Annotated in this window: 53 protein-coding genes and 2 pseudogenes (1 of these 55 running past the window's edge); 30 read left to right on the top strand and 25 right to left on the bottom strand. The window is 60.0% G+C overall.

What is annotated here, in order from left to right:
- Positions 1–1,629 carry the 3' portion of a DEAD/DEAH box helicase gene (locus tag V0R60_RS15325; RefSeq protein ID WP_330080404.1) on the top strand. It extends 249 nt beyond the left edge of the window, so 1,629 of the gene's 1,878 nt are visible here — the last part of the coding sequence; the start codon falls outside the window, past its left edge; the stop codon is at positions 1,627–1,629.
- A 64-nt stretch (positions 1,630–1,693) separates the two neighbouring features.
- Here V0R60_RS15325 and V0R60_RS15320 read toward each other — a convergent pair whose 3' ends face one another.
- The 3 genes from V0R60_RS15320 to V0R60_RS15310 all read right to left on the bottom strand — a co-directional run bounded on the left by V0R60_RS15320 (position 1,694) and on the right by V0R60_RS15310 (position 4,899).
- The gene (locus V0R60_RS15320; RefSeq protein WP_330080405.1) at positions 1,694–2,272 is read right to left on the bottom strand and encodes a YceI family protein; all 579 of its coding nucleotides are present in this window, start codon (positions 2,270–2,272) and stop codon (positions 1,694–1,696) included.
- Positions 2,273–2,305: 33 nt separating this feature from the next.
- Positions 2,306–2,857 carry a cytochrome b gene (locus V0R60_RS15315; RefSeq protein ID WP_330080406.1) on the bottom strand — a complete coding sequence of 184 codons (552 nt, stop codon included), beginning with the start codon at positions 2,855–2,857 and terminating at the stop codon, positions 2,306–2,308.
- A gap of 236 nt (positions 2,858–3,093) precedes the next feature.
- Complete coding sequence (locus V0R60_RS15310; protein WP_136478487.1) at positions 3,094–4,899, bottom strand: flavin monoamine oxidase family protein; 1,806 nt, start codon at positions 4,897–4,899, stop codon at positions 3,094–3,096.
- Positions 4,900–5,089: 190 nt separating this feature from the next.
- Here V0R60_RS15310 and V0R60_RS15305 point away from each other — a divergent pair, with 190 nt between their 5' ends.
- Together V0R60_RS15305 and V0R60_RS15300 are read left to right on the top strand one after the other, a co-directional pair.
- Positions 5,090–6,496 carry an adenosylmethionine--8-amino-7-oxononanoate transaminase gene (locus tag V0R60_RS15305; protein ID WP_136478488.1) on the top strand — a complete coding sequence of 469 codons (1,407 nt, stop codon included), beginning with the start codon at positions 5,090–5,092 and terminating at the stop codon, positions 6,494–6,496.
- 99 nt (positions 6,497–6,595) lie between these two features.
- Entirely contained in the window at positions 6,596–7,315 is a 720-nt protein-coding gene (locus tag V0R60_RS15300; protein ID WP_136478489.1) for a 16S rRNA (uracil(1498)-N(3))-methyltransferase, read from the top strand.
- Here V0R60_RS15300 and trhA read toward each other — a convergent pair.
- The 7 genes from trhA to pilG are packed head-to-tail and all read right to left on the bottom strand — an operon-like array spanning position 7,312 to position 17,228.
- Complete coding sequence (trhA, locus tag V0R60_RS15295) at positions 7,312–7,929, bottom strand: PAQR family membrane homeostasis protein TrhA (RefSeq protein ID WP_136478490.1); 618 nt, start codon at positions 7,927–7,929, stop codon at positions 7,312–7,314. The two genes, V0R60_RS15300 and trhA, sit on opposite strands and share 4 nt — an antisense overlap.
- 55 nt (positions 7,930–7,984) lie before the next feature.
- Positions 7,985–8,452 carry a chemotaxis protein CheW gene (locus V0R60_RS15290; RefSeq protein WP_136478491.1) on the bottom strand — a complete coding sequence of 156 codons (468 nt, stop codon included), beginning with the start codon at positions 8,450–8,452 and terminating at the stop codon, positions 7,985–7,987.
- Positions 8,445–13,760, bottom strand: coding sequence for an Hpt domain-containing protein (locus tag V0R60_RS15285; RefSeq protein ID WP_330080407.1), 5,316 nt, complete (start codon positions 13,758–13,760; stop codon positions 8,445–8,447). The genes V0R60_RS15290 and V0R60_RS15285 overlap by 8 nt, the downstream gene beginning before the upstream one ends.
- Before the next feature lie 34 nt (positions 13,761–13,794).
- A complete protein-coding gene (locus V0R60_RS15280; RefSeq protein WP_136478493.1) occupies positions 13,795–15,840 on the bottom strand; it encodes a methyl-accepting chemotaxis protein in 2,046 nt (681 codons plus the stop codon).
- 15 nt (positions 15,841–15,855) lie between these two features.
- The gene (locus tag V0R60_RS15275; protein ID WP_371922337.1) at positions 15,856–16,395 is read right to left on the bottom strand and encodes a chemotaxis protein CheW; all 540 of its coding nucleotides are present in this window, start codon (positions 16,393–16,395) and stop codon (positions 15,856–15,858) included.
- An 11-nt stretch (positions 16,396–16,406) separates the two neighbouring features.
- Positions 16,407–16,772, bottom strand: a complete 366-nt coding sequence (gene pilH / locus V0R60_RS15270; protein WP_136478495.1) for a twitching motility response regulator PilH — start codon at positions 16,770–16,772, stop codon at positions 16,407–16,409.
- 45 nt (positions 16,773–16,817) lie between these two features.
- Positions 16,818–17,228 (bottom strand): twitching motility response regulator PilG, encoded by a 411-nt coding sequence (gene pilG, locus V0R60_RS15265; protein ID WP_136478496.1) that lies wholly within the window; start codon positions 17,226–17,228, stop codon positions 16,818–16,820.
- 311 nt (positions 17,229–17,539) lie between these two features.
- On the opposite strand from pilG, the gene gshB reads away from it, so the two are divergent.
- From gshB to V0R60_RS15195, 14 genes are all read left to right on the top strand, one after another.
- Positions 17,540–18,493 (top strand): glutathione synthase, encoded by a 954-nt coding sequence (gene gshB, locus V0R60_RS15260; RefSeq protein WP_136478497.1) that lies wholly within the window; start codon positions 17,540–17,542, stop codon positions 18,491–18,493.
- A 109-nt stretch (positions 18,494–18,602) separates the two neighbouring features.
- The gene (locus V0R60_RS15255) at positions 18,603–19,508 is read left to right on the top strand and encodes an energy transducer TonB (protein WP_330080408.1); all 906 of its coding nucleotides are present in this window, start codon (positions 18,603–18,605) and stop codon (positions 19,506–19,508) included.
- A 62-nt stretch (positions 19,509–19,570) separates the two neighbouring features.
- Positions 19,571–20,140: a YqgE/AlgH family protein gene (locus tag V0R60_RS15250; RefSeq protein ID WP_136478499.1), complete on the top strand. Its 570-nt coding sequence runs from the start codon at positions 19,571–19,573 to the stop codon at positions 20,138–20,140.
- Entirely contained in the window at positions 20,140–20,574 is a 435-nt protein-coding gene (gene ruvX / locus V0R60_RS15245) for a Holliday junction resolvase RuvX (protein WP_330080409.1), read from the top strand. The genes V0R60_RS15250 and ruvX overlap by 1 nt, the downstream gene beginning before the upstream one ends.
- Positions 20,575–20,628: 54 nt before the next feature.
- Positions 20,629–21,147 (top strand): bifunctional pyr operon transcriptional regulator/uracil phosphoribosyltransferase PyrR, encoded by a 519-nt coding sequence (pyrR, locus tag V0R60_RS15240; RefSeq protein ID WP_136478501.1) that lies wholly within the window; start codon positions 20,629–20,631, stop codon positions 21,145–21,147.
- Positions 21,148–21,159: 12 nt separating this feature from the next.
- On the top strand, positions 21,160–22,164 hold the full coding sequence (locus V0R60_RS15235; protein WP_038997542.1) for an aspartate carbamoyltransferase catalytic subunit: 1,005 nt from the start codon (positions 21,160–21,162) through the stop codon (positions 22,162–22,164).
- Positions 22,161–23,432 carry a dihydroorotase gene (locus V0R60_RS15230; RefSeq protein ID WP_136478502.1) on the top strand — a complete coding sequence of 424 codons (1,272 nt, stop codon included), beginning with the start codon at positions 22,161–22,163 and terminating at the stop codon, positions 23,430–23,432. The genes V0R60_RS15235 and V0R60_RS15230 overlap by 4 nt, the downstream gene beginning before the upstream one ends.
- A gap of 164 nt (positions 23,433–23,596) precedes the next feature.
- The gene (gene hslV / locus V0R60_RS15225) at positions 23,597–24,127 is read left to right on the top strand and encodes an ATP-dependent protease subunit HslV (protein WP_136478503.1); all 531 of its coding nucleotides are present in this window, start codon (positions 23,597–23,599) and stop codon (positions 24,125–24,127) included.
- Positions 24,128–24,204: 77 nt separating this feature from the next.
- Positions 24,205–25,542 carry an ATP-dependent protease ATPase subunit HslU gene (hslU, locus tag V0R60_RS15220; protein ID WP_330080410.1) on the top strand — a complete coding sequence of 446 codons (1,338 nt, stop codon included), beginning with the start codon at positions 24,205–24,207 and terminating at the stop codon, positions 25,540–25,542.
- A 92-nt stretch (positions 25,543–25,634) separates the two neighbouring features.
- Positions 25,635–26,012 carry a gamma-butyrobetaine hydroxylase-like domain-containing protein gene (locus tag V0R60_RS15215; RefSeq protein ID WP_136478505.1) on the top strand — a complete coding sequence of 126 codons (378 nt, stop codon included), beginning with the start codon at positions 25,635–25,637 and terminating at the stop codon, positions 26,010–26,012.
- A 348-nt stretch (positions 26,013–26,360) separates the two neighbouring features.
- Positions 26,361–28,040 carry a class II poly(R)-hydroxyalkanoic acid synthase gene (gene phaC / locus V0R60_RS15210; protein ID WP_136478506.1) on the top strand — a complete coding sequence of 560 codons (1,680 nt, stop codon included), beginning with the start codon at positions 26,361–26,363 and terminating at the stop codon, positions 28,038–28,040.
- Between the two features lie 63 nt (positions 28,041–28,103).
- Positions 28,104–28,952 (top strand): poly(3-hydroxyalkanoate) depolymerase, encoded by an 849-nt coding sequence (gene phaZ / locus V0R60_RS15205; RefSeq protein WP_136478507.1) that lies wholly within the window; start codon positions 28,104–28,106, stop codon positions 28,950–28,952.
- A 104-nt stretch (positions 28,953–29,056) separates the two neighbouring features.
- Entirely contained in the window at positions 29,057–30,739 is a 1,683-nt protein-coding gene (phaC, locus tag V0R60_RS15200) for a class II poly(R)-hydroxyalkanoic acid synthase (protein ID WP_330080411.1), read from the top strand.
- Positions 30,740–30,752: 13 nt separating this feature from the next.
- A complete protein-coding gene (locus tag V0R60_RS15195) occupies positions 30,753–31,367 on the top strand; it encodes a TetR/AcrR family transcriptional regulator (RefSeq protein ID WP_330080412.1) in 615 nt (204 codons plus the stop codon).
- A gap of 71 nt (positions 31,368–31,438) precedes the next feature.
- On the opposite strand, the gene V0R60_RS15190 is transcribed toward V0R60_RS15195, so the two are convergent.
- From V0R60_RS15190 to V0R60_RS15180, 3 genes are all read right to left on the bottom strand, one after another.
- Positions 31,439–32,203: a phasin family protein gene (locus V0R60_RS15190; RefSeq protein ID WP_136478510.1), complete on the bottom strand. Its 765-nt coding sequence runs from the start codon at positions 32,201–32,203 to the stop codon at positions 31,439–31,441.
- Positions 32,204–32,213: 10 nt separating this feature from the next.
- Positions 32,214–32,633 carry a phasin family protein gene (locus V0R60_RS15185; protein WP_330080413.1) on the bottom strand — a complete coding sequence of 140 codons (420 nt, stop codon included), beginning with the start codon at positions 32,631–32,633 and terminating at the stop codon, positions 32,214–32,216.
- Between the two features lie 208 nt (positions 32,634–32,841).
- Positions 32,842–33,117, bottom strand: a complete 276-nt coding sequence (locus V0R60_RS15180) for a polyhydroxyalkanoic acid system family protein (RefSeq protein ID WP_136478512.1) — start codon at positions 33,115–33,117, stop codon at positions 32,842–32,844.
- Positions 33,118–33,250: 133 nt separating this feature from the next.
- On the opposite strand from V0R60_RS15180, the gene ubiE reads away from it, so the two are divergent.
- The 13 genes and pseudogenes from ubiE (at position 33,251) to V0R60_RS27015 (ending at position 43,412) form a co-directional block, all read left to right on the top strand.
- A complete protein-coding gene (gene ubiE / locus V0R60_RS15175; protein WP_330080414.1) occupies positions 33,251–34,021 on the top strand; it encodes a bifunctional demethylmenaquinone methyltransferase/2-methoxy-6-polyprenyl-1,4-benzoquinol methylase UbiE in 771 nt (256 codons plus the stop codon).
- Positions 34,021–34,644, top strand: a complete 624-nt coding sequence (locus tag V0R60_RS15170) for a ubiquinone biosynthesis accessory factor UbiJ (RefSeq protein WP_330080415.1) — start codon at positions 34,021–34,023, stop codon at positions 34,642–34,644. The genes ubiE and V0R60_RS15170 overlap by 1 nt, the downstream gene beginning before the upstream one ends.
- Complete coding sequence (ubiB, locus tag V0R60_RS15165; protein WP_136478515.1) at positions 34,641–36,248, top strand: ubiquinone biosynthesis regulatory protein kinase UbiB; 1,608 nt, start codon at positions 34,641–34,643, stop codon at positions 36,246–36,248. The genes V0R60_RS15170 and ubiB overlap by 4 nt, the downstream gene beginning before the upstream one ends.
- Positions 36,249–36,322: 74 nt before the next feature.
- Positions 36,323–36,715 carry a phosphoribosyl-AMP cyclohydrolase gene (hisI, locus tag V0R60_RS15160; RefSeq protein WP_136478516.1) on the top strand — a complete coding sequence of 131 codons (393 nt, stop codon included), beginning with the start codon at positions 36,323–36,325 and terminating at the stop codon, positions 36,713–36,715.
- A 1-nt stretch (position 36,716) separates the two neighbouring features.
- A complete protein-coding gene (locus V0R60_RS15155; protein WP_136478517.1) occupies positions 36,717–37,052 on the top strand; it encodes a phosphoribosyl-ATP diphosphatase in 336 nt (111 codons plus the stop codon).
- Positions 37,053–37,077: 25 nt separating this feature from the next.
- The gene (locus V0R60_RS15150) at positions 37,078–37,347 is read left to right on the top strand and encodes a twin-arginine translocase TatA/TatE family subunit (RefSeq protein WP_136478518.1); all 270 of its coding nucleotides are present in this window, start codon (positions 37,078–37,080) and stop codon (positions 37,345–37,347) included.
- 3 nt (positions 37,348–37,350) lie between these two features.
- Positions 37,351–37,731: a Sec-independent protein translocase protein TatB gene (gene tatB, locus V0R60_RS15145; RefSeq protein WP_136478519.1), complete on the top strand. Its 381-nt coding sequence runs from the start codon at positions 37,351–37,353 to the stop codon at positions 37,729–37,731.
- Entirely contained in the window at positions 37,728–38,519 is a 792-nt protein-coding gene (tatC, locus tag V0R60_RS15140; protein WP_136478520.1) for a twin-arginine translocase subunit TatC, read from the top strand. Before tatB ends, tatC begins: the two co-directional genes overlap by 4 nt.
- Positions 38,516–39,223 (top strand): 16S rRNA (uracil(1498)-N(3))-methyltransferase, encoded by a 708-nt coding sequence (locus V0R60_RS15135; RefSeq protein ID WP_330080416.1) that lies wholly within the window; start codon positions 38,516–38,518, stop codon positions 39,221–39,223. Before tatC ends, V0R60_RS15135 begins: the two co-directional genes overlap by 4 nt.
- A 79-nt stretch (positions 39,224–39,302) precedes the next feature.
- Positions 39,303–40,364 (top strand): annotated as a pseudogene (locus tag V0R60_RS27030) (methyl-accepting chemotaxis protein); the annotation flags it as partial.
- Positions 40,347–41,219 carry a methyl-accepting chemotaxis protein gene (locus tag V0R60_RS27025; protein ID WP_408005544.1) on the top strand — a complete coding sequence of 291 codons (873 nt, stop codon included), beginning with the start codon at positions 40,347–40,349 and terminating at the stop codon, positions 41,217–41,219. The pseudogene V0R60_RS27030 and the gene V0R60_RS27025, both read left to right, overlap by 18 nt.
- Positions 41,220–41,459: 240 nt before the next feature.
- Positions 41,460–42,557: pseudogene (locus tag V0R60_RS27020) on the top strand (methyl-accepting chemotaxis protein); the annotation flags it as partial.
- Complete coding sequence (locus V0R60_RS27015) at positions 42,540–43,412, top strand: methyl-accepting chemotaxis protein (RefSeq protein WP_408005543.1); 873 nt, start codon at positions 42,540–42,542, stop codon at positions 43,410–43,412. The pseudogene V0R60_RS27020 and the gene V0R60_RS27015, both read left to right, overlap by 18 nt.
- A 127-nt stretch (positions 43,413–43,539) precedes the next feature.
- Here the strand turns inward: V0R60_RS27015 and V0R60_RS15120 are convergent, their stop codons facing one another.
- The 12 genes from V0R60_RS15120 to V0R60_RS15065 form a co-directional block, all read right to left on the bottom strand.
- Complete coding sequence (locus V0R60_RS15120) at positions 43,540–44,274, bottom strand: amino acid ABC transporter ATP-binding protein (RefSeq protein ID WP_136478524.1); 735 nt, start codon at positions 44,272–44,274, stop codon at positions 43,540–43,542.
- Positions 44,267–45,229, bottom strand: a complete 963-nt coding sequence (locus tag V0R60_RS15115; RefSeq protein ID WP_203482116.1) for an amino acid ABC transporter permease — start codon at positions 45,227–45,229, stop codon at positions 44,267–44,269. Before V0R60_RS15115 ends, V0R60_RS15120 begins: the two co-directional genes overlap by 8 nt.
- A gap of 78 nt (positions 45,230–45,307) precedes the next feature.
- The gene (locus V0R60_RS15110) at positions 45,308–46,111 is read right to left on the bottom strand and encodes a transporter substrate-binding domain-containing protein (RefSeq protein WP_330080419.1); all 804 of its coding nucleotides are present in this window, start codon (positions 46,109–46,111) and stop codon (positions 45,308–45,310) included.
- A 170-nt stretch (positions 46,112–46,281) separates the two neighbouring features.
- The gene (mdoH, locus tag V0R60_RS15105) at positions 46,282–48,855 is read right to left on the bottom strand and encodes a glucans biosynthesis glucosyltransferase MdoH (RefSeq protein WP_330080420.1); all 2,574 of its coding nucleotides are present in this window, start codon (positions 48,853–48,855) and stop codon (positions 46,282–46,284) included.
- Positions 48,848–50,563, bottom strand: coding sequence for a glucan biosynthesis protein G (locus V0R60_RS15100; RefSeq protein WP_330080421.1), 1,716 nt, complete (start codon positions 50,561–50,563; stop codon positions 48,848–48,850). The genes mdoH and V0R60_RS15100 overlap by 8 nt, the downstream gene beginning before the upstream one ends.
- A 260-nt stretch (positions 50,564–50,823) precedes the next feature.
- Complete coding sequence (gene dtd, locus V0R60_RS15095; RefSeq protein WP_330080422.1) at positions 50,824–51,261, bottom strand: D-aminoacyl-tRNA deacylase; 438 nt, start codon at positions 51,259–51,261, stop codon at positions 50,824–50,826.
- Positions 51,258–52,229 (bottom strand): prolyl aminopeptidase, encoded by a 972-nt coding sequence (pip, locus tag V0R60_RS15090; RefSeq protein WP_136478529.1) that lies wholly within the window; start codon positions 52,227–52,229, stop codon positions 51,258–51,260. Before pip ends, dtd begins: the two co-directional genes overlap by 4 nt.
- Positions 52,230–52,388: 159 nt before the next feature.
- A complete protein-coding gene (gene hutG, locus V0R60_RS15085) occupies positions 52,389–53,192 on the bottom strand; it encodes an N-formylglutamate deformylase (RefSeq protein WP_330080423.1) in 804 nt (267 codons plus the stop codon).
- 10 nt (positions 53,193–53,202) lie between these two features.
- Positions 53,203–54,408: an imidazolonepropionase gene (gene hutI / locus V0R60_RS15080; protein WP_330080424.1), complete on the bottom strand. Its 1,206-nt coding sequence runs from the start codon at positions 54,406–54,408 to the stop codon at positions 53,203–53,205.
- Positions 54,409–54,423: 15 nt separating this feature from the next.
- Positions 54,424–55,833 carry an amino acid permease gene (locus V0R60_RS15075; protein ID WP_330080425.1) on the bottom strand — a complete coding sequence of 470 codons (1,410 nt, stop codon included), beginning with the start codon at positions 55,831–55,833 and terminating at the stop codon, positions 54,424–54,426.
- Positions 55,834–55,965: 132 nt separating this feature from the next.
- Positions 55,966–57,498 (bottom strand): histidine ammonia-lyase, encoded by a 1,533-nt coding sequence (gene hutH, locus V0R60_RS15070; protein ID WP_136478533.1) that lies wholly within the window; start codon positions 57,496–57,498, stop codon positions 55,966–55,968.
- Between the two features lie 67 nt (positions 57,499–57,565).
- A partial coding sequence (locus V0R60_RS15065; RefSeq protein ID WP_330143359.1) for a hypothetical protein occupies positions 57,566–57,671 on the bottom strand: 106 nt, incomplete at its 5' end.

Here is a 57,671-nt window from a genome sequence, read left to right as displayed (position 1 = left end):
GTGCTGACCCCTACCCGTGAACTCGCAGCCCAGGTGCATGACAGCTTCAAGGTTTATGCCCGCGATCTTAAATTCGTCAGTGCCTGCATCTTTGGTGGCGTTGGCATGAACCCGCAGGTTCAGGCCATGGCACGGGGCGTTGATGTACTGGTAGCTTGCCCGGGCCGACTGCTCGATCTGGCTGGCCAAGGCAGCGTTGACCTGTCTCACGTCGAGACACTGGTGCTGGACGAAGCCGACCGCATGCTCGACATGGGCTTCATCCACGATGTGAAGAAGGTTCTCGCCCGGCTGCCAGCCAAGCGCCAGAACCTGTTGTTCTCGGCAACCTTCTCCAAGGACATCACCGACCTCGCCGACAAATTGCTGCATAACCCCGAGCGCATCGAGGTTACGCCACCAAACACCACGGTCGAGCGTATCGAGCAGCGCGTCTATCGCCTGCCGGCCAGCCACAAGCGTGCCCTGCTGGCCCACTTGATCACCACCGGTGCGTGGGAACAGGTACTGGTCTTCACCCGCACCAAGCACGGCGCCAACCGTCTGGCCGAGTACCTGGAAAAGCACGGCCTGACCGCCGCCGCGATCCATGGCAATAAAAGCCAGAACGCGCGCACCAAAGCCTTGGCCGACTTCAAGGCCGGCACTGTGCGCATCATGGTTGCTACTGATATCGCCGCCCGCGGCCTGGATATCGACCAGTTGCCTCACGTGGTCAACTTCGAGCTGCCCAACGTCGAAGAAGACTACGTACACCGTATTGGCCGTACCGGTCGTGCTGGCCGTTCCGGTGAAGCCATTTCGCTTGTTGCCCCGGACGAAGAAAAACTGCTCAAAAGCATTGAGCGTGTTACCCGCCAGAAAATCCCGGATGGCGACCTGATGGGCTTCGATGTCTCCAAGGTAGAAGCCGAGAAACCTGAAACCCGCGAGCGCCCACAGAACAATCCACGCGGTGGCCGTGGTCAGCGTGCTGATGGCAGCAACGGCGGGCGCAAGGACAAAGGCAAAGATCAGGGCAAGGAAAAAGGTCGCGAGAAGGACAAGGAAAAAACCGCAGAGAAGTCTGCTGGTGGCCGCCAGGAACGTAAACCACGCGATAACAAGAAGCCACGCCAGCCACAGTCCACCCAACCAAGTGCAGTGCCGGCGTCAGGCAATCGTGATCCAGAAGAGTTCCTGGATGACGACATCGATAATTTTGGTAACCGCGCCGACTACGTCAGCCCTTATCAGAACAAAGGCAATCAAGGTCGTAACCGTCGCCCTGGCGCGCCCGCGCAAAACGGTGCCGGCGCAAACGGCCAGCAGCGTAGCGGTGGCGGCCAAGGCCGCAACAACGGCCCACGCAATAGCGCTGGTGGTGCAGCCAATGGCGAAAAACGCGGAGGTTCGCGCAATGGTGGCGGCGGTCAGCAACGCCGCGATGGCGGTGCCCGCAATCGCCGCTCGGACAGCGGCAACCAGTCGGGCGAGCCAGCCGTACGCAATCCACGTGAAGGCCAGCCACAACCGAAAATCATGCACAAAGAGTCGAAAATCGACCGTTTCCCGACGGCTGAACAGCTTGAGCAGTTGCCAAGCCGTCCGCGCGGCGAGAAGCCTGCACTGCTGACCCGCAATCGCTGATTCGGGAATTGCAGAAACAAAAACGCCGCCTCTGAGGGCGGCGTTTTTGTTGGTGCAGCAGAATTTACTTCTGCTTCACGCCTTCAACCGAGATGTCCAGGTCCAAGGTCTGGGAAGTAGCGCCCGGGCCTTTGATACCGAAGTCATTCAGGTTCAGGGTGGTGGTGGCATTGAAACCAGCACGCTCACCGCCCCATGGATCCTTGCCTTCGCCGTTGAAGGTCGCTTTGAAGGTTACCGGCTTGGTAACGCCGTGCATCGTCAGGTCGCCCGTTACGTCAGCCGTTTTCTCGCCGGTCGATTTGACGCTGGTGGAGACAAACTTGGCTTCTGGGTACTTCTTGACGTCGAGGAAGTCAGCGCTGGCGATGTGCTTGTCTCGCTCAGCGTGGTTGGACCACAGGCTGGCGGTTTTCAGATCGACAACGATTTTGCTCGCTTCAGGCTTTGCCGAGTCCCAGCTGAAAGTACCATCGAAGTCCTTGAAGGTACCGTGAATGAAGCTATAACCCAGGTGGCTGATTTTCCAATCAACGAAGGCGTGCTGGCCTTCCTTGTCGATCTTGTAGTCTGCAGCCATGGCTTGACCGGCCGAGAGCAGTGCAGTACCGAGCGCCAGAGCGGCAAAAGTCTTTTTCAACATGCTTCTATATCCCTTTGGAGTTGAGGTAGAACATCAAGCTTTGCGGCCCAGCATTCGCTTAAGGGTCGCGTCACGGTCGATAAAATGGTGCTTCAGGGCTGCCAGGCCATGCAGACCGGCAAAGATCACCAGGCCCCAGGCCAGGTAAAAATGGATTTCACCCGCGACATCCGCCTGATCAGGCAAGTTGCTGATCAGTGCAGGTACCTCGAAAAAGCCGAAGACCGGAATGCCAACGCCATCGGCGGTAGAAATTAGGTAGCCGGCCGTCATTACCGCGAACAGCCCGAAGTAAAGCAGGCTGTGCCCGGCTTTGGAGGCTGCACGCGTCAATTTGCCGTGGTTGGGGAGCGCTGGTGGTGGCGGGCTGATGAAGCGCCAGGCCACACGCCCCAGCATGACAGCCAGCAGCACCAGGCCAATACTTTTGTGCAGGTCTGGAGCCGACTTACGCCAAGGGCTGTAGTAGTCCAGGCCCATCATCCACAGGCCAAGCCCGAACAGTCCGAAAACGGCCAAAGCCACGCCCCAATGCGTGACGATGCTGACCAGACCATAACGAGAAGATGAATTGCGCAGTTGCATTGCCGTGTTTCCCTGTAAGAACTGTGCCTAAGACTAACGAGTTAAATATCGAATTAAAGCGGAAAATTTCGCTCTGAAATATCGAGAAAAACGATTGTTAGTGTGTAACAGCGTTATTAAGGAAACATTAACTAGGTGGGAAAGTGCAACTGCAGGAGCGGGCTTGACCGGCGATTGGCAGAGCCAGGCTCATCGCCGTGCAGGCCCGCTCCTGCAGTTTTTCAAGGCTTCAGGTGTCACTGCGCCTTGGCTTGAACGTTGGCTGCTGGTTTTTTAACCGCTGCAGCTTTTTTCGCCTGCTCGGACTTCGCCACCGGTTTTTTCGCCGGAGCATGCTTGACGGGTGCCTTGGCTGGGGCCGCCTTGACCGGTGCTGGCTTAGCCGGCTCTTCCTTGGCAACCGGTGCCACCACAGGTGCTGCTACCGGTGCTGGAGCAGCCGCCGCTTCAGCAGGCTTGAGCGCTGGTTTTTCGACCGGCTTTTCGTCACTGCCAAACATCCGCGAGAAGAAGCCAGGTTTGCTTTCTTCCTTTTTCACCGCCTCTGGCGCTTTGGCAGGCTTATCGGACGAGCCACCGAACAGGTTCGAGAAGAAGTTGCCCTTGCTTGCTGCCACTGCAGTGGCAGCGGCAGCTACTGGAGCGGCATTGACCGGATCGAACGACTTGCCCGCTGCCAGGTCCTGTACTTGGCTGGCGGCACGTTGACCGCTGCGCAGTGCGCCTTCCAGGGTGCCCGGATAAAGCGCATCGGTGTGTTCGCCCGCAAAGGCAACACGTTGCACCGGACGCTCCCACAGACGCCAGAACTTGCTGATCTGCCCTGGGCCATAGGCCAGGTAAGCGCCACCCATGTTGGCGTCGGTGCTGTAACGGCGTACTTCGTAGCCGGTAAAGGCACCACGAGCCTGTGGATAAAACGCATGCAGACGGATCAGCACTTGATCGACCATCTGCTTGTCGCCGAAGGCCTGCAACAGACGGGCGTTATCACCCGACAGGTTAATCACCACGTTAGCCCCACCCTTGAGTGCAGGCTCGATCCACAGCATGCCAAGGCCGGCGTTACTGAAGATTTCGCCAGACATCCGTGCGCGGCTCTCCCAGACCGGATTCTTGAACTTGAGCAGCAACTGGTCGCGCCAGCCATAGTTGGTGCCTTTGAGCGCCGCTACGTGCTTGTTGTCCAGGCCGGGAATCATCTGGATTTTTGCCAGGGCGCGCAGTGGAACGGCCAGCACGACATAATCGGCCTGGTAGCCAACGCTGCCGACCTTGACCGTGACACCGTTCTTGTCCTGGGTAATGGCGCTGACCGGCGAGCTGGTCTTGATGGTTTTCAGTTGTTTGACGAATGCCTGGGCCAACACCGGGCTGCCACCTGGCAAGCGTGCGGCTCGCAGGTCGCGGTCGCTGACACCGCGATAGACGCGGGTTTGCTGGGCAAAGTAAAGCAGCGACAGACGCGACGGCTCGTCATAACGGGTACGGATCTGCTGGTTGATCAGTTGGCGCGCGGTGGTTGGCAACTGCAGCTTGTCCAGCCAGGAGGACACGTTCAGCTGATCGAGGGCGAACAGGGTGCTGTTGGCTGCCGGGTTCTGCGGGTCGTCGATCGAACGCGCCAGATCGTCGAGGGTTTTCTCATAACGCTTGAGTGCCTCGGCAGTGACCGGCTGTTTGGTAGCCAGGTCGGTCGCGCTATAGTATTCACCATCGATCAGGTAGCCCGGGACGCGAACAAACTCCGGGGCCGGAAGGGTGTTGATCTTGAAGGTATCGAGGTACTGATTGAGGGTTGGTTGGGCCTTGCTGTTGCCAATCCACTCGCTGGTGGCCAGGCCCGAACGCCCACCCATGCCCGACTTGGCTTCAAGCAAGGTTACCTGCCAGCCTTTGGCCTGCAACTCGTAAGCCGCCGTAAGGCCTGCCAGACCACCGCCGACGACGATGGCTGTCGGGGTTTTGTCCTTGGCCAGCGCAGCGCCACTGAACAGTCCTATCATTACCAGCGCACAGGCGCGCAGCCAACCAGCAGACATTTTGGCGAACTCCGGATCGAAACAGATAATTGGGGGGATCCCCCAGGAAAGAGTAGTCGAAGGATACGCCACGCCAAGCGACCTCGCCAGCAACGCCCACATGCCGATTGCATGCCACGGGTTGTTCTCGGGCGGCGCATTGCATAGGCTTGCCGCGCATGTCCGCGCTGTCGTCGCCAGGAGAAATGAAATGGGCCTCAACCAACAGTGGATGCAACGTGACCTCAAGGTCCTTTGGCACCCCTGCACCCAGATGAAAGACCACGAGCAACTGCCCCTGATCCCGATCAAGCGCGGCGAAGGCGTATGGCTGGAAGACTTCGAAGGCAAACGCTATCTCGATGCGGTCAGCTCCTGGTGGGTCAACGTTTTCGGCCATGCCAACCCACGTATCAACCAGCGCATCAAGGATCAGGTCGATCAGCTTGAGCATGTGATTCTGGCAGGCTTCAGCCATCAACCGGTCATCGAACTTTCCGAGCGCCTGGTACAGATCACCCCGGAAGGCCTCACCCGGTGCTTTTACGCTGACAACGGTTCGTCGTGTATCGAAGTCGCGCTGAAAATGAGCTTTCACTACTGGCTCAACAAAGGCCAGCCCGCAAAAAAACGCTTCGTCACCTTGAGCAACAGCTACCACGGTGAAACCATTGCGGCGATGTCGGTCGGCGACGTGCCGCTGTTCACCGAGACCTACAAGGCCCTGCTGCTCGACACCATCAAAGTGCCAAGCCCCGACTGCTACCTGCGCCCTGAAGGCGTGAGCTGGGAAGAGCACTCGCGCACCCTGTTCCAGGTCATGGAGCAAACCCTTGCCGAACATCATGAGACGCTCGCCGCCGTAATCGTCGAGCCGCTGATTCAGGGTGCCGGTGGCATGCGCATGTACCATCCGGTTTACCTCAAGCTGCTGCGCGAAGCCTGTGACCGCTATGGCGTGCATCTGATCCACGACGAAATTGCCGTCGGCTTCGGCCGCACCGGAACGATGTTTGCTTGTGAGCAGGCCGGTATCCGTCCCGACTTCCTGTGTCTGTCCAAGGCGTTGACCGGCGGCTATCTGCCGCTGGCCGCGTGCATGACCACCGATGATGTCTACAACGCTTTCTACGACGACTACTCGACCTTGCGCGCCTTTCTCCACTCGCACAGCTATACCGGCAACCCGCTGGCCTGTGCAGCGGCGCTGGCGACCCTGGACATCTTCGAGCAAGACAACGTCATCGAGAACAACAAAGCACTGGCCCAACGCATGGCCAGTGCCACCGCACACCTGGTCGATCACCCGAATGTGGCGGAAGTGCGCCAGACTGGCATGGCCCTGGCGGTGGAAATGGTTCAGGACAAGGCCAGCAAGACGCCTTATCCGTGGCAGGAGCGTCGCGGCCTGAAAGTATTCGAGCACGCCCTGACCCGCGGCGCGCTGCTGCGTCCGCTGGGGAGCGTGGTGTACTTCCTGCCGCCTTACGTGATTACCCCGGAGCAAATCGACTTTCTGGCGCAAGTGGCCAGCGAAGGAATCGACATTGCCACGCGCGACAGCGTCAGCGTGGCAGTGCCGGGCAATTTCCACCCGGACTTCCGCGATCCGGGCTAGCAGCGACCCTCTGCAGGAGCGGGCTTGCCCGGTGATCAGGCGCTACCCACACTGCTGGGCAGCCCGCTCCCACAGCTAACATCTATCCAGAGTTTTCACATGAGACTGTCCCGCTTCTTCATTGATGCCCCCCTGAGCCTTGGCGAACACGACTTGCCCGAAGCCCAGGCCCACTACATCGGCCGGGTGCTGCGCATGGCCGCTGGCGACGCCGTGCAACTGTTCGACGGCAGCGGCCAGGAGTTCCTTGGCCAGTTGCTCGAAGTCGGCAAGAAAACCGTTCGGGTGCAGTTGAGCGAAGCCTTTGCCGGGCAAGCGGAATCAAGCCTCAAGGTCCATCTTGGTCAGGGCTTGTCCCGCGGCGAGCGGATGGACTGGGCGATCCAGAAAGCCACCGAACTGGGCGCCAATGTCATCACCCCGATTGTCAGTGAACGCTGCGAAGTTCGCCTCAAGGACGAGCGCGCCGACAAGCGCCTGGCCCATTGGCGCCAGGTAGCGATAAGCGCCTGCGAACAGTGCGGACGCTCCAGCGTGCCGCAGATCAATGCACCGGTGCTGTTGGCCGACTGGCTCAAGGCGTGTGATGAGCAGCTCAAGCTGGTTCTGCATCCGGTAGCCGAACCCATGCTCAGCCATCAGCCACCGCAAAGCCTGGCGTTTCTGATCGGCCCGGAAGGTGGTTTGAGCGATGCCGAAGTGGAGCAGGCCAAGGCCGCAGGCTTTCATGCCGCGCGCCTGGGACCACGGGTGCTGCGCACCGAAACTGCACCCGTGGTAGCGTTGGCCGTGGCTCAGCAGCTCTGGGGCGATTTCTAAAGGACGTAGAAAAACACGGCAATGAAGTGCAGCAGGCTGCCGGCGATGACGAACAGGTGCCAGATGCCATGCCAGTGGCGAAAGCGACTGTCATAGGCAAAGAAGATGATGCCGATGGTGTAGAACGCACCACCGGCAGCCAGCCAGGCAAATCCGGCAGCGCCCAGACTGGCCAGCAGCGGCTTGACTGCAACCAGTACGATCCAGCCCATCACCGCATAAATGATGATCGACAACACTCGCGCTTCGGAGCGCGGCTTGATCTCCTGCAACATCCCTATCACTGCCAACCCCCAGACCACACCGAACAAACTCCAACCCCACGGCCCGCGCAGGCTGACCAGGCAGAAAGGTGTGTAGCTACCGGCAATCAACAGATAGATCGACAGATGATCGAGCTTGCGCATCACCACTTTGGCCTTGCCGCGCACGCTGTGATAGAGCGTGGAGATGCTGTATAGCAACAACAGGGTAAAGCCGTAGATCGACAGGCTGACGATCTTCCACGGATCGCCCTGCAAACTGGCCACCACCAACAACCAGATTGCGCCGATACAGGCCAGTACTGCGCCGACTAGATGCGTCCAGGCATTGAAACGTTCACCGTGATACATGCGACTGGGTCCTCCAAGTAACGGACAGGCTTCCCATCCTACACAGGCAAATGTTTCAAACCAGCCCCGCGTCCTCCAGTAACTGCTCCAGTGCGGCAAGGTCAGGAACCTTGGCAATCTGCTCGCCCACCTGAACGGCTGCCAGCTCCAGTTCGGCCAGCGGCACATCGACATAATTGAGTTGGCTGTCGAGCTTGCACGAGCGCGGAATGCCCTGCACCAGCATGGCAATGAAGCGCAGTCGACTACCCCCCAACGCGTTGAGAACAACGATTCGCGCACGCTCGCCAATCCGCACCTGGCCACCACAAGCGGCCTCGAAGCTGAGCAACGGCAAACGCTGGTTGCGCCAATCGATCCAGCCAAGCATCCAGTTGGGCTGTTCGGTTGCCGGGGTGCCCTCCTGATAGCCGATCAGCTCGGCTACCGCAACGTTGGGCAGCACCAGGCAACGGTCATCCAGAGCAAGCAGCAGCCCAGTGAGGCTGCTGCGCCGACCATTGCGGACAGATTGTTCAAGCATGGCGGGTACTCCAAAACGCAATACTCTGCAGCAGTACCGACTCCTGGTAGGGTTTGCCCAGGTAATCGTTGACGCCGATGGACATGGCCCGGTCGCGGTGCTTTTGTCCGGTTCGCGAGGTGATCATGATGATCGGCAGGTCCTTGAGTTCCGGATCCTGGCGAATCTGCGTGGCGACTTCGAAACCATCCATGCGCGGCATCTCGATATCCAGCAACAGGACGTCCGGTCGATGCTCCTGCAACAGCGCCATTGCATCGACGCCATCCTTGGCGGTGAGTACGTTCATGCCATGGCGTTCGAGCAGTCGGCCAGTAACCTTGCGCACCGTCACAGAGTCATCGACGACCATCACCAGCAACGATCGCTTTGGCACCTGCCCGATCTGCGGCGCAAGGATGCGCGCAGCACTGCTTGCCTGCTGGGCATGGCGCAGTTGCAAACCGCGAAGTTGCCCGAGCAGATCCAGAATCAACACAACCCGGCCGTCGCCCAGCAAAGTCGCCCCGGATAATCCCTGGACGCTGGCAAACTGCGGCCCCAGGCTCTTGACTACAATCTCGCGACTGGCCGCCAGGCTGTCGACCTGGATCGCAAACTGCTGATCATGGGAGTGCACCAGCAACACGGGCAAGGGCAGGCTCTGCCCCAGCAGGCGTGGTTGCACAGCCCCTTGCAACAACTCTGCGAGGTAGCGCAGTTCGTATCGATGCCCGGCGTATTCATAACGCGGTGGATCAAGCTGGTAGCACGCTTCCAGCTCGGCAGGCGGCACGCGCACGATGCCCTCGATGGTATTGAGCGGCACTGCATACTGTTCCTCGCCGTAGTGCACCATCAAGGCCCGGTTCACCGATACGGTGAATGGCAGGCGAATCAGAAAGCGTGCCCCCTTGCCTGGATTGGATTCGATAACCATCGAACCACCCAACTGCTTGACCTCTTCATGGACCACGTCCATGCCCAGGCCGCGCCCGGAAATCTGGGTAATTTTCTCAGCCGTGGAGAATCCTGGCTGAAGGATGAACTGCATGATTTCATGATCGCTGAGTGCTGCCGCAGGATCGAGCAGGCCGCGTTTGATCGCCTTGCGCCGCACAGCGTCCAGCGAAACACCGGCACCGTCGTCGGTCATTTCGATGACGATGTCGGCACCCTCGTGCAACAAGCTCAGCGAGATCAGGCCTTGCTCCGGCTTGCCTGCAGCACGCCGTATTTCCCGAGACTCCAGGCCATGGTCGACGGCATTGCGCAGCATATGTTCGAGCGGTGCCACCATCCGTTCCAGCACGCTGCGGTCCATCTCGCCTTCGGCATTGCCGACCACCAACTCGACCTGTTTGTCCAACTCACTGGCGACCTGCCTCACTACGCGCTGCAATCGAGGCACCAGCCGCTCGAAAGGCACCATGCGCGTGCTCATCAAACCTTCTTGCAGCTCGCTGTTGACCCGCCCTTGCTGCTGCAACAGGCTCTGCGCATCCTGAGCGCGCACAGTCAGGGTTTCCTTGAGGTCGAGCAAGTCGGACGCCGATTCGAACAAGGCGCGTGACAGCTGCTGCAGCTGTGAATGACGATCCATTTCCAAGGGGTCGAAATCGTCGTAGACCTGACCATCGCCGTCACCGTGTTGACGGCTGAGAATTCGCCCCTGGGTTTCGATGTCCAGCCGGCGCAACTGGTCGCGCATGCGCTCCAGCGTGGTTTCCATCTCGTTCAATGCCACTTGCGCGTCATTGACCTGCTGCTCGATACGCCCGCGAATGATTGAATGCTCGCTGGCCAGGTTACCCAGGTCATCAAGCAGCTCGGAGGCCACTTTAACCATATCCGCCGGGCCGCGTTCGGGCATTGCCACGGGTGTTTCAACGGGAGCGACTTCAAGCTGCGCATGATGCGCAGCGGTGTCTGCCAGCGCTGCACTACTGAAGTTGCGGATGTAGTCGATCAGCGCTGTAGCGGCATGGAGTGGCTGTTGCAGGCGCACTGCATCAAGCATATGCGCAAGGCGGTCATGACAGTTCTGCAGCAGACTGAACAGCGCCGCACTGGGCTGCAGCTGGCCAGCCGCCAGCAATTCATAGAGAAACTCCAGTTCATGGGCCAGGTCACCAATAGGGGCGATTTCAACCATACGCGCACCACCCTTGAGGGTGTGCAAGTCGCGCAACAGGTTCTCCACCTCAACTCCATTGCGAGGCTCGGCTTGCCAGCGCAACAGTGCGGCACCAGAGCTTTCGACAATGTCAGAGCTTTCTTCCAGGAATATCTCCAGAAGCTCCTTGTCTCCTGCGTCCTGAACCGGGTCTGGCACTTTATCGACAGCGACCGCAGGTGGCGCACTGTGTCGATACTCGCGCAGCGCCGCCAGCAACTCGACGGTTGTCGAAGACGATTGACCAGCCTGCAGCTGCTCGAACATGCGGGCCAATTTGGCATGACTACGCTTGAGCAAGGCGAACAGCTCAGGGGACGAGGCAAAGCGTCGATCCACCAGGCCTTCGTACATCAGCTCAAGCTCTTGAGCGAGCACTTCGACCACGCCAATACCCGCCATCTGCGCCCCGCCCTTGAGGGTCTGCAGATCACGCTGCAAAGAAGAAAGCGCCGAAGCATTGTCGGCATCGGCAAACCAACGGTCGAGCGCCTGGTTGGCGCTTTGCAGCACATCGCTGGCCTCTTCGAGAAACAGCTCGACTACCGCCGGGTCCAGCGCCAGCGCTGCTGTAGCCGCACCGAGATCGGCAATCCGGGCCTGTCCATCTTGATGGCTGATCAAACCAGTAGCATCGGGTGCCAACGCTTCATCGAGAAGCTCACGCAACGCCTCAAGGCGCTCCGGACGCGGGGCCACCTCTTGGCCGGCTGCAAGCTGGTCGAGCATATCGATCAGCGCCTCGTGGGCATGCTGCGCCTCCTCGAAAAAGCGTGCACTGACCGCCAGGCTGCTTTCCTCTACTGCGCCATACAGGTCCAGTAACGCTTCGCAAAGCTCATCCACTTGCCAGAGATCAGCCAGGTGAGCGCTCTGCCCCAACGTGGTCAGCTCATCAAGTAGTGCACTCAATTCCTGGCGTTCACCGGGATGTTCCTGCCAGCGCAATAACAGCGATTCGGCATCGAGCAGAATATCCATGCCCTGAGCCAGGAAGCTGGCAATCAGTTGCGGATCGCGCTTGATCAGCCCACCGCTGTTGTGCGCCTGCTGCAAGGCCGACAACCGCGCCTCAACCACTTGATGGATTTCCTCGATCAGCGTCCAGGCGCCGCTAATCGGCGCCAAGGGCGCGCGAGACAACTGCTCAAGGCCGCGACGCAACAAGGGCTCGGCGCTTTCCAGCAGATAAATTTCTTCAAGGTCAAAGGCCAGTTGATGGGCCTTGAATTCGCGTGCGAGCAGGTCGAGCGCAGCGGCCAGTTCGGCGATTGCGGTGACTCCGGCCATGGCCGCGCTGCCCTTGAGGGTATGAAACGCGCGCTGCAGGCTGTCACTGACCGGCTGAGGCAAATGCTGGTCAGCAGCCTGCAAAAAACGCTCGAGGCTGGCCAAGTGGAGCAGTGCCTCAGCGCGGAAAATCTCCAGCAACTGCGGATCGATCGTATCGCGGGTCTCAGGCTCATGAGGCGCGTCGTTCATGGCCAGCGCGTGCAGACGCAATGCCAACTGCTCGACATCCTTAGGCGCCTGCACCTGCTCGTTGGCAAAGGCTGCGAGCAGCCCGGGAATCAAATCCAAGGCTTGCTGCAAACTGGCCAGCGGTGCAGCGCCGATTTCCACACGCCCTTCAAGCACCCGATTAAGAAAGTGCTCTGCCGCCCAGGCCAACTCTGCCAAGCCTTGGGCCGCAACCATACGTCCGCTACCCTTGAGCGTATGCAAGCCGCGGCGCAGTTCTACCAGGGCATCGCGGTCGGTCGTGTCTGCCTGCCAGCGCAGCCATTGTTCATTCAGCTGAGGCAACAGCTCATCAGCTTCTTCAAGGAATACTTCGCGTAACTCGTCATCCACAACTTGCGGCTCAGCAACCGCTGACTGGACCTGAACCTGTTCCGGCTCGGGGTCTGGCTCGGGGGCATAGCCCAGCGCCGCCAGGCTGGCCTGGGCGGCGTCGAGAAAGCGCCAGGGGTTGGCCTGCGGATCCGCAATCAACCATTGCAGATAGCACTCGCAGGCACTCAACGCATCCGCCAGGTGTGCCAGAGCCGCGGCATCAGGCGGCGTGGCACCGAGCATATGGGTGTGCATGTACTCGCCACAATGACCGAACAAAGTGGCAGGTCGCGGCAGCATGAGCATCGCCAGCGCCCCGCGGATCTGCTGCAGCAGCCCCGGTAGCACCAGCAGTCGCTGAGGCTGCCAGCCGGCATCGAGGCAATCGCCGATCTGATCCTTGACCTGCTGCAAGACCGAATACGCTTCTTCGAGGACCAATTGGCGGATTTCGGCCAGATCGGTGCCGGGCAACGGGCTCTGGCTAGCGTGCTGTTCCAGCGGGCCAACCATGCCCGCCAGGGTGGCCTCGACATACAGCAATGCCCCGGCGACATCCATTAACAGCGCATCGTCCGGTGCGCATTGGCCCTGGGCCAGGCTCTGCAGTACCAGCACCTGTTCGATGATGACTCGCCGGGGCTGGTTGAAATTGAGCACAGCCAGGGTATCGGCGATCTGGCGCAGCGGAGCAAGCAAAGGCTGCAGGTCGTCCAGGCGTCGACGATCGCCGCGCACAAACAGGTCGAGACGCTCCTTGGCCCGCATCAAGTCTTCGCACAGCGCTGCCACCACCGAGCGCAAGGCATCGCGGTCGGGCCCCGCTTGCAGACGCTCGCGCAAAGAGCCCAACGACAAGTCGAGATTGGCTAGTTCCTCGGCCGCTGCTGGTGCTGCGCCAAAAAGGCTGCCTTGGCCCAACGGTTCAACGCCGCGTTCGGCGCGCAGTTGATTCAGCACGGGCAACACTACCAACGGCAAGTCACGCCGGGCGCTGCGCAGCCGATCCAGATACAGCGGCAATTGCTCCAAGCCGCGAAACAAGGCGCCGAGGGCCTCTCCGCGCTGGGCGACGCGCTTTTCCCTCAGGGCCATACCCAACTGCTCCAGCTCTTCGGCGAGCAGTGCGGCACCACTGAGCTCCAGCATCACCAGACAGCCACGCACCTGATGCAGGTTGTCGATAAAACCGACCAGGTCCTCTTCATCGCCGGGCTCGGCGCAAAAATGCTCCAGCGCCAGGCGCGCCTGGGCCAGACAGTCAGCAATGGCGCCCTTGACCCAGGCCAGGGCCACCGTATCGTGCCGCTCAGCCATATCTTCTCCCGTTGCCATGGTCACGTGCGCACGCTCAAGTTGGCGGCGTCGGTGGCAAGGTGAAACCGGACACCGAGCGTCGCATTTCACTGGCCATGCGCGCCAAATCGCCGATGCTCTCGGCGGTTGCGTTCGAGCCTGCCGAAGTCTGCGAAGTGATCTGCTGGATCACTGCCATGGTATGTGAGATCTGCCCAGCCGATGAGGTCTGCAGTTGGGCGGCATCGGAGATACTGTGGATAAGTTCGGCGAGTGTTTGTGACACCCCTTCGATTTCCTCCAGGGCTACCCCGGCATCCTGCGCCAGGCGCGCGCCGCGCACCACCTCGGCAGTGGTCTGCTCCATGGAAATCACGGCCTCGTTGGTGTCGGTCTGGATCGTACGGACCAGCGCCTCGATTTGCCGGGTGGCGGAGGACGAGCGCTCAGCCAGGCGCTGGACTTCATCGGCGACCACCGCAAAACCACGCCCGGCCTCACCGGCCAGCGACGCCTGGATCGCCGCATTGAGGGCGAGGATGTTGGTCTGGTCGGCAATATCATCGATCAGACTGACGATGTCGCCGATTTCCTGCGAGGACTCGCCCAGACGCTTGATTCGCTTGGCGGTGTCCTGAATCTGCTCGCGAATGTTGTCCATGCCATGAATGGTGTTGTGCACCACCTCGTTGCCTTTGTTGGCAATGGCAACGGAACGCTCGGCAACCTTGGCCGATTCATAGGCATGGGTAGAAACCCGGTCGATGGATTCGGCCATGTCTCCGACCGCCACCGACGCTTCGCTGATCTGTTCGGCCTGATGTTCGGAAGCCTTGGCCAACTGATGGGCGGTATTTTGGGTTTCCTGCACGGCGCTGGCCACCTCCTCGGCACTGAGGTTGATGGTAGCGACCAGATCACGCAGTTGATCGATGGAGTAATTGATCGAGTCGGCAATGGCGCCGGTAAAATCCTCGGTGACCGACACCATCACGGTCAGGTCGCCATCAGCCAGATCCTCTATTTCGTCAAGCAAACGCATGATCGCTTGCTGGTTGCGCTCGTTCATCTGCGCGGTTTCACGCAATTGCCGATGAGTCTCTCGGACCATCACCAGGCCGATCAGGATGATCGAGGCCAGGGCCAGCAAGCCAAGCACGTAGCCACCGACAGTATCGAGGGTGCGTCCACTGGCGAGATTTTCCAAACCGTTGGTCAGGCGCGACGCTTCATCCAGCAAGGTTTGCGACTGGTTGAAAATATTGCCGGCGGCCTCACGCACCCGGAACAGCTCCGGCGAAGTTTCGAGGATCTCGTCCACGGAACCGGCGACGAACTGAAACAACTCGGCAATTTCCGCCAAACGGGCGCGAGCATCCGGGTCCTGCACGCGTGTGATCTGGATATCCGCATTGCCAGCGAGCATGCCATCGAGCACCTGGCCGAAACGGCTGGCATCACGACCGAAGGCATCGGCCGCCTGCACTGCATTCTCGTCACCGGCGAGAACCGTATTCACCGATCCGAGAATACGTTCGGCAAGCAACGATTGACGCTGCGCCACGGCCACCTGATTGGCCGGTGCGCCGCTGCGCAGCAGAATCTCGACAACTTTCTCGTACTCGACCTGAAGCTGCGGCACGGTCTCGGCCAGGGTGGCGGCGACCTGGTGCAACGACAGCACAGTTTGCTCGCTGGCCAAAATGGTGTCGGTATTTTTACGCAGGCCTTCCCAATCACGCAGCACCGAATCCATTTCATTGCGTACGGCGGGCGGCGCGGGAGGCAAGCCGGTGCTGGCATCACCTTTTTTCAGGTAGCCCCAGCGCTGGTCGAAGTCGTTACGTGCCTCGCTGAGCAGGCGGAACGCCCGTGCCTTGCCGGCCGCAGCCTCGGTAGCGTTCTTGGCGATACGCTGGGACAGTACCCGCAGCTCACCGGCATGACCGATGTACTGCTTGTCGTAATTGGCTTGGGTGTTGAGGTAGGCGAAGTTGGCGAACAGCAAGATGATCGACAGGATCAACACGACGAACAATGCCGCGATCCGGGCGCTGCTGCGCGAGCCTTGGGTTGAAGTAGCCGTAGTGGTCTTGGTCACGAATCTGGCAATCCTTTACAACGCCACGTCGAGAAAGCCCGGCGCCTGGGCCAGGGCCAGCGGGCTGAAAATGGCCCAGCAGCGTTGCCGCTGGAAATGACCCTGGACAAAAGGCGCCGCGCCGCTGAGCAAGGGTGTAGGAGGCGAAAGCTCCAGGCTGTGCAACGGAAAATGCTGCAAGCCAAGCACCTCATCGACCAGTAACCCGGCAAACAGCTCCTCCTGATCGAGCACCAGGACCCGGCGTTGTTTGCGTGGGGCCGACAAACCGAGGCCGAAAAAACCGCACAAGTCCATCACCGGCAGCAAGCGCCCGCGCAGGTTGGCAACTCCGCTGACCCATGGCTTGACTCCAGGAATTCGACTCAGGCGCGGCTCGTGCAAAACCTCGGCGACCTCGCCCATCGGCGCAACGAACCACTGCTCACCAATACGAAAACCGATACCGCTCCAGCTCTGCAAGTGGGTTTCCTGCAGGGGCAGGTCGGCCGCCAGCAGCCTGCAACGCCGGTCGATGTCCAGCAGCAGCTCGAAGGCTGTCAGCGATTCGCCCATCGCCTGGGTCATCAACCTTTGAGGACGCCGTTGAGCACCTTGATCAAGGTCTCTTCATCCACAGGCTTGGTCAGGTAGTCACTGGCGCCCTGGCGTTTACCCCAGACCTTGTCAGTTTCCTGATCCTTGGTGGTGACGATAATGACTGGAATATTAGCGGTCTCCGGGCTCTTGCTGAGCTGGCGAGTTGCCTGGAAGCCGTTCACGCCGGGCATGACGATGTCCATCAGCACTGCATCGGGCTTTTCCTGGGTGGCCAGGGCCACGCCATCGGCGCCGTTTTCAGCCTTGAGCACCTGATGCCCGTGTTTTTCGAGCATTTCAGTCAGTTTGTACATTTCGGTCGGCGAATCGTCGACGATCAGAACTCGAGCCATGCTGTTCCCCATCAAAGGAATGGACGCTGCTGCCGGGGCGCGGCGTCAGGGTGCGTGTTGTTCTTCTGCGGCGAACCCGGGCACATGGGCCCTGATTGCATCCAGCAGCTCTTCCTTGCTGAAAGGTTTGGTCAAAAATAGATCAGAGCCAACCACGCGACCCCTGGCCTTGTCGAACAAGCCGTCGCGTGAAGACAGGAGAATCACTGGCGTATCCTTGAAGGCGCTGTTGTGCTTGATCAAGGCGCAAGTCTGGTAACCATCGAGTCGCGGCATCAGTACATCGACGAAGATGATTTGTGGGTGCTGGTCGACAATTTTGGCCAGCGCGTCGAAGCCGTCGGTGGCCGTGATGACCTCGCACCCTACTTCACTGAGCAGCATCTGAGCGGTGCGGCGAATCGTCTTGGAGTCGTCGATCACCATCACTTTGAGTGCCGCGCGGGGCTGTTCCATAATTGCTCTACCATCGCTGCTCGCTATGAGCGGCAAGCTACAAGATTCAAGGGGTAAGAATAAGCAGGTTCACACGGCATGCTTTTCTTGCAGCTTGTGGCTTGTGACTTGCAGCTGGAGAGGCCCGTGCAGGCCACGTGCCAGGCCTTTTTAGCATACTCTGGGGGTGCATTCCATCGGCCTGCATCACCGCTGGCCGCAGTGCCGCCCAGGATGCGTTTTTCCCTTGACCGCCAGCGCCGCGGGCGCCACCCTGACGCCACTTTTCATTCGAGCCAACGCGGCCCAACGCCGCTGAGAGGATATAGCCCATGAGCGTTCGCCTCGGGATTGTCATGGACCCCATTGCGCGCATCTCCTATAAAAAGGACAGCTCGCTGGCCATGCTGCTCGCCGCCCAGGAGCGCGGCTGGTCGTTGTTCTATATGGAACAGCAGGACCTCTATCAAGGCCAGGGCCAGGCCCGCGCGCGGATGCGCGCGCTGAAGGTGTTCGCCGACCCGCAGCACTGGTTCGAGCTGGAAGACGAGCAAGACTGCGCCTTGAGCGATCTGGATGTAATCCTGATGCGCAAGGATCCGCCGTTCGACATGGAGTTCGTCTACAGCACCTACCTGCTGGAACAAGCCGAAGCCGCTGGGGTACTGGTGGTCAACCGCCCACAGAGCCTGCGCGACTGCAACGAAAAGCTGTTTGCCACGCTTTTCCCGCAGTGCACGCCACCTACCCTGGTCAGCCGTCGCCCGGACATCATCCGCGAGTTCGCCGCCGAACACGGAGATGTCATCCTCAAGCCACTGGACGGTATGGGCGGCACCTCGATCTTCCGCCATCGAGTGGGCGATCCGAATCTCTCGGTGATTCTTGAAACCCTGACAGCCCTTGGCGCCCAGCAGATCATGGCGCAGGCCTACCTGCCAGCGATCAAGGATGGCGACAAGCGCATCCTGATGATCGATGGCGAACCTGTGCCTTACTGCCTGGCGCGCATCCCGGCCAGCGGTGAAACCCGTGGCAACCTGGCCGCTGGCGGCCGTGGCGAAGCCCGGCCACTGACCGATCGCGATCGCTGGATTGCTGAACAGGTCGGCCCTACCCTGCGTGAAAAGGGCCTGCTGTTCGTTGGCCTAGACGTTATCGGTGAGCACCTGACCGAAATCAACGTCACCAGCCCGACCTGCATCCGTGAAATCGACAACGCTTTTGGCACGCGCATCGGCGTGCAGTTGATGGATGCCATTGATCGCAAGCTCAAGGCGCGCTGACAGCCGACGCAGAGCAACCGCGCAGAGTGGGTTATCATGCCGGTCGTTTTTTTGACCTGCGCACCCACCCTGCCGGTTTCGCCCCGGCCTAGTGGTTGCTGGATACCTGATGACGCTGCCTGCTGACATCCCTGCCGACTTCAATCCGCCCCGCATTCGTGCGGCGGATCGGCTCGGCTTTACCCTGTTTCTGGCCGCCCTGGTGCACCTGGCGCTGATTCTTGGCCTGGGCTTTTCCTTCGCCAAGCCTGAAGAAATCCGCCGCACCATGGAAATCACCCTGGCCACATTCAAAAGCGAGAAGGCGCCGGCCAAGGCCGACTATCTCGCCCAGGACAACCAACAGGGCAGCGGCACGCTGGACAAGAAAGCTGTACCGAAAACCACCGAAGTAGCGCCGTTCCAGGACAGCAAGATCAACAAGGTCACGCCGCCGCCCGCCGCCAAGCCTGAAGTGCAGCCGCAACCTACGCCACCCAAGGCCGTGGTCGCTACCAAGGCGCCCAAGCCGCAAAAAGTGGAAACCCGACCTAAAGAAGCCAAGCCGCAGCCAAAACCCAAGGCCGCGACCCCGGACTTCGACAGCTCGCAGCTGTCCAGCCAGATCGCCAGCCTCGAAGCCGAGCTTTCCAACGAACAGCAACTGTATGCCAAGCGCCCACGCATCCACCGCCTCAACGCTGCATCGACCATGCGTGACAAAGGTGCCTGGTACAAAGACGAATGGCGCAAGAAGGTCGAGCGCATCGGCAACCTCAACTACCCCGATGAAGCCCGTCGCCAACAGATCTACGGCAATCTGCGACTAATGGTCTCAATCAACCGTGACGGCTCGCTCTACGAGGTACTGGTGCTGGAGTCTTCCGGGCAACCCTTGCTCGACCAGGCAGCCCAGCGCATCGTCCGCCTGGCGGCACCCTTCGCCCCGTTCACCGGTGATCTGGCCGACATCGACCGCCTGGAAATCATCCGCACCTGGCGCTTTGCCCGCGGCGACCGCCTGTCCAGTAACTGAGCCGGCGGGTACCCACACAAACAGGCTTGTCAGTCCGCCCCCTCAACGCCACACTATCAACCATGAAAAACCTCAGCCCGAGTTACCTCAAGCATCAGTTCCTGATCGCCATGCCACATATGGCTGATCCGCATTTCGCGCATACTTTGACCTACATCGTCGAGCACAACGCCAATGGTGCGATGGGGCTGGTGGTCAATCGGCCTCAGGAGCTGAATCTGGCCGATATTCTTGAGCAGTTGCGCCCGGACACCGAGCCGCCGGCCAGCTGTACCCAGGTCCCCATCTACATGGGCGGTCCGGTGCAGACCGACCGCGGTTTTGTCCTGCACACCACAGACAAGAGCTTCCAGGCCACGGTCGAACTGGACGGTCTGTCGCTGAGCACCTCGCAAGATGTGCTTTTCGCCATCGCTGATGGCCTGGGACCCAAACAAAGCTTGATCACCCTCGGCTACGCAGGCTGGGAAGCTGGTCAGCTGGAAGCAGAACTGGCCGACAACGCCTGGCTGAACTGCCCGTTCGATCCCGAGATCATTTTCGGCATGGCCTGTGAGCAGCGTCTTGCGGCGGCAGCGGCAAGCCTGGGCATCAACCTGAGCCTGCTCACCAGCCAGGCGGGGCACGCCTGATGGGAGAGTTGCGACTACTGCTGGGCTTTGACTACGGCACCAAGCAGATCGGCGTTGCGGTGGGCCAGGTGATTACCGGCCAGGCCCGCGAGCTGTGTACCCTAAAAGCCCAAAACGGTGCACCGGACTGGGCCCAGGTCGAAAAACTGATAAAGGAATGGCAACCCGATGCCATCGTCGTTGGCCTGCCGTTGAACATGGACGGCACCCCCAGCGAAATGAGTGCCCGCGCCGAAAAGTTCGCCCGGCGCCTGAACGGCCGCTTCAACCTGCCTGTGCATACCCACGACGAACGCCTGACCACCTTCGAAGCCAAGGGCGAACGGATGGCCCGCGGCGGCCAGCGTGGCAGTTACCGCGACAACCCGGTGGACGCCATTGCCGCCGCCCTGCTTCTGCAGGGCTGGCTGGAGGCCAATACCGGGCAGTCCTGATCATCGGATTCAAGCCGGGTCAGCGTTGCGCCCCCGGCCTCTTGAGGAGCAAGCATGAGCCTACCCAATCCCGCCGAACTGATCCGGCAGATGGCTGTCGACCTTCGTGCCCATCTGGCCCGTCGCAACATTACCGAGCCACGCTTTATCGGCATCCGCACCGGGGGCATCTGGGTTGCCCAGGCCCTGCTCGAAGAACTGGGCAGCGACGCCGCTCTCGGCACTCTAGATGTATCTTTCTATCGCGATGACTTCAGCCAGAACGGCTTGCACCCACAAGTGCGCCCTTCGGACCTACCCTTCGAGATCGAAGGCCAGCACCTGATCCTGGTGGACGACGTGCTGATGAGCGGTCGCACTATCCGCGCCGCCCTCAATGAATTGTTCGATTATGGCCGTCCGGCCAGCGTCACTCTGGTCTGCCTGCTTGACCTGGATGCCGGCGAATTGCCGATCCGCCCGAATGTGGTCGGTGCAACCCTGTCGTTGGCTGCCCACGAACGGGTAAAATTGACCGGACCCGCGCCGCTCGCTCTCGAGCGCCAGGACCTCGCTTCCGCTTCCGCCCTTTAAGAGTCCCTCGCGATGACGCCAATCGACGCCAAGCGCCCGCTGCAGCTCAATGATCAGGGCCAGCTGCGCCACTTTCTCTCGCTCGACGGTTTGCCCCGCGAACTGCTGACCGAAATCCTCGACACCGCCGACTCGTTCCTCGAAGTTGGCGCCAGGGCCGTTAAAAAGGTTCCGTTGCTTCGCGGCAAGACCGTCTGCAACGTGTTCTTCGAGAACTCCACCCGAACCCGTACCACCTTCGAACTGGCTGCCCAGCGGCTGTCGGCAGACGTCATCACCCTGAATGTGTCGACCTCTTCGACCAGCAAAGGTGAAACCCTGTTCGATACCCTGCGCAATCTTGAAGCCATGGCAGCCGACATGTTCGTGGTACGCCACGGCGACTCCGGCGCTGCGCACTTCATTGCCGAACATGTTTGCCCGGAAGTGGCGATCATCAACGGTGGTGACGGTCGTCACGCCCACCCGACCCAGGGCATGCTCGACATGCTCACCATTCGTCGCCATAAAGGCGGCTTCGAGAACCTTTCAGTAGCGATTGTCGGCGACATCCTGCATTCGCGCGTTGCCCGCTCGAACATGCTCGCACTGAAAACCCTGGGTTGCCCGGACATTCGCGTGATCGGCCCGAAAACCCTGCTGCCAATCGGTATCGAGCAGTATGGCGTAAAGGTCTACACCGACCTCGAACAGGGCCTGAAGGACGTCGACGTGGTAATCATGTTGCGCCTGCAGCGTGAACGCATGGCCGGTGGCCTATTGCCTAGCGAAGGCGAGTTCTACCGCCTGTTCGGCCTGACCACAGCACGCCTGGCCGGGGCCAAGCCTGACGCCATCGTCATGCACCCTGGGCCGATCAACCGAGGCGTGGAGATCGAATCAGCGGTTGCCGACGGTGCCCATTCGGTCATCCTCAATCAGGTCACCTACGGGATCGCAGTACGCATGGCGGTATTGTCCATGGCCATGAGCGGGCAGACTGCCCAACGTCAATTCGAGCAGGAGAACGCCCAGTGACTCTCAGCATTCTCGGCGCCCGCGTCATCGACCCCCTGAGCGGCCTGGACCAGACCACCGACCTGCACATTGATGCCGGCAAAATCATCGCCATTGGCGCCGCACCCGCTGGCTTTACCCCGGCGCGCAGTGTCGACGCCCAGGGTTTGATCGCCGCCCCCGGCCTGGTAGACCTCAACGTTGCCCTGCGTGAGCCGGGTTACAGCCGCAAAGGCAGCATCGCCAGCGAGACCCGTGCCGCCGCTGCCGGCGGTGTCACCAGCCTGTGCTGTCCACCGCAGACCAAACCTGTACTCGATACCTCGGCAGTCACCGAACTGATCCTCGACCGCGCCCGCGAAGCCGGACACAGCAAGGTTTACCCTATCGGCGCCCTGAGCAAGGGGCTGGAGGGCGAACAGTTGGCGGAGCTGGTCGCGTTGCGTGATGCCGGCTGTGTTGCCTTCGGCAACGGCCTCAATGCCTTTGCCAACAACCGTACCCTGGCCCGGGCCCTGGAGTACGCCGCAACCTTTGACCTGACGGTGATCTTTCACTCCCAGGATCGTGACCTGGCCCAAGGTGGCCTGGCACACGAAGGCGCAATGGCCAGTTTCCTCGGTTTGCCGGGCATTCCGGAGACCGCCGAAACCGTAGCCCTGGCGCGCAACCTGCTGCTGGTCGAGCAAACCGGCGTGCGTGCGCACTTCAGCCAATTGACCAGTGCTCGCGGTGCACGCCTGATCGCCCAGGCTCAGGAGTTGGGACTGCCGGTGACCGCTGACGTGGCCCTGTACCAGCTGATCCTCACCGATGAAGCGCTGCGCGATTTCTCCAGCCTGTACCACGTGCAGCCACCACTGCGCACACAGGCCGACCGCGATGGCCTGCGTGAAGCGGTGAAGTCCGGCGTAATCCAGGCGATTTCCAGCCATCACCAACCCCACGAACGCGATGCCAAGCTCGCGCCATTCGGCGCCACCGAGCCGGGTATCAGCAGCGTCGAGTTGTTGCTGCCACTGGCGATGACCCTGGTGGAAGACGGTTTGCTCGATCTGCCAACTTTGTTGCAGCGTTTGTCAGCTGGACCAGCGGCGGCCCTGCGCCTACCTGCCGGCAAGCTGCAGGTAGGCAGCGCTGCGGATCTGGTGTTGTTCGATGCCAACGCTTCGACGCTTGCAGGCGAACAGTGGCGCTCCAAGGGCGATAACTGCCCGTTCATCGGCCACTGCCTGCCGGGTGCGGTGCGTTATACCTTGGTCGATGGGCATATCAGCCACGAAGCCTGATCATCGCGAGGCAAGCCCGTCCCCACAGGTTCTGTACCGCTGCTGTGGGAGCGGCCTTGCCCCGCGACAAGCGTTACCACTCATCCTTCAAGGTTGAAATCCTTCCCTGCACCCCCATATGAGTCTGCATCGGCATTTTCGCCCCGCTGCGTGGAGACTCTCCCTTGACCACCATCGTTTCAGTTCGCCGCCACGGCAAAGTCGTCATGGGCGGCGACGGCCAGGTTTCTCTCGGCAACACCGTGATGAAAGGCAACGCCAAAAAGGTCCGTCGTCTTTACCACGGTCAGGTCATCGCCGGTTTCGCCGGTGCCACAGCCGACGCATTCACCCTCTTCGAACGCTTTGAAGGCCAGCTGGAAAAGCACCAGGGCCATTTGATCCGTGCCGCCGTCGAGCTGGCCAAGGAATGGCGTACCGACCGTTCCCTGAGCCGCCTGGAAGCCATGCTGGCCGTAGCCAACAAGGATGCCTCACTGATCATCACCGGTAACGGTGACGTGGTCGAACCCGAGGACGGCCTGATCGCCATGGGTTCCGGCGGCGGCTACGCCCAGGCCGCAGCCAAGGCATTGCTGCAGAAAACCGATTTATCGGCCCGTGAAATCACCGAAGCCGCTTTGAACATTGCCGGTGACATCTGTGTGTTCACCAACCACAACCTGACTATCGAGGAGCAGGACCTGGCCGAGTAAATCAGCTGTTCTGGCGCCCGGCCCCGGTGGCCGGGCTTTTCCACGCTGATTTATCGAGCCCCAGGACCATCAATACTATGTCCATGACCCCCCGCGAGATCGTCCACGAACTCAACCGCCACATCATTGGCCAGGACGACGCCAAGCGCGCTGTCGCCATTGCCCTGCGTAACCGCTGGCGGCGCATGCAGCTCCCCGCCGAGCTGCGTGTGGAAGTCACACCGAAGAACATCCTGATGATCGGCCCGACTGGCGTCGGCAAGACCGAAATCGCCCGACGCCTGGCCAAGCTGGCCAATGCACCGTTCATCAAAGTCGAAGCGACCAAATTCACCGAAGTCGGCTACGTCGGCCGTGACGTCGAATCGATCATTCGTGATCTGGCCGACGCCGCGATCAAGATGCTGCGCGAGCAGGAAATCATCCGCGTTGGTCACCGTGCCGAGGACGCTGCCGAAGAGCGCATCCTCGACGCCCTGCTACCTCCGGCGCGCACCGGCTTCAACGAAGACCAGGTCACCAGTCAGGACTCCAACACCCGCCAACTGTTCCGCAAGCGCCTGCGCGAAGGTCAGTTGGATGACAAGGAAATCGAGATCGAAGTGGCCGAAGCCATGGGCGTCGATATTTCCGCGCCGCCGGGCATGGAAGAGATGACCAACCAACTGCAAAACCTGTTTGCCAACATGGGCAAGGGTAAGCGCAAGAGCCGCAAGCTCAAGGTCAAGGAAGCACTCAAGCTGGTACGCGATGAAGAAGCCGGCCGCCTGGTCAATGAAGACGAGCTCAAGGCCAAGGCACTGGAAGCGGTCGAGCAGCACGGCATCGTGTTCATCGACGAAATCGACAAAGTGGCCAAGCGCGGTAACGTCGGCGGCGCCGACGTCTCCCGCGAAGGTGTACAGCGCGACTTGCTGCCGCTGATCGAAGGCTGCACGGTGAATACCAAGCTGGGCATGGTCAAGACCGACCATATCCTGTTCATCGCCTCCGGTGCGTTCCACCTCAGCAAGCCAAGCGATCTGGTGCCTGAGCTGCAAGGCCGCCTGCCAATCCGCGTCGAACTCAAGGCCCTGAGCCCGGAAGACTTCGAGCGTATCCTCAGCGAACCGCATGCCTCGCTGACCGAGCAATATCGCGAATTGCTGAAAACCGAAGGCCTGAACATCGAGTTCGCGCCCGAGGGCATCAAGCGCCTGGCTGAAATCGCCTGGCAGGTTAACGAGAAGACCGAGAACATCGGTGCCCGCCGCCTGCATACCTTGCTTGAGCGCCTGCTCGAAGAGGTGTCCTTCAGCGCCGGGGATCTGGCCAGCGCCCACAGCGAAGCACCGATCCGCATCGACGCCGAATACGTCAACAGCCACCTCGGTGAACTGGCACAGAACGAAGACCTGTCGCGCTACATCCTGTAACGCAGCGGCAAGCTACAAGTTGCGAGCTGCAAGCTGGACATCGGTGTCTTGCAGCTTGTAGCTTGCAGCGCATAGCCCAAGAGTCTTCAACCATGTCCAGAATGCCAACCGCCATCAACCTGCACAAAGCCTCGAAAACCCTAACGCTGACGTACGGGCCAAATGAGGTGTATCACCTGCCCGCCGAATTCTTGCGCGTGCACTCTCCTTCCGCCGAGGTCCAGGGCCACGGCAATCCTATCCTCCAGTACGGCAAGATCAACGTCGGCCTCAGCAGTCTCGAACCTGCCGGCCAGTACGCGTTGAAACTGACCTTCGACGACGGCCACGACAGTGGTCTGTTTACCTGGGAATACCTGGAACAGTTGTGTCTGCGTCAGCAGGAACTGTGGGAGGACTATCTCGGTGAGCTGGAAAAAGCCGGGAAATCTCGCGACCCTTCCGAGTCCGTCGTAAAGCTGATGCTCTAACTCGTGCATTACAGGGTTTAGAGCGCATTTTCTAATTCTATTTGCTTGAATGCCTGCTCAACGGTCAAGGAATGGCCGTCTTGCGCATCACTCGAAAGTCGGGTAACCAATGGATCTGGCAAGTTCCCTGCATCGCTATGCAGCAGGGTCTGGCCGGTATGTAGAGGTCGCGAGCGAAAGCAGGCAGTCTTCTCAAGCAGAAATAACCCGCATGGCTCATCGTCGTTTGCATCCGGCCGCAGGACCGCAGTTCGTTATCACTGGTCACCCGAGCAGCAGTACCGGACACACGTCTGTGTAACGCCCACAGCAGGCCGGTACTCGTCTCAGGACAACGGAGCGTCGTAGATGAGTAACAAAAACAACGATGACCTGCAGCGCCAAGCCTCGGAAAACACACTGGGCCTGAACCCTGTGATTGGCTTGCGTCGAAAGGATTTGCTGACATCTGCTCGAATGGTGCTGGGCCAGGCCATTCGCCAGCCGCTGCATAGCGCCAAGCATGTGGCGCATTTCGGCTTGGAACTGAAAAATGTGATTTTCGGCAAATCGGCACTGCGACCGGAAAGCGACGACCGTCGCTTCAATGATCCAGCCTGGAGCCAAAATCCCCTGTATCGCCGCTACCTGCAAACCTACCTTGCCTGGCGTAAGGAACTGCACGACTGGATCGACACCAGCAACCTGTCGGAGCAGGACATCAGTCGCGGTCATTTCGTCATCAACCTGATGACCGAGGCCATGGCACCCAGCAACACCGCCGCCAACCCTGCGGCAGTCAAACGTTTCTTCGAAACCGGCGGTAAAAGTCTGCTCGACGGTCTGTCGAACCTGGCCAAGGACATGGTTCACAACGGGGGCATGCCTAGCCAGGTGAACATGGAAGCCTTCGAGGTCGGCAAGAGCCTGGGCAACAGCGAAGGCTCGGTGGTGTTTCGCAACGACGTACTGGAACTGATCCAGTACCAGCCAATCACCGAACAGGTGCACGCCCGCCCACTGCTGGTGGTGCCACCGCAAATCAACAAGTTCTATGTCTTCGACCTTAGCCCGGAGAAGAGCCTGGCGCGCTTCTGCCTGCGCTCCAGCATGCAGACGTTCATTGTCAGTTGGCGCAACCCGACCAAGGCCCAGCGTGAATGGGGGCTGTCGACCTACATCGACGCTCTCAAGGAGGCCGTCGACGCTGTCCTGGCGATTACTGGCAGCAAGGATGTGAACATGCTCGGGGCATGCTCGGGCGGTATCACCTGCACGGCACTGCTGGGCCACTATGCGGCCTTGGGCGAAAAAAAGGTCAATGCGCTTACTCTGCTGGTGAGCGTGCTCGACACCACCCTCGATACCCAGGTTGCCCTGTTCGTCGACGAGCAGACCCTCGAATCCGCCAAGCGCCAGTCCTATCAGGCAGGCGTACTCGAAGGCAGCGACATGGCCAAAGTGTTCGCCTGGATGCGGCCTAACGATCTGATCTGGAACTATTGGGTGAACAACTACCTGCTGGGCAATGAGCCGCCGGTGTTCGACATTCTGTTCTGGAACAATGACACCACCCGTTTGCCGGCTGCCTTCCACGGCGACCTGATCGAAATGTTCAAAAGTAATCCACTGACCCGTGCCGATGCACTGGAAGTGTGCGGAACACCGATCAACCTGAAAAACGTCACCACCGATATCTATTGTCTGGCCGGCACCACTGACCACATTACCCCGTGGCAGTCGTGCTACCGCTCGGCCCAGCTGTTTGGTGGCAATGTCGAGTTTGTGCTGTCCAACAGTGGACACATCCAGAGCATCCTCAACCCACCGGGCAATCCCAAGGCACGCTTCATGACCAGTAGCGAGATGCCGCAGGACGCCAACCACTGGCAGGAAAACGCAACCAAGCACACCGACTCCTGGTGGTTGCACTGGCAGAGTTGGCTAACCACTCGCGCCGGCGATCTGAAGAAGGCACCCACGCGCTTGGGCAACAAAACCTATGCCGCCGCCGAGGCGGCACCGGGCACCTACGTACACGAGCGTTGATTGCAACAATCGCCGTGGTTCACTGATGAGCCACGGTGTTTTATCCAACACGGGGCTCCGCGCATGCCGCAACCGTACATTTTCAGGACCGTCGACATTGATGGCCAGTCCATCCGCACCGCGGTTCGACCCGGCAAGCCGCACCTGACGCCGCTGCTGATCTTCAATGGCATTGGCGCCAACCTGGAGTTGGTCTTCCCCTTTATCCAGGCACTGGATCCGGACCTGGAGGTGATTGCCTTCGACGTGCCCGGTGTGGGTGGTTCATCCACACCCAAGCGTCCTTACCGCTTTCCCTCGCTGGCCAAGCTGACCGCGCGCATGCTCGATTACCTGGACTATGGCCAGGTCAATGCCATCGGCGTTTCCTGGGGTGGCGCGCTGGCCCAGCAATTCGCCCACGATTATCCCGAACGTTGCAAAAAACTCGTCCTGGCGGCCACCGCTGCTGGTGCATTCATGGTTCCGGGCAAGCCTAAGGTGCTCATGCTGATGGCTAGCCCTCGGCGCTATGTGCAACCGTCCCACGTCATTCGTATTGCTCCGCAGATCTATGGCGGCGCTTTTCGCCGCGACCCCAGCCTTGCCGCCGCCCATGCCGCAAAAGTACGTTCTTCGGGCAAGCTCGGCTACTACTGGCAACTGTTCGCCGGGCTCGGCTGGACCAGCATTCACTGGCTGCACAAAATCCGACAACCGACCCTGGTACTTGCCGGCGACGATGACCCATTGATTCCACTGATCAATATGCGCCTGCTGGCCTGGCGTATTCCCAATGCCCAGCTACACATAATCGACGACGGTCATTTGTTTCTGATCACCCGGGCAGAAGCGGTTGCCCCGATCATCATGAAATTTCTCCAGCAAGAGCGCCAACGCGCCGTCATGCACCCTCGCCCTGCACCCGGTTGATTCCTGGCCCTGGCTCGCGCCTGCGCCCGGATGTCCACCAGGAGATTGGTGTCACTCTTGCATTGAACTGTTTTGTTGATGGCCTGACGACGGAGTGTTGCCTGATGAAAGACAAGCCCGCGAAGGGGTCAGTACCGGTCCCCGCCTCGTACATGAACGTGCAGAACGCGATCACCGGCATGCGCGGTCGCGACCTGTTCTCGACCCTACGCCATGTCAGCCGCCACAGCCTGCGCCACCCGCTGTATACCGCCAGGCACATGCTCGCCCTGGGCAATCAGTTGGGGCGGGTTCTGCTCGGCGACACCCTGCACCAGCCCAACCCACGCGACAACCGCTTCAAGGACCCGGCCTGGAATCACAATCCTTTTTATAGCCGTGGCTTGCAGGCTTACCTCGCCTGGCAGAAGCAGACCCGGCAATGGATCGACGAAAGCCAACTGGACGCCGATGATCGCGCCCGTGCGCACTTCCTTTTTGCGCAGCTCAACGATGCGTTGTCACCAAGCAACTCGTTGCTCAACCCTGCAGCAGTCAAAGAGCTGTTCAACTCGGGTGGCCTGAGCCTGTTGAGAGGACTGAACCATCTGGTTGACGACTTGCGCCACAACGACGGGCTGCCGCGCCAGGTCAACACCGAGGCATTCGAGGTGGGTCAAAACCTGGCTACCACCCCGGGAGCGGTGGTTTTTCGCAACGAGCTGCTGGAGTTGATCCAGTACAAGCCCATGAGTGAAAAACAGTACGCTCGACCGTTGCTGATCGTGCCGCCGCAAATCAACAAGTTCTACATCTTCGATTTGAGCCCGACCAACAGCTTTGTCCAGTACGCACTCAAAAACGGCCTGCAAACTTTCATTGTCAGTTGGCGCAACCCCGATGCCCGTCATCGTGAATGGGGCCTGTCGAGTTACGTCGAAGCCTTGGAAGAGGCCATGAATGTCTGCCGCAGCATCACCGGCAGCCGCGACGTGAATTTGCTCGGTGCCTGTGCTGGAGGTCTGACCATCGCCGCCCTGCAAGGTCACCTGCAGGCCAAGCGTCAAATGCGCAGGGTCAGCAGCGCCACTTATCTGGTCAGCCTGCTCGACAGCGAGATCGACAGCCCCGCTGGCCTGTTCGCCGACGAGCAGACCCTGGAAGCGGCCAAACGCCGCTCCTATCAGCAGGGTGTACTCGATGGCCGGGAAATTTCCAGGGTCTTCGCCTGGATGCGTCCCAACGACTTGATCTGGAATTACTTCGTCAACAACTACCTGCTGGGCAAGGCGCCTCCAGCCTTCGACATTCTCTACTGGAACAATGACAACACCCGTTTGCCCGCTGCCTTGCATGGTGACCTGCTGGACTTCTTCAAGCACAACCCGCTGGTTCACCCCGCAGGTCTCGAGGTTTGCGGCACCCCCATCAACCTGCAGAAGGTCAACGTCGACAGCTTCAGTGTGGCCGGAAGCAACGACCACATAACACCGTGGGATGCGGTGTACCGCTCGACCTTACTGCTGGGCGGCGACAAGCGCTTCATTCTTGCCAACAGCGGCCATGTGCAGAGCATCCTCAACCCGCCCGGCAACCCCAAGGCGCACTATATCGACAACCCGCATCTGAGCAGCGACCCACGGGCCTGGTACTACGATGCCAAGCAAGTGGACGGCAGCTGGTGGCCGCAGTGGCTGGAGTGGATCCAGGCGCGATCGGGTGCCCAGCGCGAAACGCTGATGACGCTGGGCGACCAGAACTACCCTCCCATGGACCCCGCACCCGGCACTTACGTGCAGGCGCGCTGAGCAAGTAGAACGGATGAAAACCCGCGACCGAATTCTCGAGTGTGCCCTGCTGTTGTTTAATCAGCAGGGCGAACCGAATGTCTCAACCCTGGAAATCGCCAATGAAATGGGGATCAGCCCAGGCAACCTGTATTACCACTTCCACGGCAAGGAACCCCTGGTGCTGGGTTTGTTCGAGCGATTCGAAGACGAACTGACCCCGCTACTGGACCCACCCCTTGAAGTGCGCCTGGACGCCGAGGACTACTGGCTGTTCCTGCATTTGATCGTCGAGCGCATGGCTCAGTACCGGTTTTTGTTCCAGGACTTGTCGAACCTGACAGGACGCCTGCCAAAGCTTGCGCGGGGTATGCGCAACCTGCTCAATGCCCTCAAACGTACCCTGGCAGCGCTGCTAGCCAGCCTCAAGGCTCAGGGTCAGGTCATCAGTGATACACGGGCGCTGGGTCAGTTGGTGGAGCAGATAACCATGACCCTGCTGTTTTCCCTGGACTACCAGCGGGTGCTGGCGCGCGAGGGTGAGGTCGGTGTGGTGGTCTATCAGGTGATGATGCTGGTGGCGCCGCACCTGGACACCGGCTCCAGGCATGCAGCCGAGCAAATCGCCCTGAGGTATCTGGACGGCTGAAAGCATCGCGGGGAAAATCGCATCGTCACACCAGCGGTGCGGCGACTCGACTTGCCCCGCGAGCAGGCCTATCAAGACTGACTGGTAGGACTTACCGCTGCCGAAGGTGCCGGCGTGGGCGCCGCTGCAGTTGTCACTGGCGCAGCGGTTGATGCGGGAGCCGCGCTGGCTGCAGGTGCTGCCGGCTTGGCTGCTGCTGGTTTGGCCGGCGCTTTTTTCACCGCTGGCTTTTTCGCCGCGGCAGGCTTGGCGGCTGCTGGCTTGGCGGCTGCTTTTGCAGCGGGTTTGGCCGCTGCGGTTTTTGTCGCAGGTTTGGCAGCAGGCTTGGCCGCTGCAGTTTTCGCCGCAGGTTTAGCTGCCGCTTTCGGTGCTGCCTTGGCCAGTGGCTTGGCGGCGGCCTTGGTCGCGGCGGGTTTGCTCGAAGCCGGCTTGACCGAAGCACCGGTCAGTTTTTCGATTTGCTTGGTCAAGGTATCCACTTGCTGATGCAGCGCCTTGACCTCATTGCGGCTCGGCACGCCCAGGCGCGAGATTGCGCTGTTCAGACGCTTGTCGAAAGCCTCTTCGAGCTCGCTCCACTTACCCAGGGCGCGGTCTTTGACATCACCCACACGAGAAGTGGCGGACTTGGCCGAAGCTTTGGCCGCATCGACTGAACCCTTGGCCTGCTTCTCTGCCTTCTCACCATCCTTGACCAGCGACTCGAACAGTTTGTTGCCGTCCTGGTCGATCTTGGAGTAGATACCCAATCCAGCCAGCCAGATCTTGCGGGAGTACTTCTCGATCCCGCCGACCCAGGAGCTGCTTTCTTTATCGCTATTCTTCTTGCCAGCCATCCCGCTCTCCTTATGGTTTACGTGCGACACGTTCAAGCAATGCCGTCAGCTCATCGAGCTTGGCAGAGAGTGCCTCCACGTCATGTTTAGACGGAATGCCGATGCGATTCAAGGCGCTGGCGACCCGTGTGTCGAAAGCCTTTTCGATTTTATCGAGTTGGACTTCGACTTTACCCTTCACGCTAGTGATCTCACCCTTGACCGAATCGATCTGGGTATTGGCTGCATCGAGCTCGTGGTCGATACGCTTTTTGCCACGCTTCTCTACAGTCTCGCCGGCCTTGACCAGTTCTTTCAGGTAGTCGGCGCCTTCCTGGCCGACCCGGGCGTAGGCCCCAAGGCCTGCCAGCCAGATCTTGCGGGCATAGCCGCGCACCTCACCCAATGAGTTCTGGGTGTCTTCTTTTTTCTTCAGGATAACTTTTGCCATGCTCTGCACCTCACGCTCGAAAAGATATGGAGGAACTGCCCATGGAAGTTGGGCTTGAGCACAAGGTAGGGAGAAAAATTAGAATTCACACCCTAATGGGGGAGCGGCAAGGTTTTAGCTGCAAGAGGAGCGGCGGCGGTTGCTATGTGGTTGGCATCTGCGAAATTCACCGCCAACCACTTGCAACTTGCAGTTCCCCCTTGAGCCGCTAGGCGAGGGCTTTGTCGAGAGCCCGCTCGATTTCGCTTTTGATGGTACTGCTCATCATCGACAGCATCATGCCCAGCTTCAGTTCAACCCTGATGGTGTCTTCACCGATCTGCACGCTGCCATTGGCACCGCTGCGCTTGACCTCGACCCGGTCGCCATTCCAGCGGGCAGTGAGGTCGTACTCGCGGGCCAGCTTGTCGACCAGGCCTTGGGCCTTCTCCCGAGCCGCTTCGCGGCCCAGGCTGTGTTTGCGCTCAACGCTGATCTGAGTCATTTATTCAATCCTGGGTTCAGAGGCATACTTCTATTCTTTTATTATGCCTGCGCCCCGACCTGCGACACACCCCGCCAAGACAAATCCGACCGTACGCCCTAGAATGGCCAGTAATTTTTTCCGGTGAAGCGATATGAACGATCAGCGCAAAGGCGACAACGCCGAACCCACCACTCATTTCGGTTACCAGAACGTGCCGGAAAGCCAGAAAGCGGAGAAAGTCGCTGAGGTTTTCCATTCGGTAGCAGCCAAGTACGACTTGATGAACGATGTGCTTTCCGGCGGTATGCACCGCCTGTGGAAGCGTTTCACTATCGAGCTGTCTGGTGTGCGCACCGGTAACCGGGTACTGGATATCGCCGGCGGCACTGGCGATCTGGCAGCCAAGTTCTCGCAACTGGTCGGCCCAACCGGCCAGGTAGTTCTGGCCGACATCAACGAGTCGATGCTCAAGGTCGGTCGCGACCGCCTGCTCGACCGTGGTGTCGCCGGCAACATCGAATTTGTCCAGGCCGACGCTGAAAAGCTGCCGTTCCCCGACAATCATTTCGACTGCGTCACCATCGCCTTCGGCCTGCGCAACGTCACCCACAAGGAAGATGCCATCCGCTCGATGCTGCGGGTGCTCAAACCGGGTGGACGCCTGTTGGTACTGGAGTTCTCCAAACCGACCAACAAGCTGATGTCCAAGGTCTACGATGCCTACTCGTTCGCCTTCATGCCACTGGCCGGCAAACTGATCACCAACGACTCGGAAAGCTACCGTTACCTGGCCGAATCGATCCGTATGCACCCTGATCAGGAAACCCTCAAGGCGATGATGGTCGAGGCCGGTTTCGATCGCGTGACCTACCACAACATGACCAGTGGCATCGTCGCCCTGCACCGCGGCATCAAGCCCTGATGCTCCTGGCCGGCCTTCTCGCCAGCGTCGAACACGGTCTTAACCGTGTTTTGCGCCTGGATAGCACAGCATTGCCGCGCCTGCGTCCACTAGATGGCAAGGTGATCGCCATCGACTGCCGCCAACCTGCACTGCAACTGTTCATTTTACCCAGCGACGAAGGCCTGATGCTTGCCGCACACTGGGCCAATGAAGCCGACTGCAGCCTGCGTGCGCCGGCCAGTAGCCTGGTGCGCCTGGCCCTGAGCCAGGACAAGAGCGCCATACTGCATAGTCCTCAGGTCGAGCTTGAAGGTGATAGCGCGGTGCTGCTGGACCTGGTCGCCGTTCTCCAGGACCTGGAGCTGGACTGGGAGTATGAAGTCTCTCGCTGGCTCGGGCCGGTGGCCACCCAATTGCTCAGTGGCCATTTGCGCAGCCGCGCCAACTGGACACGCCAGGGACTGGCTGCACTCAACCAGAATCTTTCCGAGTACCTCGCCGAAGAGGCGCGGACACTGGTTGGCCAACGCGAAGCCGAAGCCCGCTTCAGCGAACTCGACACGCTAAAAGTCGACATCGAACGCCTCGAGGCGCGTATTGAGCGCCTTGCCCGATCCCTTCATACCAGCGATAACGCATGAAGCTGCTTGCCGTCCGCCGTCTGTTGCGCATCCAGAGCGTGGTCATCCGCTACCGTCTCGACGATCTGCTGTTCGAACTGCCGCTGCCTTGGTGGCTGATGGCCCTGCGGCACGTCATGCCGTGGCGCTGGTTGCCGCGCAAAACCCTCGACCTCAGCCGTGGCGCTCGACTGCGCCTGGCCTTGCAGGACCTGGGCCCGATTTTCATCAAGTTCGGCCAACTGCTTTCAACCCGCCGCGACCTGCTGCCGGAAGATATCGCCGATGAGCTGATGCTGCTGCAAGACCGCGTTCCATCCTTCGATCCTCAAAAAGCCGTGGCCCTGATCGAAGAGCAGCTCGGCGCTAAAATCAGCGACGTGTTCAGCCGCTTCGACGTTGAGCCACTGGCTTCAGCCTCGGTGGCACAAGTTCACGCGGCCAAGCTCAAGAGTGGTGAAGAGGTCGTGGTCAAGGTGGTGCGCCCCGGTCTCAAGCCGATCATCGCCCAGGACCTGGCCTGGTTGTTCCTGATCGCCCGTGGCGCAGAGCGGGTATCGGCCGACGCCCGTCTGCTGCACCCGGTGGAAGTGGTCAACGATTACGAAAAGACCATCTACGACGAACTCGACCTGTTGCGCGAAGCGGCCAATGCCAGCCAGCTCAAGCGCAACTTCGAAGGTTCCGAAATGATGTATGTGCCCCAGGTCTACTGGGACTGGTGCCGCCCCAAGGTGCTGGTGATGGAGCGTATCTACGGCATCCAGGTCACCGACCTCGCGACCCTGGCCGACCAGCGCACCGACATGAAAATGCTGGCGGAACGCGGCGTGGAGATCTTCTTCACCCAGGTGTTCCGTGACAGCTTCTTCCATGCCGATATGCACCCAGGCAACATTTTCGTCAGCACCGTCAAACCGTGGAGCCCGCAATACATTGCCATCGACTGCGGCATTGTCGGCAGCCTCACGCCCGAGGACCAGGACTACCTGGCGCGCAACCTGTTTGCCTTCTTCAAGCGTGACTACCGCCGCGTGGCCCAACTGCACATCGATTCGGGCTGGGTCCCGGCGCACACCAAGCTCAACGAATTCGAGGCGGCGATCCGCACGGTCTGCGAGCCGATCTTCGAAAAACCGTTAAAAGATATTTCGTTCGGCCAAGTGCTGATGCGCCTGTTCCAGACCGCGCGGCGCTTCAACATGGAAGTGCAGCCACAGCTGGTGTTGCTGCAGAAAACCCTGCTGAATATCGAGGGCCTGGGTCGCCAGCTTTATCCCGAACTGGACTTGTGGAGCACCGCCCAACCGTTCCTGGAACGCTGGATGCGCGAACGCGTCAGCCCCAAAACGCTGCTGCAAAACCTGCACGGCCAGGTCGAACAGATCCCGCACCTGGCCGGCATGACCCGCGACTTGCTTGAGCGCATGTCCCAGCCGCACCTTTCCGATCCGCCAGCGCCCTGGCAACAAAAAAGCGATCACTGGGCCTTGCGCCTTCTCGGCGCCGGCCTGCTTGGCGGTGGCGCGACATTGGCAGCCGGAGCCGTCAGCCTCAGCGCCCCCGCTGCGTGGCCTGCCTGGTTGATGCTGGCCGCTGGCCTTTACCTGATCGTACGTCGATAGCCAGCAGGCCCGCCGACTGGCAAACTAGCGCAAGGGGTCGGCAGAGGATCGGGCCTCTCGCTTTGGAGTCGTACATGAAAGACTGGCTGGACGAGATCAACTGGAACAGCGATGGCTTGGTACCGGCTATCGCCCAGGACCACAAGACCGGGCGTGTGCTGATGATGGCCTGGATGAATCGCGAGTCGCTTGCCCTGACCGCCGCCGAGCAGCGGGCCATCTACTGGTCCCGCTCGCGTGGCAAACTGTGGCGCAAGGGCGAAGAATCCGGCCACGTGCAAAAATTGCATGAAATGCGCCTGGACTGCGACGCCGACGTGATCATTCTGATGGTCGAGCAATTGGGGCATATCGCCTGCCATACCGGTCGCGAGAGCTGCTTCTACCGTGTCTTCGAGCAGGGTGAGTGGAAAATTGTCGATCCGGTCCTTAAAGATCCCCATGCCATCTACAACGCAGGACACTGACATGAGCGACACCCTGACCCGCCTGGCCGAAGTGCTGGAAGCGCGCAAAGGCGCAGAGCCGGACAGCTCCTACGTGGCAAGCCTCTACCACAAGGGCCTGAACAAGATTCTGGAAAAGCTCGGCGAAGAGTCGATCGAAACCATCATCGCTGCCAAGGACGCCGCCCATAGCGGTGATTACAGCGATGTCATCTACGAAACTGCCGATCTGTGGTTTCATAGCCTGGTGATGCTCGCTCAACTGGGCCAACACCCGCAGGCAGTGCTGGATGAGCTGGACCGTCGTTTTGGTCTGTCCGGGCACGCCGAGAAGGCAGCGCGACAGCCGTCGGTCTAACTGAATTATTTCGAGGGATTGCACCATGGGTATTTTTGACTGGAAACACTGGATCGTCCTGCTGGTCGTCGTGGTACTGGTGTTCGGTACCAAAAAACTGAAAAACTTCGGCAGTGACCTGGGCGAATCGATCAAGGGCTTCAAGAAAGCCATGAACGAAGAAGAGACCAAGCCTGAAGAACAGCCTCAAGCGCCGGTACAACCTGTCCAGCCGCAAGCCACTTCACCGTTGAGCCAGCCGCAGACTATCGACGGCCAGGCGCACAAGGTCGAAGAGCCCATCAGGAAAGATTGATCAATGTTCGGGATCAGCTTCAGCGAACTGCTGCTCGTAGGCCTTGTGGCCCTGCTGGTGCTCGGCCCTGAGCGCTTGCCGGGTGCCGCGCGCACGGCCGGGCTGTGGATTGGCCGCCTCAAACGCAGTTTCAATTCCATCAAACAGGAAGTGGAGCGTGAAATCGGTGCCGACGATATTCGTCGCCAGTTGCACAACGAGCACATCCTCTCCATGGAGCAGGAAGCGCGCAAGATCCTCAACCCGCAGAGCGTAAAGCCTGAGCCACCGGCCACGCCGGTTGCCAGCAGCGAAGTCGCCGCAACGCCGGCTGCAGCGCCTACCGAGGCCGCCCCGACTGCCGCGGCCACTACCGAACCGACACAGCCACCGCGAGCCCCATGAGCGATATTCCGGAAAACGACCAGCCAATGCCCCTGGTTTCGCACCTCACCGAGCTGCGTACACGTCTGCTGCGCTGTGTCGCGGCCATCTTCCTGATCTTCGCCGGGCTGTTTTCCTTCGCACAGCAGATCTACACCCTGGTCTCCGCCCCGCTGCGCGAGCACTTGCCGGCCAACGCGACGATGATTGCCACCGATGTGGCCTCGCCGTTCCTGACGCCGTTCAAGCTGACCATGATCGTCTCGCTGTTCCTGGCCATTCCGTTGATCCTCCAGCAAATCTGGGGGTTTATTGCGCCGGGCCTGTACCGCCACGAAAAACGCATCGCAATCCCGCTGCTGATCTCCAGCATCATTCTGTTCTACGCCGGAATGGCCTTTGCCTACTTCCTGGTGTTCCCGCTGATCTTCGGTTTCTTCGCCAGCGCCACCCCGGAAGGGGTGTCGATGATGACCGACATTGCCAGCTATCTAGACTTCGTAATGACCCTGTTCTTCGCCTTCGGCGTGGCCTTCGAGATCCCGGTAGCGGTGGTGCTGCTGGTGTGGATCGGCGTGGTCGATGTGAAGTACCTGAAGAAAATTCGCCCCTACGTGATCATCGGCTGCTTCGTGGTCGGAATGATCCTTACGCCACCGGATATCTTCTCGCAGACGCTACTGGCCGTGCCCATGTGGCTGCTGTTCGAAATCGGCGTGCTGTTCGGCGGTCTGATCCGCAAACGCAGCGAGCATCCCGATAACGCCGCTGACGATCATAACGACCAGCCACCAGCGACCCAGCCGTGAACCTGCTGTTACTCGAAGAAGCCGATTTTATTGCGGCCGATCGCGTCGTCCTGGCTGATCGGCGCTTTACCCACATGCAGGAAATTCACCGCGTAGCGGTAGGTGACAGCCTGCGCGTCGGACGTATCGGCGGCCTGATGGGTGAAGCCCGAGTGGAGCGCCTGGAAGGCCACCAGGCCGAACTTTCAGTCAGCTTCGACCGCCAACCACCCGCCAAGCTTCCGTTGACTCTGGTGCTGGCCCTGCCACGCCCAAAGATGCTGCGCCGCGTGTTCCAGACCGTTGCCACCATGGGTGTGCCAACGCTGATTCTGGTTAACAGCTACCGGGTCGAAAAGAGCTTCTGGCAGACGCCGTTTCTCGAGCCCGAGGCCATCCGCGAGCAACTGATCCTTGGCCTGGAGCAAACCCGCGACACCATCCTGCCCGAAGTGGTCATCGAGAAGCGCTTCAAGCCGTTCGTCGAAGACCGACTGCCCGCCATTGCCCAAGGCACACTTGGCCTGGTCGGCCACCCAGGACCTTTCCCTCCCTGCCCCCGCGGGCTAGACCAACCGGTGACGCTAGCCATTGGTCCTGAGGGCGGATGGATTCCCTACGAAATCGACCTGCTGGGCAAGGCCGGGCTTGCCCCGGTGCAGCTTGGCGAACGCATCCTGCGGGTAGAGACCGCCGTTACTGCTTTGCTCGCTCGTCTGTTCTGACTTCAGTTTTGCGATCCGGCGCCGATGCATAGGCACTAGAACAACCAATCGCCTCTGCCGATCGCAATGGAGTCCTGCCATGTACCGTTGGTTAGCCCAGCACCTGGGTAACGTTAGCGTCAATCGAAAGCTCGGTATCGGCTTTGGCCTGGTGCTGCTGCTGACCTTGAGCATTACCCTGACAGGCTGGCAAGGCCTGAACGGTATCACCCAGCGCGGCGATACCCTTGGCAGCATCTCCCAGGTCCTGCAGGCGACCCTCGAACTGCGCATAGCTCGGCAGAACCTTCAGATCAAGGGCGATGACAGCGCAGCGCAAAACCTCAACAATGCGCTGGCCAACCTTGACCGCCAACTGCAACAGGTCGAGCAGCGCATTGTTCTGACGCAAAACAAACAGCGTATCGAGCAGCAGAAAGAAGCCGTTCGCCAGTACCGACTCGGGCTGGATGCTTCCGAGAAAGCGACCCGCCAGCGTGAGGCCAGCCGTGCCGTCCTGGGCAGCAGCGCCGACGAGGCTGCGGGCCTGACCACTCAGGTTGAACAGCAACTGCTCACGGGCAGCGACCTGAACCTGTTCAATAGCGTGGTCGGGGCCAGCAAACTGCTGCAGCAAGCCCGCTTCCAGGTGCGCGGCTACACCTACAGTGGCAAGCCTGAGTTCCAGCAATCTGCCCTCGAAGCCATCGACCAGGCGATCTCGCAACTCACCACCCTAGCCGATGTGCTGCCCGCCAACTACACCGGCAACCTCAATCAGGCGGCTCGTGCCCTGGGCAACTATCGCGCGGCGGTGATCGAGTTTGGCACCGCGCAGGCGGCCTTTGAACTGGCCGCCCAGCAGATGTCGGTACAAGGTCAGGTCCTGATCGATCAAAGCCTGCAACTGACCACCACCTTGACCCAACTACGCGACGATGAATCGCAGCATGCCAAGTCAATGCTCTCCCTGGCCACGGTGCTGGCTTTGCTGCTCGGCGTGCTGGCTGCCTGGGCCATCACCCGGCAGATCACCCTCCCTCTGCGGCAAACCCTCAACGCCGCCGACCGCGTCGCCAGCGGCGATCTGCGCCACGACCTGATTGTCGAGCGCCGTGACGAGCTTGGCCAACTGCAACGCAGCATGCAGCGCATGACTGTAAGCTTGCGCGAGCTGATCGGAGGCATCGGCGATGGTGTCACCCAGATCGCCAGCGCCGCTGAAGAGCTGTCGGCGGTAACCGAGCAGACCAGTGCCGGGGTCAACAACCAAAAGGTCGAGACCGACCAGGTGGCCACCGCCATGAACGAAATGGCCGCGACCGTCCAGGAAGTTGCGCGCAATGCCGAAGAAGCGTCCGAGGCAGCGCTGGTAGCCGACCAGCAGGCCCGTGAGGGTGATCGGGTGGTCGCCGAAGCCATTGCCCAGATCGAACGCCTGGCCAGCGAAATGAATCACTCCAGCGATGCCATGGGCAAGCTCCAGAGCGAAAGTGACAAGATCGGCAGCGTGCTGGATGTGATCAAGTCCGTTGCCCAGCAGACCAACCTGCTGGCGCTCAACGCGGCGATCGAAGCGGCCCGTGCTGGCGAAGCCGGCCGCGGCTTCGCCGTGGTCGCCGATGAAGTGCGCAGCCTGGCGCAACGCACCCAGCAGTCGACCGAAGAAATCGAAGCGCTGATCGCCGGTTTGCAAAGTGGCACTCAGCAGGTGGCGAGCACCATGGATGCCAGCCGCAACCTGACCGATAGCAGTGTCGAGCTGACACGGCGCGCCGGTTCCTCATTGGAGACCATCACGCGTACCGTATCCTCGATCCAGGCAATGAACCAGCAGATCGCCGCAGCAGCCGAGCAACAGAGTGCTGTAGCTGAAGAGATCAACCGCAGCGTCATGAACGTGCGCGATGTGTCAGACCAGACCTCCGCCGCCAGCGAAGAAACAGCAGCCTCCAGCGTCGAACTGGCGCGTCTGGGCACCCACCTGCAAGGCTTGGTTGGCAAATTCCAGCTCTAAGATAAACAACCTGTGCTGCCCTTCGCGGCAGCACAGGCTCAGTATCGACAGATACCGTTCCTGTCTGCCCTTGGGCAACCTTCCTACTCCCCCCAAACTCAGGCCTTTTTTCCTCGCTGCTGAGTCGAACTTTCCTACACGTTTTGCAGGTCTAGCCCTCCCATTCCCCGCCGATGAGCAAGGTGCGGTGCCCTGATCCACGTCCGGGCGCTTGTCATTTCTCAACTGCTGGAGACCCCCATGTTCGGACCTGTGAATCGGATGCTAGGCAACATGAGCGTCAGCCTGAAGCTGACCCTGGCCTTCGCCTTGGTACTGCTACTGACACTATTGATAACATTCAGCGGCTGGCGCGCAATGGAGGACGCCATCGATCGCTCGCAGAAGCTAGTGGAAATTGCCCGACTCAATGATATTGGCAAGGACCTGCGGGCCGAACGTATCACTTTTCGAGTGCTTAACGACTTGCAGAGCAAGACACAGGTCGAGCAGTCGCTGCGGTCATTACAGGAGCTACTCACGGCGATGCAGAATCGCTTTGAAAGCGCTGAAAATCGGCAGATGATCGCCAGCAAACTGCAGATCGTGCAGCGTTTCTCCCAAGGTTTCGAGCAGTTGCAGCAAGCGGTTGCCCTTCGCCAGGATCGGCAACAAGCCATGCAGGGCACGGAACAGCGCCTGGGCGAGTTAATAGACAGGCTGCAGGACCAAGTCCTGGAAACAATGCGTAGCGAAGACCAGCAAAGCACCCAGGACCGGGTACTGAATCTGGTCGAAACGCTTTCTCGACACATCGAAGCGGTCAATCAGCAAAGCCTGGTACCCGCCTACACCTTTGACCCGCTGGAAGGCTTTTCCAGTGTCGGTCAGGTCGCCGTCGAAGCTGCCGGCAAGACGCTCGACCAACTGACACCCTTGGCACAAGCAAATGGCGTTCAAGCTGAGATTTTGGCTGGCACTCGCTCGGCCCTTGGCCAGTATCAAGGTAACCTGGAGCAATATCGCCGCGCCGCCATCGCAGTGGAGACCGTGCAGGTTACTCTGGAGCAGTTGGGTATCGAGCTTCGCAATGCCAGCCGTCAACTGAGTGACAAGCAGATAGAACAACGTGATAACGAAGCTGCCCAGGCGCATACGGCATTGATCAGCCAAGCCGCCCTGGCCCTGCTGCTCGGGTGCCTGGCGGCCTGGGTGATTACCCTGCAAATCACTACACCGCTCAAAAACACCCTGGCACTGGCTGAGCGTATCGCCAAAGGTGACCTGCACCTGGCCGAAAGAGTGCAGCGGCGCGATGAAATGGGCCAACTGCAGAACAGCATGCATGCCATGACCTTGAGCCTGCGCGAGCTGATAGGAGGCATCGACCTGGGCATTACCCAGCTTTCCAGCGCCGTTGAACAACTTTCAGCAGTAAGCGAGCAGACCAAAGTCAGGATCGTGCAGCAACGAGACGAAACCGATCAGGTAGCCACCGCCATGAACCAGATGAGCGCGACGGTGCATGAAGTAGCCCGCAATGCCGAGCACGCCTCACAGGCAGCGACCGTCGCGGATCAACAAGCGCAGTTGGGCGATCAGGTGGTAGGTGAAGCGGTAGTGCAAATCGAGCAGTTGGCCGAGCAGATGGACAACTCGATCAGAGCCATGCACCAGCTAGCGGGTGAAAGTCAGCGGATCGGCAGCATTCTTGATGTGATCAAATCGGTTTCCGAGCAGACCAACCTGCTGGCGTTGAACGCTGCCATCGAGGCGGCGCGCGCCGGCGAGGCTGGCCGCGGGTTTGCCGTGGTCGCTGACGAAGTCCGCGGACTGGCCCAGCGGACCCAGCACTCAACCGAAGAAATCGAGCAACTGATTGGCAGCCTGCATGAAGGCACTGACCAGGTCACCCGCCTGCTCGACAGCAGCAAAAGTCTGACTCACGATAGCGTCGAGCTGAGTCGCAAGGCCGGCGACGCCCTAAGCCAGATTACTCAGACGGTGTCGAGCATTCAGGGGATGAACCAGCAGATAGCCACCGCCAGTGAGGAGCAAAGTGCGGTAGCCGAAGAGATCAACCGCAGCGTGATAAACGTCAGGGAAGTGTCAGACCAGACCAGCGCTGCCAGCGAAGAGACCGCGGCGTCGAGTCTTGAACTGGCGCGGCTGGGGCGTCAGCTTCAAACGCTGGTAGGACGGTTCAGCCTGTAGCGCGTGTTCTTGCGGGAGCGCAGCTGGACTATGTGTTGCTTGTTCACCAGCGCCTTGCGCCCGATCGCGGGCCAAGCCCGCTCCTACCGGGGATAGGAGCAGCTTGGCCGGCGAAGAATCTGACGGGCTAGAGCACCTGGCGCAGGAACGCCTGGGCGCGCAGGTCTTTGGGGGCGGTGAAGAACTGCTCGGGTGGCGAGTCTTCCAGCAGTTTGCCGTGGTCGAAGAACAGCACCCGATCCGCCACTTCCCGGGCAAAGCCCATCTCGTGGGTAACGCAGACCATGGTCATGCCTTCGAGCGCCAACGTCTTCATGACATCCAGCACCTCACCGACCATTTCCGGGTCAAGCGCCGAGGTTGGCTCATCGAACAACATCACCTTGGGCTCCATCGCCAGCGCACGGGCAATCGCTACCCGTTGCTGCTGACCACCCGACAAGCGCGAGGGGTATTCATTGGCTTTCTGACTGATCCCCACCTTCTCCAGCAACGCTCGAGCTTTTGCCTCACGCTCCGCCTTGCCACGCTTGCGCACCACTTTCTGCGCCAGGCACAGGTTTTCCAGCACCGTCATGTGCGGGAACAGGTTGAAGTGCTGGAACACCATGCCGACTTCGCGCCGGTAGGCGTTGACGTCGGTCTTCGGGTCAGCCAGTTGCAGCCCATCGATGGCCACGGTGCCTTCGTCAAACGACTCCAGGCCATTGAGGCAGCGCAGAAAGGTCGACTTACCCGAGCCCGATGGGCCAAGTACAACCAGCACCTCGCCCTTGGCCACATTGGTGCTGACATGATCGACCGCGCGTACCACCTGGCCACGTGTGTCGAAGACTTTTACCAGATCACGGACTTCAATCACTTTGCGCAAGCCTCCGCTCAAGCCGGCTGGCCATGTGCGACAGCGGCAGGTTGATCAACAGATACAAGCCAGCAACACAGAACCAGATCTCGAAGGTCGAGAACGAAGTCGTGATTGCTTCGCGCCCGCTCTTGGTCAGTTCGGTAATGGCGATCACCGACACTAGCGAGGTGTCCTTGACCAGGCTGATGAACTGCCCCGCCAGCGGTGGCAGCACGCGCTTGAACGCTTGCGGCAATACCACGTGACGCATCGACTGACCTGCACTCAAGCCCAGGGAGCGAGCCGCTTCGCCCTGCCCCTTGGCAATCGATTGCACGCCGGCGCGGACGATCTCGGCAACGTAGGCGCCGGTAAACAGCGCCAGTGCTGCAACCCCGGCGAATTCGCGCGACAGGTTGAGTACCGTGCCGATAAAGAAGTAGAAAATAAAGATCTGCACCAGCAGCGGTGTGCCGCGGACCAGCTCGACATAGACCGTCGACAAGTCCCGAAGCGTCGGGTTATTCGACAACCTGCAAAGACCGGCGAACAAGCCGATTATCAGCCCCATCACGCCCGAGGCGACCGAAATCCACACCGTGGTCCACAAGCCCCAGGCCAGTGGTCCTGCGGCCCAATGATGGGTTACGCCAATCAGGTCACCTTCCGCCACATCATCGCCGCGGGACAGTTGCACGCTGCCCTTCTCAACGTCGAAGACCTGCTCGGCGCCACTTTCATCGCGCACGGTAACGGTGGCCATTTCCCCCTTGGTGACAATGGCTTCAATGGTGCCGTTCTCGGCAGCACGCTGGGCTACTTCCGCCTGGTAGGCGAAATACTGTGGCACTCGGTTCCAACGCCATTCGTAGGAAATCACTGACGTTGCGTAGTACAGGCTCGCCGCCAGCCCGATCAGAACCAACGCGGTCAACCCATGCCAGGGCCACTGAGCTTTCTTGTGTTTGATCACTTAAGGGTACTTCCGTAAAAGCGAACGCGCAGGACCAGCCTGCGCGTCGGGTTTCAAACCAGGCTTGTGGCCTCGGCCTTATTCCATGTCCTTGAGCCAGGCGGTGTCCTTGAACCACTTGTCGTGGATTCGATCGTAGGTACCGTCGTGCTTGATCTGGTGCAGGAAGTTATTGATGAAGTTCAGGCTGTCGTAGTCGCCTTTCTTCAGGCCAAAGGCCAGGGGTTCGAAGGTGAACGGCTTATCCAGGAACACCAGCTTGCCGGCGCCAGCCTTGTTCACGGCCACTACGTTGTAGGGCGCATCATAGACGAAAGCGTCAGCCTTGCCGTTGACGACGTCCATCACGGCTTCCTGCTCGTTGTCGTAACCGTGGTATTTGGCTTTGCCGATCAACTTCTTGGCGACCATCTCGCCAGTGGTGCCCAGCTTGGACGTGAGGCGGTATTCTTCCTTGTTGAGGTCTTTGTACGACTTGACCTTCTCAGCCAGTTCCTTGCGAATCAGCAGGGTCTGGCCAACGACGATGAAGGGTTCGCTGAAGTTAAGCTTCAGGTTGCGTTCCTGGGTCAGGGTCATGCCACTGCTGATGATGTCGAATTTATCGGTCATCAGGGCCGGAATGATACCGTCGTAGGAAGTGGACACCATCTCCAGCTTGACGCCCATGGACTTGGCCATGGCCTTGAGGATATCGACTTCGAAGCCGACGATCTCACCGCGCTTGTTGGTCATCTGAAATGGCATGTAGGTGGGGTCCATGCCCGCACGCAGCGTGCCACGCTTGACTGCTTCATCAATGGCGCCGGCTGCCTGGGCAGCATTGACCGCCACCAGCGCGGTGACGCCAACCAGTAGCATCGACAGATATTTTTTAAACATCACCAGATCCCCCAGCAAGAAAGCTCGAATTTTATTTTTAGCGCGAACCGTCCTACAGACGGGTGCGAGATATTCGGGAGGGATGGTATCAGAAAAAGGCAGAAAGCTACCGCGGGGCAAGCCCACTCCCACAGGGGTTATCTGTGGCAGCGGGCCTGCCCCGCGACGCATCAGGCGCTAGCCATGGATGGCTGCGCCACAGGCTCTGGATGCAATGGCAACAATGGCGAGTGCGGGTCGTTGGCGATCGACTGACGCCAGACGCCCAGCCAGGCTTCGTTTTTCTCGTCCCAGATGCAGGTATGCAGGCGCGCCAGGGCAACTGGATCGCTAAGCAAGGCCAGACGGGTGTTGCCGTCCAGGCCACTTGGGCCAACGTCCAGCGCTTTGCCGATACGCTCGGCGCGCAACGATTCGATCGGCGCCGCGACACCATGACGCGCAGTTGCCAGGGCGCAAGCCAGGGCATTCTGCTGTGGATCGACCACCGCCCGGACGAAACCGTCGTGCATGGCGTGCCAGCGGTTTTCGTGGGTGTACTGATCGGTCGCGAGCAGTTCAGCTGGCGTGGCGTATTCCTCGGGAATCAGGAACAGGCTTTCATCCTTGGCTCGCAAACCCAGGTGTACACGACTGGAAATGACCGAAACCGGAATCGACAGCATCAGTGAACCGACAATAGGCACCAGCCACCACAAGAAACTTGGGTTCAACCAAGCCACCAGCAAGGCCCAGGCCACACCCAGCAGGGTTTGCGGGCCATGGCGGCGCACTGCTTCGCTCCACGGGGTGGAGTCATCGTCACGCTGCGGTGAATTCCAGGTCGCAGCCCAGCCGAGGAATGCGGCGAGTACGAAACGGGTGTGGAAAATCATCCGCACGGGCGCAAGAAGCATGGAGAACAGCATCTCCAGCAGCATCGACAGCGTCACCTTGAAGCGTCCGCCGAACTCTTTGGCACCCTTGGCCCAGATTAGAACGATACTCAGCAGCTTGGGCAGGAACAGCAGCACAATCGTGGTGGAGAACAGCGCGATGGCCTTCTCCGGATGCCACTGCGGCCACAACGGATAAAGCTGGCGCGGCTCCAGGAAGTACTGCGGCTCCATCAGCGTGTTGGTCGCCAGCAACGCAGTCGACAGCACCAGGAAGAAGAACCACAACGGCGCCGACAGGTACGACATCACCCCGGTGAGGAACACCGCACGGTGCACCGGGTGCATGCCCTTGACCAGGAACAGGCGGAAGTTCATCAAGTTGCCGTGGCACCAGCGCCGGTCGCGCTTGAGCTCGTCGAGCAGGTTCGGCGGCAGTTCTTCATAGCTGCCCGGCAGGTCGTAGGCAATCCACACGCCCCAACCAGCCCGACGCATCAGCGCCGCTTCAACGAAGTCGTGGGAGAGGATCGCACCGGCGAAAGCCCCCTTGCCTGGCAACGGCGCCAGGGCGCAGTGCTCAATGAACGGCTTCATGCGGATGATCGCGTTGTGCCCCCAATAGTGCGACTCACCCAACTGCCAGAAGTGAAGGCCAGCGGTGAACAGCGGGCCGTATACGCGAGTTGCAAACTGCTGCATACGCGCATAGAGGGTATCCATGCCCGAGGCTTTCGGTGCGGTCTGGATAATACCGGCGTCCGGGTTGGCTTCCATCAGCCGAACCAGGCTGGTCAAACATTCGCCACTCATCACGCTGTCGGCGTCGAGCACCACCATGTAACGGTAGTCGCTGCCCCAACGCCGGCAAAAGTCATCAAGGTTGCCGCTTTTGCGTTTGACGCGACGGCGACGGCGACGGTAGAAGATCCGCCCGAAGCCCTTGGCCTCGCGGCACACCTCCAGCCACGCCTGTTGCTCGGCAACGGCGATATCGGTGTCGTTGGTATCGCTGAGGACGAAGAAGTCGAAGCGGTCCAGGTCACCGGTAGCGGCGACCGACTCGAAAGTCGCCCGCAGGCCGGCAAATACCCGAGGCACATCTTCGTTGCAGATCGGCATGACAATGGCGGTACGCGCGCCAGCCTCGATGGGCTCGTTACCGGCACTGCTGCCGGAAATACGGTACTTGTCGCGACCGGTCAACAGTTCGAGAAAGCCCATCAGCGCGGTCCAGAACCCTGCCGACACCCAGCAAAAGAGGATGCCGAACAGAATCAGGATGCTGGTTTGCAAAGCGTACGGCCAGACCTGAGTAGCCGTCTGCAACAGCGGCTGACGGGTGATTTCGTCGAGATCGACAAACGACCAACCCTGATACGGCAGGATGCCTTTCATGTACCAGCCGGCAACGATCGTCTGGCCCAGCATCAGCGCCAGCAGAATATAGCGGCGCAGGGAGCCGACCCAGCGCCAGCGCGCCTTGGGCAGCTCGCGCTTGACCGGGGCGGGAGCATTGGTGCGGCCGGTCAGACGCCGCCAGCCTCGGATCAGAATATTGGTACGCCATGGCTCGGGAATCACCCGGGTACGGCGAATCGGCGGCGTAGCCTTGAGGCAGATACGACCGCTGCCATCCACCGCCAGCATCTCGGCGTCGTGTATTTCCTGGGCACTGGTCAGGGTCAGGCGCTCTCCCACCGAAGCTTGCACGGCTTCGGCTTCAGCAATGGCCGGTTGGCCCGACAAGCGTTGATGCAGTTCGCTGAACGACGTGCAGCTGGCAAGTTCTGCCCGCTGCTCGTCGCTCATTGGTAAGTGGGCCAGGTACTCGCTGAGCGATTCTGGCCGTGCTTGAGAATTACTCATCGGCAGGCAACTGGTAGCTCCAGGTCTCGGTCAACACCTGTTCGGTGGTGGCCGGTGTCCCGGTGGTGGATGCCGCATCGGCGGCTGGTTGCTCGGCAGGCTTCTCGGCCTTGGCAGACTTGGCCGCAGCCTTATCCTGCTTAGTCGGTTTCGCAGGTTTGGCAGGTTCGACCGGAACGTCACGCAGCAGCGCCGCACGCATTTCCACGGACTTGCTCGGGTCTTTGACCTTCATCCGCAAGGTCAGGCGCCAGCCTTTGATTTCCGGGTTGTAACGCAAGTTGTTTTCGACCAGCTCCGCGTTGTCGCCGATGCTGACCTGGCTGCGCACGGCAGTATCTTCGGGCAGTTTGGCAAGCACCGGGCCTTCGAAGTCGACCAGAAATGCAACGCTGCCATCCGCTTCGCGAATCAGGTTGGACTGCTTCACGTCACCAGTGGAACGCAGGGTCTGTTTGACCCAGCCCAGGTTCGGCGAGTGGAACTCGGACTCATCGATAGTCCAGTGTAGACGGTAGGAGTACTCGAACGGTGTGCCTGGCTCCGGCAGTTTTTCCGGACTCCAGAACGCAACGATATTGTCGTTGGTTTCATCGGCGGTCGGAATTTCGACCAGGTCTACAGTACCTTTGCCCCAGTCACCCACTGGCTCGATCCAGGCACTTGGGCGCTTCTGATAGTTGTCATCGAGGTCTTCGAACTGGCTGAATTCACGCTGGCGCTGAAGCAGGCCGAATCCACGCGGGTTTTCAACGCTGAAATTGCTCACTGCCAGATGTTTCGGGTTGTTCAGTTGGCGCCACAGCCATTCACCGTTGCCAGCATGAATCGACAGACCTTCGGAGTCATGCAGGGCCGGACGATAGTTAGGCACTTTCGATGGCTGGTTACCGCCGAACAGGAACATGCTGGTCAGTGGCGCGATACCCAAGCGGCTGACGTGGTCACGCAGGAACACCTTGGACTTGACGTCGACAATGGTGTCGCTGCCTGGACGCAGGGTCAGCTTGTAGGCACCGGTGGAACGCGGCGAGTCGAGCAGCGCGTAGATAACCAGGTGCTTGTCGGCAGGCTTGGGCTTTTCGATCCAGAACTCGGTAAAGCGCGGGAATTCTTCGCCGGACGGCAACGCGGTGTCGATGGCCAGGCCACGAGCGGACAAACCATAGACATGGCCCTTGCCGACCACGCGGAAATAGCTGGCGCCAAGCAGGGTCATGATTTCATCCTGCTTGTCGGCCTTGTTGATCGGGTACAGGACACGAAAGCCTGCGTAGCCGAGGTTCTCGGTGGCCTTTGGATCGAATTTCACGTTACCGAAGTCAAAGCGACTCATGTCGTATTTGATCTCTTCGACGGTGGTCGCGGTAACTTCGTTGATTTTCACCGGCGTGTCGAAATGCATGCCCTGGTGGTAGAAGGACAATTTGAACGGCGTCTTGTCCTTGGCCCACTCAGCTTTTTCCGTGAGGAAACGGATCTGCTGGTAATCACCGTATTTCATATCACGGAACACCGCCGGCAGATTGCTCTTCGGCGCTTCGTACTTCTGTCCGGCAAGATCCTTCGCCTTGGTTGCAACGTCATCAAGGTTGAACGCCCAGAGCTGGCCAGTGCCAAACAGGCCTACCAGCGTCGCGCCGGCCAGCAAGGCCTTGCGCAAGCGGATGCCGGGGGTTCTTGGTGCATTACAGGAACTTACAATCACGAGCTACCCTCGCCGAAAACAGATCAAAAAACCAACGGCCAGCGACATATGCCAAGTTGGCGAGCACTGTTCGGACTCCGAAAGGGCGCAATGATTCCCCAAACGGTTCCGGCAGTCTCGAGTCAGAGTGGAACGAACCTACGAACGCAGGCCCACATAGCGCGCGATTATCCAGCAGGCTGCGTTACAACGCATCAGGGCCAGCAAACTATTTATGCTACAAAACCCCTTGTTTTCACGCAAACAGGGGTTTTTTGCCTTCATATTTGTAACATAAATGTTACGGGGCCATCATTGACCAGGTGCACTTGCATGTCCGCCCCAAACTGACCGCTGGCAACGGTGGGGTGCTGGGCTTGAGCCTGAGCCAATAAATAGTCGAAAAGCTCCGCACCGAGTGCAGGTGTCGCCGCGGTGGAAAAACTCGGGCGCAAACCGCTCTGGGTATCAGCGGCCAGGGTGAACTGCGATACCAGCAAAAGACCGCCAGCAACGTCCTTGAGGGAAAGATTCATCTTACCTTGAGGGTCACTGAACACCCGGTAGTTAAGCAGCTTGTGCAACAGCTTGTCGGCGTGAGCGCGGGTATCACCCGGCTCAACCGCAACCAGCACCAACAGTCCCTGGTCGATTGCACCTACGGTCTTGCCCTCGACATCTACCCGCGCGCCACGCACGCGTTGCAGCAGGCCCTTCATGCCTCTTCCAAAGGCAAGTCGAGCAGGCGCCGGGCCATCTGGTCTGCGGCACGTACCAAGGCGTCAGTGATACCAGGCTCCGAAGCTGCGTGCCCTGCATCGCGAATAACTTTCAGCTCACTGTTCGGCCAGGCTTGATGCAGCTCCCAGGCGTTGTCCAGCGGACAGATAACATCATAGCGACCGTGCACGATGACGGCCGGCAGGTGAGCAATCTTTGGCATGTCACGAATCAACTGGTTCGGCTCAAGGAACGCATTATTGGTGAAGTAATGGCATTCGATGCGGGCGATCGACAGCGCGCGCTGAGGTTCGGAGAAACGGTCGACGACCAGCGGATTGGGACGCAGGGTTGCGGTGCGCCCTTCCCAGGTCGACCAGGCCTTGGCGGCATGCATCTGGGCAATCTGATCGTTGCCGGTCAGGCGTTTGTGGAATGCCTCCACCAGATCACCGCGCTCTTCGGCAGGAATCGGCGCGATGTAGTCTTGCCAGTAATCCGGGAACAGGCGGCTAGCGCCAGCCTGGTAGAACCATTCGATTTCTTGCTTACGGCACAGGAAGATCCCACGCAGGATCAGGCCATGCACACGCTCCGGATGAGTCTGGGCATAGGCCAGCGATAGGGTAGAACCCCAGGAACCGCCAAACAGCACCCATTTGTCGATCCCCAAGTGCTTGCGGATGCGCTCCAGGTCTTCGACCAGATGCCAGGTGGTGTTGTTCTCGAGGCTGGCATGAGGGGTCGAACGCCCACAGCCACGCTGATCGAATGTGATGATGCGGTACAGGTTCGGATCAAAGTAGCAACGGCTTTGCGCATCGCAGCCTGCTCCTGGCCCGCCATGGATGAAAACCACCGGCAGACCTTCCGGAGAACCACTTTCATCGACATACAGTACATGTGGAGCTTCCACGGCCAGATCGTGCCGGGCGTAGGGTTTGATCTGCGGGTACAAGGTCTGCATTACGCACTCCGTGTGGAAATTATTCTGCCGTGGGGCATCATAAACCTGAATTGCGCTTAGAGCATGTACCTGAAGTGGTGTTGCGGCTCTATCGCCGGACAAACGCGCTCCGACACCGGCCATATAGTCCAGTGGGAGCGGGCTTGCCCGGCAATGTCGTCAGTTCGAATAACGCTCCTGCCCCCAGGCCAGTACGGTCTCAAGCAACTGCTTTAACACCACTTGTGTCGGCTGCGCCAGGTCTTCGCGGTACTTGAACGGCTCCACCTCCTCCATGTACGTGCTCTGCGCCAACTCCAGTTGCACCGCATGAATGTTGTTGGCTGGATCGCCATAGTGCCGAGTGATGTGCCCGCCCTTGAAGCGACCATTGAGAACATGACTGTAACGTTCGGCCTTGGCGCAAACACCTTGTAGACGCCCGGCCAGTTGCGGATCACAACTGGCGCCGTTGAAGGTGCCAAGGTTGAAGTCCGGCAGCTTGCCGTCAAACAGATGCGGGATATGCGAACGAATCGAGTGGGCATCCCAGAGCAGCGCATAGCCAAACTGCTCGCGCATGCGTGCCAGCTCGCGGCGTATGGTGTCGTGATAAGGGCGCCAGATACCCTCGAGGTATTCCGCGCGCTCTTCAGCAGAAGGCTCTTTGCCCGCCTGAAACAGCGGTTCACCCTCGAACAACGTGGCGGGGTAAAGACCGGTCGTGGCTCCGGCATAGAGCGGTTTGTCGTCGTCCGGGCGGTTCAGGTCGATGACAAAGCGCGAGTACTCGGCAGCCACCACGCTGGCCCCCAGCTCACGGGCAAAATCATAGAGCTGCGGAATGTGCCAGTCGGTATCGGGCAAGCTTTGCGCCTGCGCCACCAGGCCGGCCTTGACCACTGGGGTCAGACGCAGGCCAGCGTGGGGCATGCTGATCAGCAGCGGCAAACGACCCTGATGAAAACTCAGTACCTTGTCCATTAATCCTCCTTCAGCTGAAAATTTCCTGGCCAAGGCGCACGACCCGCTTGGACAGGTCCCCGCCGAGCCAATAGCACAGATCCGCCGGCCGCTCGATCTGCCAGGCAACGAAGTCGGCGACCTTGCCCACTTCCAGCGAACCATGACTATGCCCCAATCCCAGTGCGGTGGCGGCATGGGTAGTTGCACCGGCCAGGGCTTCTTCCGGCGTCATGCGGAACAGCGTGCAGGCCATGTTCAGCATCAAACGCAGCGAAAGCGCGGGCGAGGTGCCGGGGTTCAAGTCACTGGCAATGGCAATTTTCACACCGTGTTTACGCAGTGCATCCATCGGCGGCAGTTGCGTCTCGCGCAGAAAATAAAACGCCCCGGGCAACAACACCGCGACCGTACCAGCTGCTGCCATGGCAATCGCATCATCTTCGGTCATGAACTCCAGATGATCAGCCGACAGTGCCTGATAGCGCGCAGCCATGCTCGAGCCCGCCAACGACGACAATTGCTCCGCATGCAGCTTCACCGGCAGGTTCAACTCACGGGCCTTGATGAAAACCCGCTCGACCTGGGCCGGTGAAAACGCCAGGTATTCGCAAAAGGCATCCACGGCGTCAACCAGCCCTTCAGCCGCCAGGGCTGGAAGCATCTCATCGCAGATATGGGCAATGTAGTCATCGGCACGGTCTTTGTACTCAGGCGGCAAGGCATGAGCCGCCAGGCACGTACTGCGTACCGTCACCGGTAATTCTTCACCCAGGCGACGAATAACCTTGAGCATCTTGCGCTCGCTGGCAAGGTCCAGGCCGTAGCCGGACTTGATCTCCAGCGTGGTAACGCCATCGCGCATCAAGGCCTGGACCCGCTGGCGAGCACTGGCGAACAGTTCATCCTCACTGGCCGCACGGGTCGCCCTTACGGTGCTGGCAATACCGCCACCCTGCGCGGCGATTTCAGCATAACTGACGCCTTGCAGACGCTGCTCGAACTCACCGCTGCGATTGCCACCGAACACCGTATGCGTGTGACAGTCGATCAGCCCTGGGGTGACCCAGGCATTGCCCAGGTCCACCTGTTTGTCGGTCGTCATGGTCGGCAGCGACTGGCGCTGGCCTATCCACTCGATACGGCCAGCGCTGGTAACGATAGCCGCGTCCTCAATGATCGAGTAAGTGCCTTGGGCCATGCTCGCCACGTGGCAGTGCTGCCAGAGGGTTTTCATGCAGTGTCTCCGTTTCTAGCGCTGAAGTTGTGAAGGGTCCTGGGCCAAAGCAGCCTCGGCTTTCGCTGCCCGCGGCTTACACCACAGCAGGTAAGAGGCAACCAGGAACAATACCCAGACTACGCCGACCAGCAGTGCGGCCTGCGTGTCAGGGAAGTAACCAAGCACGCCGAATACAAACAGCATGAAGGCTATCGCTGCCGCCGGACCATAGGGCCAGAACGGCACCGGGAATTTCAGTTCGGCCACTTCTTCACGGCTCATGCTGCGACGCATGGCAACCTGGGTCACCAGAATCATCAGCCAGACCCACACCGTAGCAAAGGTTGCGATCGAAGCGATCAGCAGGAATACGTTTTCCGGGATCAAGTAGTTGAGCACAACGCCGCCGAGCAATGCCGCACCCATGACCAGTACGGTCATCCACGGTACACCGTGACGAGAGATTTTCGCGAAGCCTTTGGGCGCATGTCCCTGTTGGGCCAGGCCGTACATCATCCGTCCGGCGCCAAAGATATCGCTGTTGATCGCCGACACCGCTGCCGAAATCACCACGATATTCAATACCGTCGCCGCCGAGCCGATTCCCAGGTTGCTGAAAATCTGCACGAACGGGCTACCTTGGCTGCCAATCTGTGGCCACGGGTACAAGCACATCAGCACGAACAGGGTCAGCACATAGAACAGCAGGATGCGCATTGGAACGGCATTGATTGCCTTGGGAATGACGCGCTGCGGATCTTTAGCCTCACCAGCGGTGATACCGATGATTTCGATGCCGCCAAAGGCGAACATCACCACCGCGAACGAGGCAATCAGACCGCCGATGCCGTTAGGCATGAAGCCGCCATGATCGAACAGGTTGCTGATACCGACTGCGTGCTCCGCACTGGCATTGCTAAGACCGAAGGCCATGATGCCGAAGCCGGCCAAGATCATTGCCACAATAGCGGCGACCTTGAGCAACGACAGCCAGAACTCCATTTCACCGAAGACCTTGACGTTGCACAGGTTCAGGCCGCCAATCAGGAAAACAATCCCCAGCACCCAGATCCAGCGGGCGACCTCGGGAAACCAGAAGCCCATATAGATGCCGAATGCGGTGACATCGGCCAGGCACACAATGATCATCTCGAAGGCGTAGGTCCAGCCCAGGATAAAGCCCGACATGGGCCCCAGGTAGGTGCTGGCGTAGCTGCCGAACGAGCCGGATACCGGGTTGTGCACGGCCATTTCGCCCAGGGCGCGCATGACCATGAATACCGCTGCGCCGCCAATCAGGTACGCCAGCAGTACCGCTGGGCCGGCCATCTGGATGGCGGCGGCCGAACCGTAGAACAGGCCGGTGCCGATTGCCGACCCCAGTGCCATGAAGCGAATGTGACGCGCGGTAAGCCCGCGCTTGAGACCTTCTGCTTGTTGCATGTCACGTCCTTATTTTTGTTCTGGTCGTGAAAATGATCGGGCTGTTTCGACAACCATCGCGGGGCCGGCGCGCTCTCCCTGCAGCAGGAGCGGGCTTGCCCCGCGATGGGCCGCAATGCGGCCCCGAAGGATTTACAGACTAGGCAGGACCTTGGCCGGCAGCAGACCGGTGAGGGAGCCTTCGGCCAGGAGGGCAATAGCGGCCTCGATGTCCGGAGCGAAGAAGCGGTCTTTCTCGTAGAAAGCAACTTTGCCGCGCAGAGCCTGGCGGGCCTGCTCCAGCTTCGGCGAAGTTTTCAGGCCTTCGCGCAGGTCCAGGCCTTGCGCAGCAGCCAGCCACTCGACTGCAAGTACACCACGGGTGTTCTCAGCCATTTCCCATAGACGCTTGCCAGCAGCCGGCGCCATCGACACGTGATCTTCCTGGTTGGCCGAAGTCGGCAGGCTGTCGACGCTGTGCGGGTGAGCCAGGGCCTTGTTCTCACTGGCCAGGGCGGCAGCGGTTACCTGCGCGATCATGAAGCCGGAGTTAACCCCACCATTGGCCACTAGGAACGGCGGCAGTTGCGACATGTGCTTGTCCATCATCAACGAGATGCGACGCTCGCTCAGCGAACCGATTTCAGCAATCGCCAGTGCCATGTTGTCCGCCGCCATGGCGACCGGCTCGGCGTGGAAGTTGCCACCGGAGATCACATCGCCTTCTTTGGCGAATACCAGCGGGTTGTCGGAGACTGCGTTAGCTTCGATGACCAGTACGTCGGCGGCCTGGCGCAATTGAGTCAGACAGGCGCCCATGACTTGCGGCTGACAGCGCAGCGAGTACGGATCCTGGACCTTGCCGCAGTTCTGATGGGAGGCCGAAACTTCACTGCCATCACCTAGCAGGTCACGGTAGCAGGCAGCCGAGTCGATCTGGCCACGCTGACCGCGAGCTTCGTGGATACGCGCATCGAATGGCGAGCGTGAGCCCAGGACAGCTTCAACAGTCAGCGCACCAATCGACGTCGCAGCGGCGAACAAGTCTTCTCCTTCAAATAGACCGCGCAAGGCGTAAGCAGTGGATGCCTGGGTACCGTTGAGCAGTGCCAGACCTTCCTTGGCGGCCAGGGTCAGCGGTTCAAGACCGGCTACGGCCAGCGCCTCTGTGGCCGACAGCCATTGACCGTTGTGACGGGCCTTGCCTTCACCGAGCAGCACCAACGACATATGTGCCAGTGGCGCCAGGTCACCCGAAGCACCCACAGAGCCTTTGAGCGGGATGTGCGGATAGACCTCGGCGTTGATCAGGGCAATCAACGCATTGATGACTTTGCGGCGAATACCGGAGAAACCACGGCTCAGGCTGTTGACCTTGAGCACCATGATCAGGCGCACCAAGGCATCGTCGATGGGCTGGCCAACACCTGCCGCGTGTGACAGCACCAGCGAACGCTGCAGATTTTCCAGGTCGTGGCTGGCGATACGGGTCGAGGCCAGCAGGCCAAAACCGGTATTGATGCCATAGGCGGTACGGTTTTCCGCCAGAATCTGCTCAACGCAGGCAACGCTGTCGTCGATCTGCTGGTCAGCGCTGGCGTCCAGCTTGATTTTCACCGGCTGCTTGTAGATCGCTCGCAGTTGAGCCAGGGTCAGGGTGCCAGGCTTGAGGGTCAATTCAGTCACGTTAATGCTCCGTACTCGTGAGGCGTATCCGCCCGCATAGATATCAGTATCAACCAATTACCGCAGATCAGCCGGTGATCATCGGCAGGTTCAAGCCTTGTTCCTTGGCGCAGTCGATGGCGATCTGGTAACCGGCATCGGCGTGACGCATGACACCGGTGGCCGGGTCGTTA

The sequence above is a fragment of the Pseudomonas auratipiscis genome (assembly GCF_036324085.1).
Lineage (GTDB): Bacteria > Pseudomonadota > Gammaproteobacteria > Pseudomonadales > Pseudomonadaceae > Aquipseudomonas > Aquipseudomonas auratipiscis.
This window is presented reverse-complemented; position numbering and strand designations above follow the sequence as displayed.

Coding starts and splice junctions, on each gene's coding strand:
- V0R60_RS15320 (WP_330080405.1), bottom strand. CDS start 2,272: ATGTTGAAAAAGACTTTTGCCGCTCTGGCGCTCGGTACTGCACTGCTC.
- V0R60_RS15315 (WP_330080406.1), bottom strand. CDS start 2,857: ATGCAACTGCGCAATTCATCTTCTCGTTATGGTCTGGTCAGCATCGTC.
- V0R60_RS15310 (WP_136478487.1), bottom strand. CDS start 4,899: ATGTCTGCTGGTTGGCTGCGCGCCTGTGCGCTGGTAATGATAGGACTG.
- V0R60_RS15305 (WP_136478488.1), top strand. CDS start 5,090: ATGGGCCTCAACCAACAGTGGATGCAACGTGACCTCAAGGTCCTTTGG.
- V0R60_RS15300 (WP_136478489.1), top strand. CDS start 6,596: ATGAGACTGTCCCGCTTCTTCATTGATGCCCCCCTGAGCCTTGGCGAA.
- trhA (WP_136478490.1), bottom strand. CDS start 7,929: ATGTATCACGGTGAACGTTTCAATGCCTGGACGCATCTAGTCGGCGCA.
- V0R60_RS15290 (WP_136478491.1), bottom strand. CDS start 8,452: ATGCTTGAACAATCTGTCCGCAATGGTCGGCGCAGCAGCCTCACTGGG.
- V0R60_RS15285 (WP_330080407.1), bottom strand. CDS start 13,760: ATGGCTGAGCGGCACGATACGGTGGCCCTGGCCTGGGTCAAGGGCGCC.
- V0R60_RS15275 (WP_371922337.1), bottom strand. CDS start 16,395: ATGGGCGAATCGCTGACAGCCTTCGAGCTGCTGCTGGACATCGACCGG.
- pilH (WP_136478495.1), bottom strand. CDS start 16,772: ATGGCTCGAGTTCTGATCGTCGACGATTCGCCGACCGAAATGTACAAA.
- pilG (WP_136478496.1), bottom strand. CDS start 17,228: ATGGAACAGCCCCGCGCGGCACTCAAAGTGATGGTGATCGACGACTCC.
- gshB (WP_136478497.1), top strand. CDS start 17,540: ATGAGCGTTCGCCTCGGGATTGTCATGGACCCCATTGCGCGCATCTCC.
- V0R60_RS15255 (WP_330080408.1), top strand. CDS start 18,603: ATGACGCTGCCTGCTGACATCCCTGCCGACTTCAATCCGCCCCGCATT.
- V0R60_RS15250 (WP_136478499.1), top strand. CDS start 19,571: ATGAAAAACCTCAGCCCGAGTTACCTCAAGCATCAGTTCCTGATCGCC.
- ruvX (WP_330080409.1), top strand. CDS start 20,140: ATGGGAGAGTTGCGACTACTGCTGGGCTTTGACTACGGCACCAAGCAG.
- pyrR (WP_136478501.1), top strand. CDS start 20,629: ATGAGCCTACCCAATCCCGCCGAACTGATCCGGCAGATGGCTGTCGAC.
- V0R60_RS15235 (WP_038997542.1), top strand. CDS start 21,160: ATGACGCCAATCGACGCCAAGCGCCCGCTGCAGCTCAATGATCAGGGC.
- hslU (WP_330080410.1), top strand. CDS start 24,205: ATGTCCATGACCCCCCGCGAGATCGTCCACGAACTCAACCGCCACATC.
- V0R60_RS15215 (WP_136478505.1), top strand. CDS start 25,635: ATGTCCAGAATGCCAACCGCCATCAACCTGCACAAAGCCTCGAAAACC.
- phaC (WP_136478506.1), top strand. CDS start 26,361: ATGAGTAACAAAAACAACGATGACCTGCAGCGCCAAGCCTCGGAAAAC.
- phaZ (WP_136478507.1), top strand. CDS start 28,104: ATGCCGCAACCGTACATTTTCAGGACCGTCGACATTGATGGCCAGTCC.
- phaC (WP_330080411.1), top strand. CDS start 29,057: ATGAAAGACAAGCCCGCGAAGGGGTCAGTACCGGTCCCCGCCTCGTAC.
- V0R60_RS15195 (WP_330080412.1), top strand. CDS start 30,753: ATGAAAACCCGCGACCGAATTCTCGAGTGTGCCCTGCTGTTGTTTAAT.
- V0R60_RS15190 (WP_136478510.1), bottom strand. CDS start 32,203: ATGGCTGGCAAGAAGAATAGCGATAAAGAAAGCAGCTCCTGGGTCGGC.
- V0R60_RS15185 (WP_330080413.1), bottom strand. CDS start 32,633: ATGGCAAAAGTTATCCTGAAGAAAAAAGAAGACACCCAGAACTCATTG.
- V0R60_RS15180 (WP_136478512.1), bottom strand. CDS start 33,117: ATGACTCAGATCAGCGTTGAGCGCAAACACAGCCTGGGCCGCGAAGCG.
- ubiE (WP_330080414.1), top strand. CDS start 33,251: ATGAACGATCAGCGCAAAGGCGACAACGCCGAACCCACCACTCATTTC.
- V0R60_RS15170 (WP_330080415.1), top strand. CDS start 34,021: ATGCTCCTGGCCGGCCTTCTCGCCAGCGTCGAACACGGTCTTAACCGT.
- ubiB (WP_136478515.1), top strand. CDS start 34,641: ATGAAGCTGCTTGCCGTCCGCCGTCTGTTGCGCATCCAGAGCGTGGTC.
- hisI (WP_136478516.1), top strand. CDS start 36,323: ATGAAAGACTGGCTGGACGAGATCAACTGGAACAGCGATGGCTTGGTA.
- V0R60_RS15155 (WP_136478517.1), top strand. CDS start 36,717: ATGAGCGACACCCTGACCCGCCTGGCCGAAGTGCTGGAAGCGCGCAAA.
- V0R60_RS15150 (WP_136478518.1), top strand. CDS start 37,078: ATGGGTATTTTTGACTGGAAACACTGGATCGTCCTGCTGGTCGTCGTG.
- tatB (WP_136478519.1), top strand. CDS start 37,351: ATGTTCGGGATCAGCTTCAGCGAACTGCTGCTCGTAGGCCTTGTGGCC.
- tatC (WP_136478520.1), top strand. CDS start 37,728: ATGAGCGATATTCCGGAAAACGACCAGCCAATGCCCCTGGTTTCGCAC.
- V0R60_RS27025 (WP_408005544.1), top strand. CDS start 40,347: ATGCAGCGCATGACTGTAAGCTTGCGCGAGCTGATCGGAGGCATCGGC.
- V0R60_RS27015 (WP_408005543.1), top strand. CDS start 42,540: ATGCATGCCATGACCTTGAGCCTGCGCGAGCTGATAGGAGGCATCGAC.
- V0R60_RS15110 (WP_330080419.1), bottom strand. CDS start 46,111: ATGTTTAAAAAATATCTGTCGATGCTACTGGTTGGCGTCACCGCGCTG.
- mdoH (WP_330080420.1), bottom strand. CDS start 48,855: ATGAGTAATTCTCAAGCACGGCCAGAATCGCTCAGCGAGTACCTGGCC.
- dtd (WP_330080422.1), bottom strand. CDS start 51,261: ATGAAGGGCCTGCTGCAACGCGTGCGTGGCGCGCGGGTAGATGTCGAG.
- pip (WP_136478529.1), bottom strand. CDS start 52,229: ATGCAGACCTTGTACCCGCAGATCAAACCCTACGCCCGGCACGATCTG.
- hutG (WP_330080423.1), bottom strand. CDS start 53,192: ATGGACAAGGTACTGAGTTTTCATCAGGGTCGTTTGCCGCTGCTGATC.
- hutI (WP_330080424.1), bottom strand. CDS start 54,408: ATGAAAACCCTCTGGCAGCACTGCCACGTGGCGAGCATGGCCCAAGGC.
- V0R60_RS15075 (WP_330080425.1), bottom strand. CDS start 55,833: ATGCAACAAGCAGAAGGTCTCAAGCGCGGGCTTACCGCGCGTCACATT.